This is a genomic window from Membranihabitans maritimus, from assembly GCF_021729145.1.
GTDB lineage: Bacteria > Bacteroidota > Bacteroidia > Chitinophagales > Saprospiraceae > Membranihabitans > Membranihabitans maritimus.
In genome coordinates this window covers 1-57,671 of sequence record NZ_JAJSLW010000010.1, presented here as the reverse complement: position 1 = coordinate 57,671, position 57,671 = coordinate 1, and the positions used below count along the sequence as shown (strand labels likewise).

Below are 57,671 nucleotides of genomic sequence, written 5' to 3'. Positions count from 1 at the left end.
ATTACCACTGCCCCCATCTCTTTAGCAACCTTTCCTGTTCGGTCTGTACTATTGTTATTGCATACAACAATATAGCGAACCAATTCCCGGGGTATATCCTTAATAACCTTTCCAATTGATTTCTCTTCATTATAGGCAGGTATTATAACATCTATCAGGAAAGACTTCATTTAACTTTATATATTCCCGGCATTAAAAAATTTATTTAAAAACGATTTCTTACACCAAATGTAAACATCCTAAAATCTACAATATGCAATAATTGTTTACGGCTCCGGCAAAATTATTTAATTTTGCCGCATTACCTTTACCTTGAAAATAATCTTAACCGTTATTTAAGCGTTTAGAGCTTGTTTGATTTTTCATAGAATGGGGAAAAAGAAAACAATTGATTTCAGAAGAAATAGTACAGGAGATTTGATTTTTGAAGCCTGCTTTTGGATTTTTCATGAAGGGATACTCCTGGCATAAACAAATTTTAATGTACTATTTTATACTGAAGCCGTTTATAAAAATTTTACTTTAATAATTATATGATCAAAAATTTACCGACAGGCGTCATCCTTTTATCCTTATTACTAATAGGCATTTTCTCCTGCCAAACCCTTGAATTTGAAGACCCTGAAAATCTCGAAATCAATTATTCACTAGACACTCTCACTTTTGATACCGTATTCACCCAAGTAGGGTCTACTACCCGTTATTTCAAAATTTACAATCGCGGAGATAAATTTGCCCGTCTACAGGAAGTAAAATTAAACAATCCGGAATCTAAATTTCGAATAAATGTTGATGGAAGGCAAGGTCCTTCTGTATCCGATGTAGAGATCCCGCCCCATGACAGCATATATGTTTTTGTAGAAGTTACCGTAGATCCCGACCAACCCATCAGCGCCAGTCCTTTCATTATCGAAGAGCATCTGTCTATTTTGAGAGGAAATTCAGATGATCAGGTTACATTGACTGCATGGGGACAAAATGCCAATTATATCCCTTCTTTACAATCAAAGGACAGGCAGGCACTTATTACATGTGATTTCGGAAAATGGACCTGGGATGATCCCAAACCATATGTTATTTACGGGGTTCTGGTCATTGACAGTTGCGACCTGGAAATCCCTGCCGGAACACGCGTATACGTCCACGGAGGCCTCGTGCAGAATAATGAAACCTCTTACCAGGACGGCGTCTTATTTATTGGGAAAAATGCCTCGATCCGGACATTGGGAACTGCTGAAAACCCGGTCACTTTCCAGACCGACAGGCTGGAAGAAGAGTATCAGGAGCGACTGGGCCAATGGGGACGTATTCACCTGGCTCCCGAAAGCAAGAATAATTCATTTTCTTATACCCATATTTTACATTCTCAATTTGGCGTATATGTTGACTCCCTGGCCGAATTGGAATTGGATCATTCGATCGTCGGCTTTAATAGTTATTTTGGGATATATGGTTTTCGTGCTAATGTAAAGGCAGAAAACTGTCTATTCCATACCTCGGGAGGCTACAACTTACGCACAGCACTGGGTGGCCAATATGATTTCAAGCACTGTACATTTGCCAATATAGGGTATGGCCAGGAAGCTGTTTTATTAAGTAATTTTTATTGCTATGACCAGAATCCCCAACCCGGAAGTTGTGAAAATGGTTTAGTATCCAGGCTAAATGCCCATTTTGAAAACAGTATTTTATACAGTAGTAAATCGGATGCCTTAATACTAAACAATGCCATACTGGATGAACCGTCCTATTTTCAGGTTGAATTTGAACATTCTATTATCAGGGCAAGAGATCTGACAGAAGATGGAGCCTATCCCGATTTTTTTGAGGATTACCCGACCACTATTCAATACCATTTTGGCGACGCTCTTTTCAAGGATGAAAACGAATACAACTTTGCCCTGGATTCTTTGTCCATTGCCAAAAATCAGGCAGACCTAATTCCGGAAATCACTGATGATATCCTTGGTAATTCCAGAGGGACCACACCGGATATCGGAGCTTATGAGTTTATTGATTAAATACCGGTTTTGAGTTTTGGGGAATTGACCCTTGCCAAAATAGCCAACCCGATAATAAAATAGACGCCCAGAATTAAAACACTATTGCGCATTCCTCCTGATAATTGGTCAATCAAACCAAATGAAAAGGTACCAAAAACGATAGCTAATTTTTCTAATACTTCGTAAAAACTAAAAAAAGAATTCAACTGTGTCTTATCGCTTCCGGACAGCAATTTGGAATAAGTCGACCTGCTCATTGATTGTATTCCCCCCATCACGAGACCTACTAATGAGGCCAGAATATAAAATTGTACCTGGCCCTGGACAAAATAAGCCAGAATGCAGATAACGATCCAAATTACCAACATCGCCGAAATAGCAGGTTTATTCCCGAGCCTGGAAGATACCCAGGCAAAGAGATAAGCTCCTCCTACCGCAACAATCTGCAAAATTAAAACAATAACAATCAATCCGGTCGTACCAAAATTCAGTTCCTTTTCAGCAAAGGTAGACGCCAGGTATAACACCGTCTGGACGCCTGCACTGTAAAAAAAGAAAGACCATAAAAAAAGGCGGACATTTACCTTCGGTTTTATTGAATTATATGCCTGGGATATTTCTCTGAAGCCGACACGAAAGAAATCTTTAACCGGCTTTCGCTGGTCTGCCGGTAGCCTTTTGAAAGGAATCTGGGCAAACCCAATCCACCATATTCCCACCAGGATAAAAGAAATACGAACAGCCAAATCAGAATCTGGAATACCAAAAAGACCGGGCTTCATAATCATAGCCAAATTGAGCAACAAGAGCAAAACACTTCCAATATACCCATAGGCAAATCCCATGGCACTTACTTTATCATACTTATCTTCACTGCTAATGACCGGCAGGTAAGAATTATAAAAAACCTTCCCTCCGTCAAATCCTATAATGGCCAAAATAAAAGATAGTAGTCCAATAGATAACGTTTCCATGCCCGTAAAAAAATACAAACTCATACAGGCAATTGAACCAATGGTCGTAAATATCTTCAGAAAAAACATCCTCCTGCCACTGTAATCAGCTAAACCCGACAACAGGGGCAAAGCAAGAGCAATCAATAAATATGTAAAAGAAATGATATAGGAAAACAAGGCACTATTACTAAGTTCCCAACCAAATACGGGTATATTTTCAGTTGTATGGCTTATAAAATAGGCGGGGAAAATGGCTACAGTAATAACTAAAGCGTAAGCAGAATTAGCCCAATCAAAAAAAGCCCACCCTCTTACAATTCTTGGATTGTTTAACTTATTTTCCAATATTTATTTTATTTTCTACTTTTTGAAGTAAGTACTGTTATTTTTATAAATGACATGGGAAACAAACAATTCAAAGTTACACTTTTTAATATAACCACCGGATGAAAATAGTAATTCTATCGCGTAGTACCGCTCTGTATTCAACTCAAAGCCTGGTACGGGCATGTATGCGCAGGGGGCACGAAGTCGAGATCATTGATCATCTCTCCCTTGACCTTTTGATCAAAGACGGTGATATGCAAATAAAATCCAACGGTTACCCAATAGGGCCTGTAGATGCCATTATTCCCCGGATTGGTAGTTCAGTTACGACATTAGGGACTTCCATAATTAGACAATTTGAATTGATGAATATTTTTTCGGCCACTGGCTCAGACGCTTTAATGCGATCCCGGGACAAACTAAGTTGCCTTCAAATGCTTGCATCAAAAAACATCCCAATTCCCGACACAATGATTATGAACTACCTGAGCTTCAACCAGGGATTTTTCAAATCTCATATGAAGCTTCCCGTAATTATAAAACTTTTGGATAGTACTCACGGACTGGGTGTTATTATTTCCAACAGTGTAAAAAGTACCGAATCAACGATAGAAACCCTCTATCACCTAAAGCAAAAGGCCATTTTGCAACAATATATTCGTGAATCCAGCGGGTCTGACCTAAGAATTTTTGTAGTGGACGGGAAAGTGGTTGCCGCCATGCAACGAATCGCCGCTGAAGGTGAATTCCGATCCAATCTACACCGAGGCGGCACCTCTCGCATGGTGCGTCTTACAGATCAGGAAATGGATGATGCCGTAAGATCTGCAGAAATTTTGGGTTTAGGAATTGCCGGTGTGGATATGCTTAGAGGAAAAGACCGGTCCTTCGTAATAGAAGTTAATGCCTCTCCCGGTCTGGAGGGCATAGAAGGCACTACAGGGGTCAATATAGCCTCAAAAATAGTAGAATACGTAGAGAAAGGATATCATAATCAAAAGGAAAAAGGATATGCAAATCGGTCAGTATAAAATTGAACCGGGAGAAACCAAAGAAATTGATTTATATATTGGGGAATTACCTACCGGATCGACCGTTACAGTTAAGGCTCACATCTATCGGTCGAAAAATCCTGGCCCTACAGGTCTAATTTTGGCAGGAATGCACGGTGATGAAATAAATAGTATCGAAATAGTACGACAATCCATATTCAATGGATTTTTTACTAATCTTATCTCAGGTACTGTAATTGCCATTCCGGTACTAAATATATATGGTTTTATGAATTTTTCAAGATATGTACCAGATGGCAAAGATGTAAACCGCAGTTTTCCCGGTTTTTCAACCGGTTCTCTGGCTTCCAGAGTAGCGAAAGTAATGAGCAAGAAAATTTTGCCTATAGTTGACTTTGGACTGGATTTTCACACTGGAGGAGATAGTCGATTTAATTATCCACAGGTAAGGTACTCCCCAAAATCGGTAAAAGCACTGGAATTGGCACAATCCTTCAATGCCCCTCTTATGATTGAGAAATCAACCATAAGCAAGACCCTAAGGGCAGAAGCCAAATCCAGGGATATTCCTATCCTGGTTTATGAAGGTGGAGAGGCCCTTCGATTAAATGGTTTTGCGATTGAAGTAGGACTCCAGGGAATCCAAAATGTCCTGTTTGATAAAAAAATGATTGACAAAAAATCCGCAAGTCCTGACAGGGAAAAATTGTCATTTAAAAAAACAACCTGGGTTCGTGCCCACCAGTCCGGTATTTTTATATGGAATAAAAGTTCCGGGAATAGTGTCAAAAAAGGTGAAGCCATAGGGGTCATTTATAATCCGAACGGAACAGAATCTACATCTGTCAAAGCCTCTAGAAATGGTTATTTAATTGGTCATAATAACACTCCGGTGGTAAACGTGGGAGATGCATTATTTAATGTGGGGTATCAATAAATGACATACATGAGTAAAATATCATTAATAATCATTTTATTTTTTTATGGACCTGGATTTAGCCAGAATTTAGTCGAATCTTTAATTGACAATGATTGTATGGAACATGGATCAGCGTCGATTCTTGTAAAAAATATTAAAACCGGAGAAATTGTACTGGAATTTGATGCGGATCGCTCCTTACCGACGGCTTCTATTCAAAAGATATTATCTACAGCATCAGCGCTTAAAGTAAAAGGTAAAAATTATCGCTACAAAACTGTAATAGGATATTCCGGCCTTTTTTCAGATCAAACAATCAGGGGCGATCTGGTCATAAAAGGAAGTGGTGACCCTACGATTGGCTCGGACCACTTTGACAATATTCCCGATTTGGAAGAAATTGCTTTTCAACTTTTGAAAACATTACGAGAAAAAGGGGTCCACACTATTGACGGAAATATTTTAGTAGATGAAAGCGCTCTATCTGGACAAAAAACACCTTCGGGATGGCCCTGGGCAGATTTGGGAAATTATTATGGTGCCGGCCATTGGGCTATCAATTTTAATAATAATGAATACCAATTAAAATTTGTTCAGAATTCAAATACGGGAGAATTGACAACTATTCATTCCATTATTCCTTCTATAGATGGTTTTTCAATTAAAAATGAGGTCCGGACTGGCCCTGTAGGTAGTGGAGACAGAGCTTACATATATGCAGGTCCGTATTCTAATAATGCCGTAGTTCGGGGCACTATTCCGCCAGGGAACGGGTTGTTTACCATCCGAGGCAGTATAACAAACCCTCCCAGTTATTTTGCTACATTTTTAGGAGATTACCTGAAAAGTAACGGTATACGCATCACAGGAAATACCGGGATTAGGGATATACCTATTCCAATATCCGAAGAACTTTACAACATTTATTCACCGCAACTTTCGGAAATAGCCAGGATAACAAATTTTGAATCCGTCAACTTATTTGCGGAAGCCCTTATGAAACTGACTTGCAACAGTACCACACCTCCTTCTTCCTTTGAATGTGGACGGGATTTTATGAAGGAATTTTGGGAAGACCAAGGGGTGGGAATGTCCGGTGCTTTTATAGTAGACGGAAGTGGCCTCAGCCCCCGAAATACTTCTTCGGCCAGGACATTCAACGATATACTCCAAATAATTTACAACGATACCTCATGGTTTGAAACATTCTCCGTGACCCTCCCAGAAATGGGCAAAGAGGGTACATTGAAATATATGATGAAGAACAATCCACACAAATTAAAAGTATTGGCTAAAAGTGGGTATATCGGAAGACAAAGGAGCTATGCCGGATATATATTCACCCAATCAAAACAAATTTTAAGTTTTTGTATTATTTTAGACAATTATTCATGCTCTTCAGGGGTGGTGCGAAATAGAATTGAAAAATTTTTGACCCGTATCCCTGAAGTAATGAAAAAATGACTAATTGAAATTTATGAGAATTCTATACGGTCTTCTTTTATTCCAATTTCTCATCCTATCCTGTAGTTCTGAGGGAACGAATGAATCCAGGGCTCCTACTAATTATGTTGCGCTGGAGCCGGACAATTTGGATGACCATATTTCTTTTTATGAGAGTGCACAACGCCATATCTGGCAAAAGCCTAACTATGTGATAGAATTATTTGGAGAACCACTTTCCATTAAAACAATTGCTGACATAGGAGCCAGTACAGGCTACTTTACTTTCCACAGCTTACCGAAAGTGCATAAAATGATAGCCATCGATATTGACTCTACAATGATAGAATTCATAAAAAGTAAGTCAAATGACCTTCCTGTCCAACTGAAAGAGAAACTGGATATAAGACTGGCAACTGAGAATAATTCAATGCTCAATAAAAATGAAGTTGACGGGGTATTAATGGTTAGTACGTATCCTTATATCGTAAACGGAATTTCATATTTGAAAAACCTAAAGGACAAACTACGCACCGGAGGAAAAATTATATTAATCGAATTCAAAGATGAAGACCTACCAAATGGCCCACCTGATAGTGAAAGAGTCTTGCATTCGGACTTAACCCGAGACTTGAAGACAGCTGGATATATCACCCAATTGGATACGACTTCACTGGAATATCAATATATCGTAGTGGCTACTCTTCCGACCAAAGCAAATTAATTATTTCAGAATCATTTGTTCTCTCCCCGGACCATTAGACACGATAAAAATTTCTGTTCCGGCATTCTTTTGGACAAAGGAGATATAATCTTTCGCATTTTGTGGAAGACTACCGTATTCTTTGATTTTCGTAATGTCTTCCTCCCATCCCGGCATTGATTGGTAATTGGGTTTTATTTCGTAATCCGTCAGATCATAAGGTAATTCTGTCGTATCCTCTCCGTTAATTGCGTATGAAGTAGCGGCTTTTATAGGCTCAAAAGTGCTCATTACATCCAGCTTTGTAACTACGAGTTTGTTAACACCATTAATCATAATACTATATTTAAGCTGGGCAAGATCCAACCATCCACATCGTCTGGGCCGGCCTGTTGTAGCGCCGAATTCATGACCTAGCTTCTGGAGTTTTTCACCATCTTCATCAAACAACTCCGTAGGGAAAGGGCCACTACCTACCCGTGTACAATACGCTTTAGTAATACCAATAACATCACCAATTTTTCCGGGAGGGATTCCCAATCCCGAACACACACCGCTACTGGTGGTATTTGAGGATGTTACAAAGGGATAAGTTCCGTATTCGACATCTAGCATTGTACCCTGAGCACCTTCTGCCAATACCCGCTTTCCATCATCCAGTGCACGATTAATCAAATATTCAGCATTTATATGTCGAATGTTTCTAATTTCTTCCAGGCTTTCAAACCACTTTTCTTCCTCGGCCGGGAGATCAAATTCGACATCCGGGTACATCTTCAGAAGCCCCAAATGTTTCTCCTTTAAATTATTGTACTTGGACTTGAAATTTGGAGAAAACAAATCTCCATAACGCAAACCATTTCTGCCGGTTTTGTCCATATACGTAGGACCAATTCCTTTGAGAGTAGAACCTATTTTACTTTTTCCTTTAGCAGCTTCTGAAGCTTTGTCCAGCAATCTGTGCGTCGGCAATATAAAGTGCGCCCGGTTCGATATCATCAACCTGTCCGCCACATTAATATTTTCTGCCTCGACCGAAGCTATTTCCTGGGACAATGTGATTGGGTCAATCACCACTCCTGCCCCAATAATATTTATAAGGTTTTCCCGGAAAATCCCTGAAGGTATTGTATGAAGCACATATTTTTTCCCATCAAAAATCAATGTATGGCCTGCATTCGGCCCTCCCTGGAATCTACAGATAAAATCATAATTGGTGGCCAGGCAATCCACAATTTTTCCCTTTCCTTCATCTCCCCACTGAAGGCCCAAAATAACATCTACAGACATGTACTAATAAATATAGTTAGGTAATTTATTTTTTATGATCCGGCAAATTTAATGTTTACACCGGAAATTTCACAGCTTTTCAATTCACTTTGATACTTCAAACATACGAATTAATCGGGAAGATCAACAATTAATGCCGTGAGTTCCAAATCTATTGATCACAGCGTACTTGTATTTTGTAAAATTGCATACTCCGGAAGAAAGCAGCCTCTATTTCAGCAACTATATTCTAATTTTCGGATGGGCTATTTTCACAGCTGCCTTTACATTTTCCGTATAAATTAAGGTTGTGGTGCGTAATTTTGAAGTCCATCAAATTCCCCATCATATTTTTAATTTCCTGAATCCTGGGATCACAGAATTCCAGAACTTTTCCACAGTCTACACAGATAATATGATCGTGTTGTTTAAATCCATAGGACTTTTCATACTGAGCCAGGTTTTTTCCAAATTGATGACGCTTTATCAGATCAGAACTCACCAATAATTCAAGGGTATTATATACTGTGGCTCTACTGACTCTATAATTTTGATTCTTCATTTGGATGTACAATGCTTCAGCATCAAAATGATCGTCCCTGGAATAAATTTCCTCAAGAATGGCAAAGCGTTCCGGCGTTTTACGAAGTTTATTTTTCTCCAAATGCGCCGTGAATATATTTTTCACTTCTTTTATTATGCTATCGTTTTTCTCTTCCAACTTCATGACACCCATTTTTACTCTATTCTAGTGACAGTAGAAACGCCTTCCATATCACTTAGTGACTTAATAATTAAATTTAATTGATTGATATTATAGACCAATATACTCATTTTTCCTTCAAAATAACCTTCATGCCCTTCAATATGGAAAGACCGAATGTTAAGATTAAATTTGTTCGATATTAGCCCTGTGAGATTTTGAATAACACCTACCCCCTGGTCAATACCAACAATCTTCAAATCTGCAACAAATTCTTCCTCCATATTGTTCGCCCATTCTGCTTTCATTACGCGATATCCATAATTTGACAGCATATGTTCAGCATTCGGGCAGTTAAACCGATGGATCTTAATCCCGGAATTGGTGGATACGAATCCAAAAATATTATCGCCATTCACGGGATTACAACAACTTGCCAATGAATATTGGAACTTTTCTCCCGGTTCTCCATTCAGCATAATGACTGGGGCAGGCTTAGCTTTTCTCGGGCGCTTCCTGGGCGTTTCTTCTTTGACTTTTATTTCTCCTTTAGCAATCTCCTTTTGAAGTTTACCACCGACTACTTCCAAATCCTTGAACAATTGAGGTACTGAAATATTGTCCTGGGCCAAATCATAATACAATTCTGTCCTACTGGCATAACCGGTGAGATTAACCAGAAGGTCAATATTATCCTCAAAAGAGATTTTTAGATGTTTCAACTTTCGTTCCAGTGCTTCTTTACCAACTTCTCCTATCCTTCTTTTTTCTTCCTTAATTGCTGATTTTATTCGGCCGCGAGCTCTGGAGGTCACTACCATTTTCAACCAATCCTCATTGGGTTTCTGGTTTTTGGAAGTCGTTACGTGAATTTGATCTCCATTCTGAAGCTGATACCCCATTGGTACCAACTTATTATTTACTTTTACAGCTATACAATGGTAACCAATATCCGTGTGGATACTAAAAGCAAAATCCAGAGCTGTAGCCCCTTTTGGAAGCACCCTGACATCCCCTTTTGGAGTATAAACAAATACCTCTTCACTAAATAGGTTGTTCTTGAAATCATTGACAAACTCCAAGGCATCCTTTTCATTATCTTCCAAAATCTCCCGGATACTATCTAGCCACGGTCCGAAATGATCGTGATTACTAACACCCTTGTATTTCCAATGTGCTGCAAAACCCCGTTCTGCAATCTCGTCCATCCTTTCGGTCCTTATCTGCACTTCAACATACCGCCCTTTCGGCCCTATTACAGTGGTATGTAGTGATTCATACCCATTAGACTTGGGGGTGGTTACAAAATCTTTCAGACGTTCTGCTATAGGTGTATGTACATCTGTAACTATAGAATATATTTGCCAACAGGTTTGCTTCTCCAGCTCATGGGGAACCTCTACGATAATCCGAACGGCAAAAAGGTCATAAATTTCTTCAAACGGTACATTCTTCTTTTTTATCTTATTGTAAATTGAAGATATGGATTTGGGCCTGCCTGTAATCCTGTAAGGAATGTTCAGTGCTTTAATCTTAGGTTCCAGGGGGCCAATAAACGAGCGGATATATTCATCTCTCTCTATTTTTGTCTGGTTAAGCTTTTTTGCGATTTCCTTATAGGTTTTTGGCTCCATGACCTTCATGGAAATGTCCTGAAACTCAGTCCGCAAATTATAAAAGCCCAAACGATGGGCCAGGGGCGCATAGATATAACTTGTTTCCGCAGCAATTTTAAGTTGCTTTTCTTTGGGCATATTCTTTATAGTACGCATGTTGTGTAACCTATCTGCCAATTTAATTAGCACCACACGTACATCAAAGAGCAACGTACTCAATACTTTTCGGAAGTTTTCTGCCTGAGGGGTATCCGTCTGATAGGATTTGGCCAACTTGGTAAGTCCATCGACAATATGGGTGATTTTTTCACCAAACCTTTCCTTTATATCACCAAGACTAATTTTTGTATCTTCCACCGTATCGTGCAGGATAGCAGAAATAACGGCAGTAGGTCCTAATCCCATTTCCTCTACACATATCCTGGCTACTTCGATAGGGTGCAAGATATATGGTTCACCGGATTTTCTCCGTTGATTTTTATGCGCTTCTGCAGCGATCTCAAAAGCAGAATGGATATTGTCAAAATCCTCTTTATCCATTTTCCCCTTCAGCGCTTCCAAGAGCATTTCAAATTCACCTTGAATTTCCTTTTGCTCCGTATCATTATATATTGCAGTGATTGACATCCCTTCCATTAAAAATTTATAAACTCATGAACTAGCTAAGGTATTAAATCTTACCCTTTTATTTATTGCATTTAGCCGTGTTAATCAACGGAATCCCCTGACTTTAACTTTCAAGAAGGTAGCGATATTCCGTTACATTATGATAATTTACATAAAAACTTTTAATTATTTCATAAAAGATCCTATCTTTGCGCACATTTGAAAGAAGCGGGTGTGGCGAAATTGGTAGACGCACTAGACTTAGGATCTAGCGCCGCGAGGCTTGGGGGTTCGAGTCCCTCCACCCGCACACAGTAAAGGAGAAGGAGAAAAATGTATCCCGATGAACAAATGCTTAGCAGGAGTAACATCGGGTAACCCTCCACCCGAACTTAATGTCCAATTGGGGCATTGATTTTTGAGGTACTAGGAATATGAGAGGCTTTCCGGTAAAATAAGATACTCTAAAAATCGAAAAGCTTCCCTATCCATGCCTTTCTACAAAATTCTATTCCCAGCAATAAGGAACTTTATTCCCGGGTTTTTTTGGAGTTATTGTAGTCAATACAACCAATTTTGGAAACAATAGTTTAGTTTATAATTTTGTCTACTTTAAATAGATCTGAATAAGAGACAATTATTTGAACCGAATTAAAATGCTAATTTTTACATGAAATCAATTCAAACATGTAATTTTTAATTGCCTTTCCGGATTAATGGCATTTCCTATTGGAATTTCCAAAATATTTGAATATTGCTGCTATTTCGGAATGATATAAAAAATAAAATGAAGCTTTCAGATTTTAAAATCGAAAGACCACAAAATAGCCGGCCGTCTCTTTTCAAGACAGGCCTTTATTTTTATACATTAAAATGACCAAATTTGATTCTCCAATGAAAATAGATTTTAATAAAAAAGACGATTTAAATGCCCAAATCAGTATTTCTATCGAAAATGAAGATTACTCCGGCAAATTAGAAAATGAATTAAGAAACTACCAAAAGAAATCAAATCTGAAGGGATTTCGAAAGGGTAAAACGCCAAAATCCATGATCCGGAAAATGTATGGAAAATCTCTTTTGGCAGATATCGTCAATCAAAAAATTCAGGAAGAACTTGGAGGATATTTAAAAGATAATGAAATAGAATTTTTGGGACAACCTATTCCTTCAGAAGATCAAACTCTAATTAATTTTGATCCCAATTCCAAACAGTCTTATGATTTTACATTTGATCTAGGTTTGACTCCTGATTTTGAAATCAACGGGATAGAAACCCCTTTTAAATATTATGATGCTATAATAACGGATGAAGACATTGAGACCGAATGGGAGCGGTACCGGAAACAAAAAGGTGAAAGGGTCGATGTCGAAGAAAATTTTGAAGACAACGACTATATTACGTTTAATGCAGTTGAACTGGAGAATGGCGAAGTAAAACCCAAGGGCCTGGAAACTACTATCAGCATACTTGTTTCGGTAGTAGATGACCAAGAGGTAAAGGATAAAATATTATCAGCCAAAAAAGGGGATAAAATACAATTCAATGTAAATACCCTGGAAAAAGAACGGTCTGAAGAATATGTAAGAAAATATATCCTCAAGTTAGGGGAAGAAGAAATGGACAGGGATTATAATCCTGAATTTGAAGGAGAAATTGTAGAGGTAAAAAGAGTAGTTCCTGCTGAAGTCAATGAAGAATTCATAACGTCTGTTTTCGGTGAAGAGATCAAAACAGAGGAGGAGGCCAAAGATTCGATAAAAAAAGAAATAAAAAGTTACTACGATTCCCAGGCAGATGCCATTTTATTCAGGGACATCCAGAATAAAATTATGGAAGAAAGTGAAATCCATCTTCCCGATGCTTTTCTAAAAAGATGGATCGAATTCAATAACGACAAATTGGGTCCGGAAGAAGTAGCAAAAGAGTATGAAAACTATTTTGCAGATAATCTCCGTTGGACTTTGATCAGAAATAAACTGGTCAAAAAACATGAAATTGAGGTACAACCCGAAGATATACACAACGAGATGCGGACAAGGGTGATGAGGTACGCCGGGGGGTACAATCTCGGGGAAGATTTTATCAACCAGACTGTACAGCGCCTGATGCAAGACCAGAAACAAGTAGAAGATGCCTATGAGGAAATATTATCCTCAATGGTATTTGACACGTTAAAAGACGATGTTGAGTTAGACAAAGAAGAAATTGAGCAGGATAAATTGATGGAAATCATCCAGGATTTAAAGTCCAAGAATCAGGGACCAGGAACAGATGAGGAAGAATAGTGTAATGATTTTTTCAACATTTCAACCGAAAGGCATTAATTTTGTTACTAATTATTGTTGTTGAAAATCATTACTAAACAATTTTCCGGTTTAGTTTTTATTCTTTAAAATCAAATACATGAATTACCAGGAGGAATTTAAAAAATATGCTGTAAAGCATCGGGGTATAAGTTCGGCCCATCTAGATAAATTTATGCGTACTTCGGTACCTAATATTCACGGGTTTACTCCTCAGGTTATTGAGGAAAGACAAATGAATATTGTTGGTATGGATGTTTTTTCCCGATTAATGATGGATAGAATCATCTTTATGGGAGTACCCGTCAATGATTATGTATCAAATGTAGTGCAGGCACAATTACTATTCCTTGAAAGTACAGATGCGAAAAGAGATATTCAGATGTTTATTAATAGTCCTGGTGGATCTGTAATAGATGGGATGGGAATCTACGACACCATGCAATACGTAGGTCCGGATATCGCTACCATTTGTACCGGTTTAGCTGCATCTATGGGAGCGGTACTTTTGAGCGCAGGCAACCATGGAAAGAGAACCTGCCTTCCACATTCAAGGGTAATGATCCATCAACCGTCCGGAGGTATGCAAGGACAGTTTTCAGATATGGAAATTTCCTACAACCTTATCAAGCAACTTCGAAAAGAATTATATCAAATATTAGCCCACCATACCGGAAAGTCCTTTGAAGAAATAGAACAAGACAGCGACCGGGATAATTGGATGACTGCCCAGGAAGCTAAAGAATACGGGTTAGTTGATGAAGTTTTAGCCAGAACAAAAGAAGCATAAAATTTAATTGGCAATGGAAGAGAATGTAAGATGTTCGTTCTGTGGTAGGACCAAAAAAGATGCACTGGTCCTTATAGCAGGAATCAATGGTCATATTTGTGAACTATGTGTAGAACAAGCTCACGATATTATTCACGCAGAATTGGATAGCAAATCTGAAGATGAGGAAAATTCAACAGCCTCACTGGGAGAACTGCCCAAAGGGATTACACCGCGTAAGATCAATGAATTTCTCAATGATTATATCATTGGTCAGGACGATGCAAAAAAATATCTCTCCGTCGCGGTTTATAACCACTACAAAAGAATTGCTCAACAGAAACAGTCCAGTCCGGATGACATAGAAATAGAAAAATCTAATGTTTTATTCGTTGGAAGAACAGGCACAGGAAAGACATTAATGGCCAAAACCATCGCTAAAATGTTGAATGTCCCTTTTGCTATCGTCGATGCTACCGTATTTACTGAAGCAGGTTATGTCGGGGAAGACGTCGAAAGTATTCTATCACGACTCTTGCAGGCTTGTGATTATGATGTCAATGCCGCTGAAAAAGGGATAGTTTATATCGATGAAATAGATAAAATCGCTCGAAAAAGCGACAATCCTTCCATTACCCGGGATGTATCCGGTGAAGGTGTACAACAAGGATTACTCAAATTATTGGAAGGGGCAGAAGTTAACGTTCCTCCCTATGGTGGAAGAAAGCACCCGGAGCAACGAATGATCACTATCAATACAGAAAATATACTATTTATATGCGGGGGTGCATTTGACGGCGTTGAAAAAATTATCGCCAGAAGGATGAATACTTCTGTAATCGGATACAAATCAAAAGAAAATACGGTCAAGGACCAGGAAACATTGCTCCAGTATGTAAACCACCATGACCTGAAACAATTTGGGTTAATTCCCGAATTGTTAGGACGGGTACCGGTACTTACTTACCTCAACCCTCTTGATAAGGATACACTCATCAGTATTTTGACCAAGCCCAAAAACGCTATTGTCAAACAATACAAAAAATTGTTTGAGCTCGAAGGAATAGAGCTACACTTTACGGCAGGTGCCATAGAGTACATAGCGGAGCAAGCATTGGCTTATAAATTGGGTGCCCGTGGGCTGCGAAGCATTTGTGAAGCAATAATAACGGATGCCATGTATGAGATGCCATCATCGAAGGATGTGGAACGGTTAGTAATCGATAAAGAATACGCTAAGACACAATTCGATAAGTCGAAAATTAAGAAATTGGGAGAGGCGGCGTGATAATATTATAAAAATAAAATAATAATTATTCACTAATGCAATATTGTTTTCACTATATTTGCAGTCCCTAAATACGTAGGCAGCATTGTTGTTTACAGAAGTAAAAAGATAGTAATCGACCGGAAGCTTGAAAAAGTTATCCGGTTTTTTTTATTCCCATATCTCTACATCCTGGGTAAACAGACCCGAAAATCCACAGTATATTTGCAGCCATGAGGTATTTTATTCACTTGTCATACGATGGGACAAATTATGCCGGATGGCAGTCACAACCTAACGCTATTGGTGTACAGTCGGTAATTGAAGACAGATTAAATACAATTCTAAACCGTCAAATCAAATTAACCGGATGTGGACGAACAGATGCTGGGGTTCATGCGAGTGATTTTTATGCGCATTTTGATTGCGAAAAGATACTCCCTGAAAATCTGGTTTTTCGACTCAATAATTTCCTACCCTCTGATATAAGTATTTATTCCTTTACCAGTGTAAAGGACGATGCCCATGTTCGATTTGACGCTATTCAAAGAAGTTATATCTATCACATACACTTCATCAAAGACCCTTTCAAAAAACTGTATTCATTTTATTACCAGAAGGCCCGGCATATCGGCGTAGAAGTACTTAATGAATTCACCCAACGTTTATTGGATTACTCCGATTTCAAACCATTCTCCAAATTGCATACGGATGTAAAGACGTTTCGCTGTAATCTCAATACATGCCACTGGACCTCCACCAAAAACGGCATGGAACTTCACGTCACTTCCGATCGCTTTCTCAGGGGGATGATACGCCTGATTACAGGGGCCAGCCTCTACTATGCCGAAGGAAAAATTACTATCGATGAACTGGACCAGGCTATGCAATCTCAACAAAGACTACAAAAGAACTGGTCCGTACCAGCCTGTGGGTTATTTCTATCGGAAATAGTGTATCCGGAAAGCATAGTTCTAAATCCGTGAGTTCCTGAGTCAAAATTCCATCAACCCACCAATACTTTCAAGCCACTCCCGACACATTCGCGGGTTAGCGATCCAGTCCCTTTTCGGACTCCCGGTTTCAAACTCTGATTCAGGGCAAGGTTCCGGTTCATTACCTCTCCGGCTCCGTCCTTCGAACTCCCGACTCCAGACTTCCATCTTCTGTCTTCCAACTATGATCCACTACCTACAATTCACTTTTCGAGCCTGCAGCTTACAGCTTGTAGCTTCCTTACACTTCTACCACCCTGGCACAAAATTCACCCCAAAACTTCCTTTGCCGCCTTCGTTCAACGGGTAGGCAAAAAACGGTTCCAGAATTAATGATCCGAATACATTCACCCTTAAAGCTACACCGACACTGTGCAATAATTTGGTTTCAAATCCTTCCGGCGCATCAAACGGGTTGTTCCTTGACCACGCTGCACCGACATCGTAGAAAAACGCTAATTCACTTAGGATAAAATTGGTAGGTATCAATGCCAGTTGTTCCGGACCTGTAAAGGGCACTCTGAATTCTGCATTTCCGACAAAGAGTTTTGAGCCCTGAATATCATTATTATTTAATCCCATGCCACTAAGTTCCTGCGAACTCAAATTGGAAAAACCTCTTATAAATCGTGGGTCAATAAGGTAATTCCTTGAGAAAAAGTTGTCACTATCGTTTGCATCATCACCGTAATTACCGTATTGCATCACTCTAAAAGCAAGACTGGACTTTTTCAAATAAAAATATTTCCTGACATCTGCCAGGGTAGTCAGATAATTCCAATGACCAAAATTCTGGGTAACACCCAATCGAAACCGGTATCCATCCAGGGGAGACGCAAATCCAAAAGTTGAATTATCGCCAACGAAGGCAGCCTGGACATCAAATAGTCCAAATCCATCCGGGGATGGTAATTTTTCACGATCCTGATAAACCAATCTACCAAAATCATCGTAATAGCTGTCAAACCTTTCGCTCCTGTAATAATACAGTGAGTATCCTCCACCTGCTTCTACACGAATTGATTTGTTAAATGCATACTGGGTAAATAAGCTCGCCTGGTCTCGAAATATCCGATCCGTATACGTTTCATATTTATTGTAATAACCGTATTGTGATCCGTCTTCTACCGGTAGCGTGTCCCTTCGATAATTGAAGCCTCCATATCTAAAAGGAACATGTGAAATGGAGCCTCCCCACCCAATCCTACTCGATTGGTTTCGATACATCACCTGGGCTCCAAAGTCATAAATCTCACCATTGAGGGCAACCGTACTGTAAATCTGATTATTACCCAACATATCACTAAAAATCATATCTATACCTCCCACAAGTCCTGTGGTCGTCCCCAGGAAATTTCCGGAACTCACACCAATACCACCCCCTCCTCCGATATAGTCCAACCGGAAATTAGGTTTATATTTTTCCCTGTCAAATTCAGATGTATTTATTAAAGGCTGCTCATCTAAAGAAGTTAAATTATCTTTAACTGTCTGTCTTGTTCTTCTTGTGTAGGTAGGTAGCAAAGATGCTGTCATATCGATTTCAGCAGGATCCACCTTCACCATGTCATTTAAATCCGGTGTATAATTATAAATAGAATAACTATTATCCGTATAGTGGGAGTAATACAATTTTTTTCCATTTTCGGATATACTAATCGCTGAAGAGAATAATGTAATACCACTTACTCCCGTAAGGATATCCGTGACTTGAAAAACTTCTTCGGTACTGGGATCTAGCATATAAATATTCCGATATCCGTCTCGGTCAGATAAAAAATAAACTCTTCCAGCATTATCTACTACAGGATTCATGTTGTCAGCCCCTGGAAAAATAGAACTTAAATGAATGACTTCTTCTGTGTTTACATCGTAATATGCCAAATTAAAATTCCAATGTGCATCATCACGTGGCTGGTTAAAACTAATTTGATCCGTTGAAAAGTAAATTCTTTGACCGTCGGGAGAATAATAGGGTTGAATTTCGGAATAAACATCATCCGTCAATTTTCGTGCTCTTTTCGTCCTCAAACTAATCTGGTATAAATCAGTTTTCCCTTCTTCCAGACCACTTACAACAATATATCTTCCATCCGGTGACCACGCAGGATAGCTAAATTTACTAAGATTTTTGAGTCCAAAGGATTCTTCAGTTTTACCATTTTTGGCATTTTTAATAATAATATTGCTTTTCCCTTTTTTAAAAACTACATAGGCAAATTGTGTCCCATCAGGAGACCACGTACCCGCTGATTCTATCAAATCAACATCATCGATTCCCCCTGTGAAAGAATTTGTAGGGATCCTCTGTTTTATTTTCCCATTTTGGGCATCAGCCAAATACAGGTCTGTTGAAAGAACTCTTTTTTCCGAAAAGAAAATGATATTCCGGCCATCGGGGGAAACCATTGGTGATAAATTCATTCTACCTCCGTTCTTTTCATTAAATATCACGCGACCAGCAGGATTTTCCTGGCGATTTTTCAAAAATGGACTGTAAAAGGCATTGAGATTACGCTTCCAATCAGCAGATAAGGAGTCAAGAGAAGTACCTAAAACCATCGGAACTGAATTTTGCAATCCGTACATAGCCGTTGCCTGAAATAAAGGTCGTATAACTTCATCTCCAAATCGTCCTGAAAGAAATGACCAAAATGTCTGCCCCCATCGATACGGAAAATATCTCGCAGTATTATTCAAGGCTTTAATATCGGGGATATTATCATGTAAAACCGCATCCCGCATCCACATAGCAGTCTGTACATCACTGGGACCACGAGACATGTATTCGGCAAGTCCTTCAACCATCCATAATGGCAAATTTTGCAAAGAATTAAGTCCAGTACTATCGCCCTGTAATATCATATTGTATTGGAAGGCGTGTACCAATTCGTGCCCTATAACATGAAAAGTCTGTTGATTGGTCATAGCAATCGGCAAAATAACACGATTCTTGAAGGCCTCTGTAACACCACCTGTTCCCACACCTATTTGACCTGAAATAGCTCGGGTTTGCTGGAAATCACCGTGATCATTGTATAAAATAAATGGATTCTTGGTTTTGAAAGTATCCCTTAATACACTTTGGTGCATAGTATACCATTGTTCCATCCACTGCGCATAGGTATATAGCTGATCCTGGTTTCTTAGGTAATAATGCAAATCAAAGTTCGGTGTCTCCAGAACCCTGAATTTCTGAGACTTGTATTTGGGTTTATTCTGACCAAAATACTGGCTGTAACCTGTAGAAAGGATACTCAACATAAAAGTACTCAGAATAATAATTCTTAATTTAAGATTCATTTTATATTCTTGGTTTTAATATTTTTAATAAAATTTCCATTCTCTCCTCTGTTCAATTCAAATTTCAGTTATACTTTTTGAAACTCTATCGTTCGATGTAATTTAAAAAAGCTTTTAGAATTCTATTTAAAAAATTTTCTTGAACAAATTCTTACTTTCACTTCATATATATATACCACGAAAAACGCAAAATAGTTTTTATACAAACTTAATTTTGAATTTTCCTTATATAAGATTTTAACATTTAACAGAATATTACCACAATCGTTGTTTCAAGTTCAAAAAAAATTAACAAAAAAGATGACAAAATGATAGTTAACTCCTTCCAAATATGTCATTTTTTCCGATTATGGATTAAAAAAATGTATTGGTCGCATTTTTGCTTAAATTTTATTAAAAAAACAGATAAATATGACTTACGATAATTTCACAATAAAAGCCCAGGAGTCCATTCTCCGGGGTCAACAGATCGCCGGCAATCTCGGCCAACAATCTGTCGACACGTCACACTTAGTCGCGGGTTTAATGGAAGTTGATGAAGATGTCCCTACTTTTTTATTTAAGAAAATGGGTATCAATATCAATGAATTAAAATCCAAAATCAAAGAGGACATACAATCCTTTCCCAAAGTAGACGGAACAGACAAGCAGTATTTAACAAATGATGCAAACCAGGTACTTAGCAGGGCTCGAAAGAACTTGAAAAAGTTTGGTGATGAATACATTTCGATAGAACTTATTTTACTTTCTGTAATACAGGGTACAGATAAGACGGCAAAACTCTTCAAATCGTTGGGGGCTTCAGCAGAATTAATGGAAGCCGCCATCAAAGAATTGAGAAAAGGCAGGTCGGTGGTAGACCAACATACAGATAATCAATATAATTCGCTTAAGAAGTATACTATCAATCTCAATGAGAGAGCTGAAAGCGGCAAACTGGACCCTATAATTGGAAGAGATGAAGAGATCAGGAGGATCTTGCATATTTTATCCAGAAGGAAAAAGAACAATCCCTTGTTAATAGGAGATGCAGGTGTAGGAAAAACCGCAATTGTAGAAGGTATTGCCTGGAGGATTGTGAACCAGGACGTTCCTGAAAACTTACGGACAAAAAAGATATTTGCTCTTGATATTGCTTCGCTTATAGCAGGCGCCAAATACAAGGGAGAATTTGAGGAACGCATTAAGGCTGTAATCAACGAAGTAAAAGAAAGCGACGGAGAGTTTATTTTGTTTATCGATGAGATCCACACGTTAATAGGTGCCGGTGGTGGTAATGGTGCTATGGATGCCGCCAATATTCTTAAGCCCGCCCTGGCAAGGGGGGAACTCAGGACCATTGGAGCCACTACGCTGGATGAATATCAGAAGTATTTCGAAAAGGACAAAGCACTGGTAAGACGTTTTCAACCTGTAGTAATAGATGAGCCCAGTATAGAAGATACGATTTCAATTTTACGCGGACTTCAGGAAAAATATGAAGTCTACCACAAGATAGAAATTCTAGATGAGGCTCTAATTGCTGCAGCAGAATTATCCGATCGATATATAGCAGAAAGACAACTTCCTGACAAAGCTATTGACCTGATAGATGAAGCTGCGGCCCGACTCAGATTGGAACTCGACAGCGTTCCCGAAGAAATTGATGAATGGGATCGAAAGGTGCGGCAACTGGAAATTGAAAAAGAAGCTATAAAACGGGAAGGCAGTGAAGGGAAATTAGGTGCTATAAATGAACAAATAGCTAATTCCAAGGAAAAGCTTGATGAATTGACTGCGGCATGGAAGAATGAAAAAGAAATTGTCGACACAGTTCAAAATATCCGCAAACAGATGGAGGAGGCAGAAGTTGAAGCTGCCAGGGCTGAAAGAGACAGTGATTTTGAAAAAGTTGCCCGGTTGAGATATGGAGATATTAAAAAATTAGAAGTTCAACTAAAAGTAGCAGAGGAAAAACTAGATGAAATATCCAGTGAAAAACGATTTACCAATGAGGAAGTGACTGCTAATGATATTGCTGAAATTGTGGCCAGATGGACAGGAATCCCTGTTCAGAAAATGCTGCAAAGTGAAAAAGATAAGCTACTTCACCTGGAGGACTATATCGGCAAACGGTTAATAGGTCAAAAGGAGGCAGTACATGCCGTATCTGATGCAGTAAGAAGAAGTCGGGCTGGTCTTCAAGATATGAACCGACCTATTGGATCTTTTATCTTTCTGGGTCCTACAGGGGTAGGTAAAACGGAGTTAGCTAAAACGCTTGCTGAAGTTCTATTTGATGACGAGAATGCAATTACTCGAATCGATATGAGTGAATACCAGGAAAGGCATTCAGTTTCACGATTGGTAGGTGCTCCTCCAGGCTACGTTGGGTACGACGAAGGAGGTCAATTAACCGAAGCAGTCAGAAGAAAACCATACTCTATCATCTTGCTCGACGAAATAGAAAAAGCACACCCCGACACCTTTAATATTTTGCTTCAGGTACTAGATGATGGTCGATTAACCGATAATAAAGGCCGGGAAGCGAACTTCAAAAATACCATCATTATAATGACTTCAAATCTTGGTGCGGAAGCCATCCTTGAAAACTTTGAAGACTTGAGAGCGGTTGGAGACCAACATAGAAATGAAATCCTGGAAACGACTAAGCTCGAGGTTTTTGAAATGCTAAAGGATAACATGCGACCCGAATTTCTCAACAGGATAGATGAACAAATCATGTTTTTGCCTTTGACTAAAGATGAGATTAGAGAAATTGCAGAATTACATATTAAAAAAGTACGTAGTAGTCTCAATAAGCAAGGACTGTTCCTGGAAATTACAGAAGCAGCAATGGAATTAATTGGAGATATGGGATATGATCCGCAGTTCGGTGCTCGACCACTAAAAAGGGTAATACAAAAAGAATTGACAAATGAACTTTCAAAATATGTATTACAAGGTGGGTACGAAGTCGGGGACAAAATCTATGTTGATGCTGACACAGGAGGATTAAAATTTAGTTTCAACAATACAGATTTCACCTATTCCGCTACGAAATTAGCAGATCAGGAATAAAATATATAGATAGTAGGTAGTGAACCCCGGCGGATAGAATCTATTCACCGGGGTTTTTTATCTATGGTAAAGGCTTTACTTCTACATCTTTAAAATAGACAATGCTATTAGGATCATGAGCCTGAAAAGCAAAAGTACCACTTGTCAGGATTCTATGTTGCCTTTCCCCCGGTTCTCTATCCGGATTTTCAGGCTCTGTATAATCAACTACCACCGTATCATTTATCTTAATAATAATTCGCTTGCCTTCTACTTTAATATACTCTGTATACCATTCATTATCACCTACATATTGCTCTCGTACTTCCTGCACATCATACAAACTTCCTGTTCTTTTCCAATCAGAATGTGTATTATTTACCTGGATTTCATATCCGTGAATCGGCCAACTACTTTCCTGATACTTGGTATGGATATAAATACCCGAATTTGAATTGGGCTTGGTCATCACTTTAGTACGAAATTCAAAATTGGTAAAATCGTGATCTTCAACTGGTCCCACATAGTACAAATGAGCCTTTGGTCCGTTGACTTTTATACATCCGTTCTCAATGGAGAAACTAGAGGCATTAGCCCCTACTTTCCAACCGTCAAATGATTTTCCGTCAAATAACTGTATCCATCCCTTTTCGGAGCTCACATTCTGAGGTTCAGGTAAATCATTGTGCGCTGTAGTATTTCCCGTTGAAAAAACCAGGCTTACTACTAGTATAATCAAGTAATTAAAAATCATAGTTAATTCCTTTTCCTAATTAAATTAGTGTCGAAGTTACATGAAATAGCTGAGTAATAAAAAGACTTAAATTCTCTCTCGATTATTCTACGAACCTAAAGACCAACCTTTGCGATAGTCCCTGCGGACAAATTGGTTGGCTTCATCGTAATTAGTGACACGCATATTTTGGTGATCCCACAATAATTTAGTGTTTGCACCCGGATAATGGTTGCCTCTCCCCGAAGGACGGGGTTTGGGGATATCTGCTACTCTTATGGCCAAATTAGCCATCAATACTGCCTCCGTCAAAGGACCTGATTTATCAAAAGAAGCACTTAATTCCATATTACCATATCCCGCAATACATCCTTCAACCCATTGGGCATAATGGCCACCTGCTCCACCGGGTACTCTTGGTAATGTTTGTTTTACTTCCACTTCCTCATTTCTTGATAATGGAAGGAGCCTTGGGTTGGCAGCATACTCACTTGCCATCATTTTGCCTTTTGTCCCTACGAAAAGGATTCCACTATTACCGTCACCAAACATCTCATCGGCCCCTAATTCCTCCGGCCGCTCCGGCTTTATGCCTCCGTCCATCCAGTGGAATTGTACAGGACCTTTAGTTTTATTGGTTTTGGGAAATGTGAGGGTAGCATAGCTAGAAGGAGGACAACTATCGGGGAAAAAACCTCTTTCTCCAAATTCGACAAATACACTTCCGACACTAGCTTGAACATCTTCTGCATATTTCAGATTCAATACGCGGAATGGAGCTTCCATAAGATGGCAACCGAGATCCCCAAGGGCTCCGGTCCCATAATCCCACCATCCACGCCAGCTGCCAGGAATCAGGTTATCTACATATTCTTTATATTTTGCCGTACCTAACCACAAATCCCAATCAAGTCCTTCAGGTACTGGTGGATTCTTTTCCGGCCAGGGAATCCCTTGCGGCCATACGGGTCTGTTGGTCCAGCACTTTACCGTATGTACGTCACCAATCACTCCGGCATCGTACCATTCAACCAACTGTCGAACACCATCACCGGAAGCACCCTGATTCCCCATTTGCGTAACTACCTTATACTTTTTGGCTGCTTCTGTAAGAGCCCTGGCTTCATAAATATCATGGGTCATTGGCTTTTGCACATATACATGTTTGCCTAGCTGCATAGCGTTCATTGCAATAACAGCATGATTGTGATCAGGCGTAGAAACTGAAACTGCATCAATATGCTTTGATTCCTTGTCCAACATTTCACGCCAGTCTTTATAATATTTTGCCTGGGGAAATCGCTCTCTGGATTCTACTGATTGCCTATCGTCCACATCACATAAATACGCGATTTCCGCCTTCCCGCTTTCATGGAAATATCGCAAATCTGATCGACCTTTTCCACCGACACCTACTCCTGCGATGATTAGTGTATCGCTAGGTGCCCTATAACCTTTCCCTCCCAATACATGACGGGGAACAATCATCATACCTGCAGCTGATACACCTGCGGCCTTTAAAAATTCTCTTCTCGGCTTTTTACTATTGTTTTGATTAATTTCTACTTTTCCCATTCTTAATTGTTTATATATCCTTTTCGGCTGAGCATTTTACCAATCCTATTTTTCTCTATATTAAAAAAATATTATGAAAAAATATTATATTAACAAAAATTAGCTTCAGCATATAATTAACTACAAAATACGATATCAGTCCAAATTTATAAAAAGCCTATTTACAGAGATATGCCTAAAATACCTTAAACTAATACTATTCTTACAATATGGAACTGGAAATATTAGTCTCCGAGCATACCCACTGTATTCTCCAATTTACCGATATGTTCAATCTCTATAACTACTATATCCCCCGGTTGCAAGGTAAAATCATCGTCCGGAACAATCCCTGTTCCCGTCATTAAGTAACAACCATGGGGAAAAGAACATCCTGCTACTAAATAATCTTTCAATTCTTCTTCGGTCCTTTTCATTTGGTCAATGCTAATTTCATCTTCAAATTCAACATGACCATTCCGGGAAATAGTCAATTTAATTTTTGCATTTGAAAGGAAAATTGATTGACCCGGCACATAGAGGCAAGGACCTATTGCAGCACTTTTATCGTACATTTTGGCTTGAGGCAGATATAACGGATTCTCTCCTTCAATACTACGTGAGCTCATATCATTTCCAATCGTATACCCTTCGATAGTTCCTGCAGAGGATACAAATAAGGTTAATTCAGGCTCGGGAACATCCCAGGTTGAATCCGGTCTTATATTTACTATTCCAAAAGGTCCCGAAGCCCTTTCCGGAGTAGACTTAAAAAACAATTCCGGGCGGTCTGCATCGTATACTTTATCATAAAAATCCCCCCCTTCAGCAGATTGGCTTTCTTTCATCCGTGCATCTTTACTGCGGAGATACGTAACACCGGCTGCCCATATTTCCTGTCTTCCGACAGGAGATAGTACGGTCGTTTTATTCCAATCCGGCTCAATACCCGGTTCTTTTGCTCGAAGATCGCGACTGATAATCGCATACAAGTTTTCTCTATTAATGAAAGAATCCCAATCTTCATTTTCGAAATAATAAAATTGTTGGTTGTCCTCTACTACTACCCCACTCTCTTTTGTTTTATATATTTTCATTTTGGTACAATTTGTTTATGGTTATTATTGAAGATGGGCTTTTGAATTTTTCCCAATAATTGATGAGATTACAAATCCCACTAAAAAGATCACAGCAGTAGCAATTACAATAGTAAGGTAACTATGTAAAGCGGCGTCATCTGAAGTTCCCATTATGTATGGTATAACGCTCAACCAAATAATTATAGCTATTCCAGCAAGGACGCCTATCAAAGCTCCTTTTCGCTCTGCCCTTTGGGTAAATGCTCCCAATAAAAACAGTCCTAGCATGCCGCCACTAAATACCGATGCTAATTTCCACCAGACATCAAGAGCGCTCTTTACATTGATCATTGCCAATCCCACCAGGACACCAAGAATACCAATTATACCTGAGGCTAAATAGAGAACTCTCATAGAGCGGTCCGCTCCATTCCTCTTATTGAAAAAACGTAAATAATAATCCGTATAAATTACCGTAGCCCCACTATTGAAACTCGTAGATACCGTACTCATTCCTGCTGCAAAAATGGAAGCCACTAACAATCCGGTAATTCCGACCGGTAATTCATTGACTATGAAATAGGGAAATACTTTATCTGCTTCATCTAAACTTTGTAAATCAGGGGCTAATTCACCCCCGGACTGATAGTAAACAAACAAAAGTGTCCCCAGAAACATAAACAGTAACGATACGGGAATGTACAACAATCCTCCCCACAGGGCAGATTTACCGGCTTCTTCGTCCGAAGAAGAGGCTATATAGCGTTGAACATAATTTTGGTCAATGCCGTAGTTTTGTAAATTTATAAATATCCCGTACACTAAAACCACCCAAAATGTAGATTCATCTAGTTGTAGTCCAAAACTTCCTAAACTAAATTTTCCTTCCCTCGTCCCAACATCCATAACGGTTTCCATTCCTCCGGGAATTAAATAGAGTAGATACACTGTACATACCACAGCTCCACCTATCAATACAATGCCTTGAATAGCATCCGTCCAGATAACTGCCTGAATCCCTCCCATAATAGAATAAATCAAAACGGTTATACCGGTAATAAGAATTACTACGGGAATACTCCAGCCCGTAATGGCGTTGATAGTAATTGCTAGTAAATACAATATAGTACCCACCCGCATCACTTGTGTCAATAAATAACAGGCAGAAACATATACTCTAGCCCAAACACCAAATCTTTCCTCCAAAAAAGTGTATGCCGACGGACTATTGACTTTTCTGTATAGCGGCACAAAGTATTTCACTGCGATAAAGGCAGCAATGGGTAGCGATAAACTAAATACAAATGCGTTCCAATTGGTCTGATAAGCGTTTCCAGGCAAAGCCAGGTAACTAATGCTACTAACAAATGTCGCAAAAATAGACATAGTTACTGCCCAGGCGGGGAATTTGTGACGGCCTACAGTGTAGGCCTCTGAAGATTTATTTTGCTTGAAAAATGATGCACCAAAGAGAGTAATACCTCCCAAATACACAAAAAACACCAAAAGGTCCAGCCAATTCATATATTCCAATATTATATCTTACAATCTTATCAAGCATGCTAATATTAGCTGCTTTTTTACCTACTTGTACCTATCCTAAGTTATTCACTTATTGCGAATTCACTTATTCCCACGTTTCGAGATAAGGCTAAAAAATTATCATATAAATTTTCTATTTGCTTCTTATCTTCATCTTCCAGTTTTTCTATTGATTTTCGGGTATCTTCAGATATTGGCAAGCCCCTAAGGGATAGAAAATACTTAGCTGATACCGGATACTTATGATGTACAATCCCATCATTTTTCACCAAAAAGTCTTTTACCCGAATTACTTCCTCATTTAAAATTTCACCACGACCATTATTCCAAAGATAGGTATACAATTCAGGATAAAAATTTGCACCAATAGGTGAAATACCAGCTCCATAATGACGGATAGAATGCAGACAATCAGGCGTGTGTGCATTGAAAATCTTTAAGTTGGATCCATTCGCAGCATTTATTTTACTAACGACCACATCTGCATTACATGAGGTATCCTTCATATAAACAAACCGTCCTGTAGAAGCCAATTTACCGATTGCTTCTGATGACAAGAGCCGCTTATAAGGAACCGGGCATTCATAAAGTCCCAGAGGTATTCCTGTTGTATGATCTACAATCTCCATTATTCTCTCAAGCAAAACTTCGTCACTATCTTCTTCTTTGGCCAATATACTTGTAATTAATACCACACCATCCACTCCGATATCGGACAATTCTTTAATAAAGTCAACGTTTTCTTCCGTATTGTCGTAAAAAGTACCTGTTGACAGAACAGGAATAGAAGAATGTTTAACAACGAATTCTGTTAATTCGATTCTTTCCTTCCTATTTAATTCATACATTTCACTGGATAAGCAATTAGCAAAAAAACCATGTACCCCGGAAGCCTCATACCATTTTATAAGCTTTTTTAATGCATCGTAATCCACATCTCCATTTTGTTTAATAGGAGTAATCATTACAGGCCAAATGCCATCGGGAATTATATTCGAGTTCATGTTATTTAATATCTTTTATAAAGAAACCCCTCTTTTCCAGGGAATAAAATCATTTTGTTCGAGCGAAACTGCTTTTGGTAAATATTCACCAGAAGCTGCAGCAATAACCATTTCTAATAAATCATCAGCCAGTTCATCAATGCCTTTTGTTCCTTCAATTACTTCACCGGTATTAAAGTCAATGATATCATTTAATTTATTATAAATGTGCGTGTTACTTGAAATTTTAATTACAGGTGTTATCGGGTTCCCAGTAGGAGTACCCAATCCTGTGGTAAATAAAATTAAAGTCGCTCCTGATCCCGCCATAGCCGTTGTAGATTCAACATCGTTACCAGGAGTGCATAACAGGGTAAGTCCTTTTTCTTTTACCATTTCCGGATAATCCAGAACATCTTTTATAGGTGACTGCCCCCCTTTAAGTGCAGCTCCTGCTGATTTAATAGCGTCTGTAATTAATCCATCTTTTATATTTCCGGCAGAGGGATTGGAATCAAACCCTGAGCCTACAGCTATTGCATTCTTTTCATAGGAATGGATTAATTCTATAAACCTCCGGGCTACTTTTTCATTTACACACCGTTTAATTAAGTTTTGCTCTACACCTGATAGTTCCGGAAATTCTGATAAAATCACCCCTCCTCCTAATGCCACCATACGATCAGAAACTCCTCCCACGACGGGATTGGCAGATATACCGCTAAATCCGTCAGAGCCTCCACATTCCATACCGAGTACCAATTCACTTAATGGTGCAGGTTGACGTGTAATCTGATTAGCTTCCGCCATTCCATTAAAGGTAGTCTCGATAGCCTCCAGCAACATTTTCTCTGATGATTGAAACTTTTGCTGTTCAAAAAAATAAAAAGGTTTTTCGCCTCCATTCATTCTCTTTTGAACTTGCTCCGTTATCATTTCTTTTTGCACATTCTGACACCCGAGGCTTAGAATTGTAGCACCTGCTACATTCGGATGTGCAATATATCCTGCCAGGAGCCCGGTTAAAGTAGCAGCATCATCACGGGTACCCCCGCACCCCATTTGATGTTTTAAAAATTGTATCCCGGAAACATTCTCAAAATAATTATGATATCTTGGTAAAGTGGCTGATAGGTCGTCATTATTAAATCCGCCATTTTCGCCGCCGCCGTTATGCGTATCGCACAAATGCAATAAATAATTGGCAAATAAATTATCCTTACCAGAACCAAAAACCTCCCTAAAAGCTTTTTCCAAAACGGATACATTCCGGTTTTCACAAAAAACCAAAGGTATTACCAACCAATAATTTGCGGTACCCACCTTTCCATTTTGCCTGTGATACCCCATAAAAGTTCGATCTTTCCACTTTGACACATCGGGTTTTTGCCAGTCGTATGTCGTTTCAAAATCCTCTACTCCATAAGGCACAACCGCATGTCGTACATTTTCAGTACTAATTAAATCGCCTTTATTTATATCTCGCAATGCCTCCCCAACCTTAATTCCATACATAAAGACTTCATCACTCTTCTTCAAATCTTTAATGGCTACCTTATGTTTAGCGGGAATATTAAAATTCAACTTTACTGTAGTACCGTTAATACGCAGTGCTTCTCCCTGATATAAGTCTTTTAAAGCCACCCAGACGTTATCAGATTCGTGTATCTGCAAAACACTTTTCATAGGTTTCATTTGTCTCGGCTGTATGCCGTTTTATTTTAGTTATTCTTGATTTTTTGTCCATTCTCCATTGAGCAACCTCCATATATTTAATGGATTATCGTACTTCAACTCCTCAGGTAATAATTCCTGAGGATAAGCCTGGTACGATACGCCTCTGGTAAATCTATAAATTGCCTTCCCCCCTACTGAGGTAGACGAGGAGTTTGTTGTAGCCGGAAATGGTCCTCCATGAATCATAGCATTATTTACGGCGACTCCTGTTGGGAATCCATTAAAAATGACCCTACCCGCAATTTGAGCTAATCGCTCCGCCAGATCGCTATACTTCTCAATATCTGCATCATCTCCATGAATAGTAGCCGTTAACTGTCCGCTAAACAATTCTATCAAATCGCCTAATTCACTTTCGTCAATTACAATATTTAATGAGGACGGACCAAACACTTCTTCTAATATTTCAGGTCTCTTCCGGATTGTTGTCAAGTTAGTTTTATACAAAGCTGGACGAACTATTGTGCCATTTTCCTCACTGGAATGTACGATAGTTTCTACTCCGGGAATAGAAGATAGAGCTTTAGTACCTGAACAATAAGCAGAAGCAATTCCCTTTGTTAACATAGTACCCTCAGCTGCTCCTTCAATTTCAGATTTCAATAATCCCAAAAATCGATCAGAAGTTTCTGATCTAAAAGTAACAAACACGCCAGGATTTGTACAAAATTGACCTACGCCCAAATTAATAGACCCTGCCAATCCTTTTGCCAGCTCATCCGCATGGTTTTCCATTTTTCCAGGCAATAAAAATACTGGGTTAACACTTCCCATTTCAGCAAATACAGGTATAGGAACCGGTCTATTATTCGCCAGATCAAAAAGTGCCTTTCCACCTTTATATGATCCGGTAAATCCAACTGCAGAGATATTTTCATTAGTTACCAGGAGTCCCCCAACCGTATGAGAAGTTCCATACACAATAGAGAAGACGCCCTCAGGTAATGATTCTTTCTCAGCTGCTTTTAAAATAGCGTTTCCCACTATTGATGATGTTTGGGGATGTGCAGGATGAGCTTTGTACACAACAGGGCAACCTGCAGCCAGTGCAGATGCAGTATCTCCTCCTGCTGTTGAAAAAGCTAATGGAAAATTACTGGCCCCAAAGACAACAACGGGTCCCAATGGTACCTGGATTTGTCTGATATCTCCCTGACTTCCCTGATCTTCTGTTGTAGCACAATCGATCGTAGCATTCACCCAGGATCCTTCCCGTAAAATCTTTGCAAAAAAACGCAATTGGCCCGTAGTTCTTCCGCATTCACCATTCAATCTACCCTCACCGAGAGCTGTTTCTGAATCTGCTACTTTCACCAATTCTTCTTTTACTTTTTCAATTTCATCAGCTATTCTATCCAAAAAAGCTGCTTTGCTCTTTCCTGACCACTTCCTATATTCCAGAAAGGCCCTCCCGGCTATCTCACAAGCCTTTTCAACCTCCGCTTCCGTTGCTTCCATAAATTCCGGACCAGATGCCTGGTTTTTTGCCGGATCATGACTTCGAAAAGAATTTGTCCCCTCACTGGATAATTTGTAACCTATTCTCTGATCAGTAATAATATTTGACATTTCTAGTTTTTCAATTTAAAAAATTATCTAACGTAAATTTGACAATATATACGTTTCGCAGCTTTGTAATATTTTTCTTTTATTGGTATTATTTTGGCTTTGGCAAAAACCTAAAAAAAACAAGCAAACACAAACACATTTAAATATCTAAAAACCAACTTATTACAACACCTGCTAAAATCCAAACATGCGTTTTGTCGCCCCTCTGAGTCTATAGATATATAGGAAATACGTTGGTTTTCCGGAGCGATATACGTATAATTTAACAGGCTCATCAACCGATTCAAATGATTGTAACAAGTCCTCTTTGGGAGGGTAATAATGACGAGATGATGTTATAAAATAAGCATCTCCACCTGGGGGAATTCCACCACGGTATTTGTTGGTAAAATGATATTGGTGTTTTTCTGTTAGTTTGTCAGTCACAAACAAGTCCCTGCCTTCAGAGAATCCAAAGTAAAAATCTATATGGCCTGCCGGAAACCAGTTTCTCGTAATCAAAGAAAAGGAACTATCCATAATCCCAAAAGCAACATCTCTTTCTGCTAACTCATTGAATTGTTCTTTTAATGTTCCCCAACCATATGAATCCAAACTAATATCATGCATCCCCATTCGATCCGGATCGGAAGATTCCTCCATAGGCAAAATTCCCCAATTAAAGTGGGCTAATCCAAGGCCAATAGTAAAGACCAAAAAACCAATCCCCCATTTAAGTAATCGCCTAACTCTTTTTGAATTCGACAATATCCCAACACCTTCCAGGACATAGGCCGTTGCTAAGAATAATGAAAAATAGGCAGGTCCACTCCAATGTGGCAATGTCTGGTTAAAGAAAGACATAATCAATACGATTGCGATTAGGGGTAGACCGCAGGCATATAAAAAAACCAACACCGCATCTCGATTAAATTGGGCCCAGTTTTTTATTACCAGACGAATTCCAATCACAACAAGTATAGCATTAAATAAATTGATATAAAAAATCTGCCCCAATAACTCCGTCAGAAAATAATTCCAGGTTATTGTAAATTCTGAATTACCAACCCGATTCTCATGAAAGGTAAAAGACATGAATTCATGTTGATAATTCCAAATCAAAACTGGCAAAAAGATTAAAATGGGAATGATGAGAACAAATAATACTTCTTTAAAATTTTTTTTTCGAAACGCAAAAACCAGGAAATAGAAAAGGGCGCCAACGATTAAAAAAACACTGTGATATTTTGAAAGCAAAGCCAATCCACAAGTAAAACAAAACCCCAATAAAAATATAATTTTATCTTTTTTGAGGTATTGAATAAAACATAGTATAGAAATTAACCAAAATAAGCTTTGAGGAGCATCAGGCATAATAAATACACCTGTTATCAGACAAATATAAACAGACCCAATAGTCATTACCATTGCGAAGAGCCCAACTCTATGACCGGAAATCAAAACCCCAATTTTATAGACCCAATATAGATTTACTGACCCGATTAATAAGGGTCCCAGGCGCATTGAAAGTTCTGTAGGAAAATTCATTCCCAATGTGGTTAAGCGGATCAATTGCCCCACCATAGGCGGATGATCAAAATAGCTCCACTCAGGATATAATGCATACAAGGCATAATACGCCTCATCTATACTCAGTTCAATATTCACGGCAACAAAAAGCCTGAAAATAAAATGGCCGAATATTAGTAATAGAACTAACCTTGATTGATCATTAAATTTCAGTTCCACTCTACGATATATTCTTCGGACTTTATATAAAAACTTTTTACTATTGGGAAAAACAATACTACCCCCAACACCATTCCCCCTATAATATCCTCTAAAAAATGTTGGGATAAATATACTCTGGACAACGATACTATAAAAGCAATTATAGCACAAAAGACCTGAAACAACTTGTTTTTCGGAAACAAAAAAACACAAAATAGCATTAATGCGTATACAGATGCACTATGTCCTGAAGGGAAGGTATGCCAATAATGAACTTTTACGCCTTTCACAAGGTGGAGAACATCATTAGGAAAATAAGCTGCAGGTCGTTTGCTTCCTTTAAAAACCAGCTTTTTAAAGAATTGAGCAATTATTCCGGCCCCTAAACATATTGAAAGGCCTAAATAAATACATTTCCTTATGTTTTTTTTTCGCAAGTAAGCTATCACCGGAATGGATAAGATCACTACTAATCCATCACCGAGGTAAGTAACATACTTGAAAAATTGGTCCAGAAATGGGTGGTTCCATTTATTGATCATCAAATGAAGTTCCCTCTTTGAAAATATAGTTATCAGTAATATACTAGATAGAAGAAAGAATAATGAGGTAACAATGAACGGTTTTACTCTCCGGTACAAGCGCAACATAATAATTGATATAATTGATTGAAGGATAAAAATATCATCCATCAGTCACCATTCACACAATTACCTATTTATCAAATCTTTATAAAATTCTTAAATTATTATAAAAGAAGAGTAAAACTAGTGATAGAAGATTGTTGTCTATCGCTTACTGTTTAAAGGTCAAAACGCAATGTTGGAAAGTAAACTTCGGGCTTTTCAATTCAAACTAGTGTCTTACGGATTAACGCTTGGAGTTACTTGTTCATGATAAATATTTTCCAACGATAGGCATTCTCCTACCCATTCCAAATGCTTTGGGACTTACCCGGATTACAGGAGGAGCCTGGAATCTTTTGAATTCATTTGTATTGACTAGTTTAAGGATTCTTGCCACTAATTCGGCGTCATATCCATCAGCAATAATATCCTGAGGACTTTTTACTTCCTCAATATATTGATAAAGTATTTCATCAAGTATCTCGTATTCAGGGAGAGAGTCACTGTCCTTTTGGTCAGGCCGCAATTCAGCTGAAGGTGGTTTAATAATTGAATTCTCGGGGATAACTTCTTTATTCCGGTTAATATATCTGGCAAGTTCATATACCTCTGTTTTGTAAACATCACCGATTACCGACAATCCTCCCGCCATATCGCCATACAGTGTCCCATATCCCACTGCAGCCTCACTCTTATTGGAAGTATTTAATAGGATAGCTCCGAATTTATTGGAAATAGCCATTACTATCGTACCTCTTATCCTCGCCTGGATATTTTCTTCTGTTACATCAAATTTACGCCCCAGAAACACGGGTTTCATACTATTCAAAAAAGCCTCATATGGATCCCGAATACTGATAATATCATATTGGACACCAAGATTCTCTGCCAATTGCCGCGCATCATCTACCGAATGATCTGAGGAATATTTACTGGGCATAAGAGCCACGCGAACATTCTCCGGCCCCAAAGCCTCTGCCGCCAAAGCACAGGTAACAGCAGAATCAATACCCCCCGAAAGTCCAAGTACTGCAGTCTTGAGTCCTAATTTCCCAAAGTAATCACGGATGCCCATGACAATTCCTCGGTGGATCAAATCCATCTTAGATTTATCCTGTTCATTACTTACATCAGTCGCCACTACTTCTTCCAGGTCATAACATCGAAAACATTCCTCGAAGTAAGGCATCTCATCTACTACCACCCCACGCTGATTAACCACCAATGAACCACCATCGAATAGTAATTCAGTTTGAGCCCCACAATGATTGATATAAAAAAAAGGTATTTTATACCGGTCAACGTTCGCCTTTACCACCTCTATCCTTTGCTGCGATTGTTTATATGAAAAAGGTGATGCCGATACATTCACCACAAAATCGGGTTTTAGTCCGATAATTTCATCCAACGGTGAAATAGTATACAGTGGATTTTCATTACCCACATTCCAAATATCTTCACAGACAGTAAGTGCAATTTTCTTACCTTTAAATTCAACTACACCAAATCCCCTGCCCGGCTCAAAATACCGATACTCATCGAAAATATCATAGGTCGGTAAAAGTGCCTTGTGTTGTACATATTTCACTTCCTTTTCGTGAATTAAGTAAACGGAATTGAACAAATCTTTACCTTCAATTACCGGGTTGATTGTTGGAGCACCCAATATTATTCCCAGGTCTCCGCTAAGATCCTTAAGGCGATCAATTAACCTATTCGAAAGTTCTACGAAATCCCGAAATTCAAGAAAATCCCTGGGTGGGTACCCAGTAGTAGCTAACTCACTAAAGCATACCAGGTCAGCCCCTTCTCCCCTGGCTTTTGTGATCGCTTCCTTCATTTTGGAAAAATTCCCTTCAAAATTGCCTATGTGATAATTGATTTGAGCAATGGCTATTTTCACTATATAGATTTTAGTTCATTTTTAAAGTACACAAAAATAGTATAATCCAACATAATACCATGGATACCACACCACTGAATACCTTTAGATCCTTACCCGGTTATGATTTCATTTTCAAACTGCAATAGGAGATATAATTCTTCTTTCAAATGAATATTTCATTTTACTTACTATGAATATTTTTCTAGGGTAATCATACCAAGAAGTAATACTCATCCGGTCTGCCTCGGATCTCCATTGCTGCATTGACCTTTTGAAACTAGAATTTTCCATTGCATATTAACACACTTGCATAATTAAAACCACCCCCTTCGGGCTAGTCATATCCAGACTTTTTCCTTTCAACTATTATCTGATTTATATATTCACGAAAAAAGCACCATTACCAAAATGAAATTCACCTAATAATTCACTATAGTTATTAAATTCCATTAGTATCGGTCTATGCCTAGATCTAACATAAAAAGAATCTCTATTTATTCCTCTCGCTACCATTAAACCAAAATTTTTATTGAAATCGCTATTTTTACTCCTCTAATCGGGCAAAAACAAATCCACATAAAATGGATTTGGGGAAGGATTTAAAAGAATAAATTGGTAGAAGAAAATAATACTAAACCCATGACTCTTGATTCTGACCGATTTCTGCGGAGGGAAATGATCACTTCCTTCATCGTCAATACTCGCCGCAGCTAAAGCTATGCCTGCGTTTGTCTCTTTCGGCATTGACCATTTTCCTCTGCCTATCGAACCGGTCAAACCAAAACGCCAAGGGTATAACTCCCTGCTTATAATTATAAGCCGAAGTAACTAATCGATTATTTATAAACACTGGCGGTATTTACGGAAAATGTAAGTCTATAATTCCTTTCTCATATAATTCCACTATTTCTTCTGCTGGGATAAAACAAAACACTGATAATTCGATTCACGCTTTACTGATAGACATATTATAGCCCCTTTTCAAACTGAAGGGAATAGATAGTATTGATACTATACGGTCCTTTCACGATTGTAAAAAGAAAACCACCGGGTATAGAATGCAGAACAAACAATTTAATTTAACGTTGGATGCCAAGTAAATTCTCCCTTCAAATATGACAAGATCAGTCAATTCACCCATAGGATACACCTATCCAGAAGAAGACATGGAATCATCTAATTCGAATACAGTGAAACGCTTATTTTCAGAATTATCAATCAATGCAACATCAGAATTATAGATATCATCAGTTAATAAATATCTCTTTCCCTCATTAACTTCGTTACAAGAAAAAATCTTCAAGCCTAAAAGAATGTTGTTATTCCCAGTAACGTTTTATCAAAAATATTCATAGTTATCTTTATACTTGATGGAATGACCTTGAATATAGAAAAATACTCATTGGCCAATTAAATGTTACTTAATTAATTCTACTTTTAAACTTAAAAGAAAATGCAAATATTAAATGGTTTATACCAGGTAGGCGGTGACTTGAATGGAATCACCTACGACCAGCCCGGAGCAATGTGGAACGATGGCAACACCTATACACTAAAAACGAATGATGGATTAATCCTCTTTGATTGTGGATGTGGTGATACCCTGGAGCAAATTTTTGGAAATATGAGATATTGGGGGCTTGACCCCAAAGATATAAAGTTCTGCCTGTTCACCCATCCTCATTTGGACCATGCCGGTGCAGGACATCTAATAAAAGAAATGGATATATATACAATTGCTATTAATGAAACAGCTGATGCTGTGGCAACGGGGGATGATCGGTGCTGTGGATACCTCTATCACAAAACTTTTTCTCCTTTCGAAGTGGACCGTCGCATTGTAGACAAAGAAAAATTCACTATTCTCAATCTGGAAATTGAAGCCATGCATTTACCTGGGCACAGTATGGGATGTACAGCCTATCTTTTTCAATGGGAAGGAAAGAAAATTGTCGTAAGTGGAGATGTCATCGGTACCTTATTAAGTGGATTTTTCGGGTGGGATGGCTCCATTGACTTTGACAAAAGTAAATATACGGAATCACTCCTTCGATTTTCAAAGATCGATACCGATATAATGTTGCCCGGTCATGGAATGATTTATTTTCACAAACCGAGAATACGGGTAGAAGAAGCTCTTAATGCTGCATTGCAGGAGTGGAGATAATGAATTTAAATTCCATTTAAAATCCCGTATATTGGTTACATATGGCGATTATTGAATTCACAAAAAAAGGTATCTATTGCCCCGAAGGTGGCTTTTATATAGATCCGGTGTCTCCGGTTTCGCATGCTGTCATTACGCATGGACATTCAGATCATGCACGGAAAGGTCACAAAAAGTATCTGTGTGCCAAAAAGTCCTTACAGATATTGAAACACCGACTCGGTTCAATACAAATATCCGGAGTGGAATATGCAAAAAACATTACACACAACGGGGTAAAAATATCTTTTCATCCAGCTGGACATATCTTTGGTTCGGCACAGGTAAGAATAGAAAGTAAGGGTGAAATAGCCGTCATATCCGGCGATTACAAACTCCAAAATGATGGGATATCTACCCCTTTTGAACCAATATCATGCCATCATTTTGTCACGGAATGTACATTCGGACTACCCATTTTCCGGTGGCAACCACAAAGTGAAATTAAAAAAGAGATACTCAAATGGTATAATACAAATCTCTCCAATGGCATTACATCAATTTTATCGGCGTATTCATTGGGCAAAGCCCAACGCCTAATCAACTTATTGTCGGATGAAATTGAAAACATGTATATTCACTACACCATTGCCGATCTCAATGAAGTAATACGAAAATCAGGTGGAAAACTTCCCCAGTTGCCGGTTATAAATCCTGATAACCCAGAAGAACTAGAAGGTGCTTTATTGATTATGCCTTCAATGGCGGCAGAAGCGAATTGGGTGAAAAAATTAAAAAACAAAGACACCGCATTTGCCAGTGGTTGGATGCAAGTGCGAGGTATACGTAGACGAAGAAACTACGGCAGGGGATTTGTCATAAGTGACCATGTCGATTGGCCCGATTTGAATAAAGCTGTTTATGCAACAGGAGCTTCGAAAATATATCCTGTCCACGGTTATACAGATGTCGTTTCACAATGGTTTAGAGAAAATAATCTGGAATGTCCTGATATCCAGCGAACCCCCTTAACCAGAGAAGAATGAAATTATTTACACAGCTGATCACTAAATTAGACCGTACGACAAGTATAAATAATAAAGTAAAGCAATTTTGCCTTTACCTCGATTCAGCAGGTGATAATGACAAACTTTGGGCTACTTACATTCTCTCGAAAAAGAAAATTGGCAGGATAGCCAACACATCCAACCTCAGAGAATGGGCTGCAGATGCATCCGGAGTCCCACTTTGGCTTTTGGAAGAAAGTTATTATGTAGTAGGAGATTTAGCAGAAACATTAGCATTACTGCTTCCGGATGAAATGAATGGAAGTGAAATTACGCTACATGACTTAATGAAAGACTTATTGCACATCAAAGACCTTGAAGATATTGAAGAGAAGAAAAAATGGGTGACTAATCAGTGGCTCAATTTCAGTCAAATGGAAAGATTTGTCTTCAATAAACTTTTGACAGGAGGTTGGCGTGTGGGTATGTCACAAAAATTAATTGCACGAAGTCTGGCCCGGCATTTAGGGAAAGAAGAGAGTTATATATTATATTGCTTAAGCGGGAAATGGGATCCGGGATCGATTTCTTTTGAGGATCTCTTTCAACAATCAATTAATGCTGATGATTCCAAACCTTACCCATTTTGTCTGGCGTACGCATTGAAAGATTCTACCAGTGAAATAGTTGATATTAATCAATGGCAGGCCGAATACAAATGGGATGGAATCAGAGGCCAAATCATAAAAAGATCGGAAACTGTATTTATATGGAGTAGAGGTCAGGAATTGATTACAAATCAATTTCCTGAAATCCAAGAGGAGGCTAAAAAACTACCAAATGGAACCGTACTTGACGGAGAAATCTTGGTTATAAAAGGGGATGAGATAAAACCGTTTCACCATCTTCAAAAACGATTGGGTAGAAAAAAAGTCTCTAAAAATATTATGGTAAAACATCCGGTTGCTTTTATCGCTTTTGATTTATTAGAACTTAACGGAAATGATATACGGAACGAGAAACTATCAAAACGATTTTTCGAATTAAATAAAATACTTAAAAATATAGAAAGAATAACCGCAAATAAAGCGCTTGCTTTTAAAACTATTGATGATTTGACTCTTTTTAGAAAAAATGCCCGGTCGGTTAATGCTGAAGGCCTTATGCTTAAAGACCAAAAGAGTATTTACCATTCTGGAAGGAAAAAAGGCAGCTGGTATAAATGGAAGCTTGATCCCTACACCATTGATGCTGTGTTAATATATGCCCAATCAGGGCATGGAAGAAGAGCCAATTTATTTACCGATTATACCTTTGCTGTCTGGTCTGATGACCGTCAGCTTGTTCCAGTGGCTAAAGCATATAGTGGTTTGACGGACTTAGAATTCCGGGAAGTGTCTTCCTATGTAATGAGTAATACTATTGAACGTTTTGGACCTGTTCGTTCTGTCCATCCTAATTTGGTATTCGAAATTGCCTTCGAGGGTATTTCACCATCGAACCGACATAAATCCGGAGTAGCTGTACGCTTTCCTCGTATTCATCGATGGAGAAAAGACAAAAAGCCGGAGCAAGCAGATACACTACAACAAATGAAAGATCTGATTTCCGAATAATCGAGTACAATTTGCACCAGGTTACTCATTTGTCCCAACTACTATTTTCTCATCCAACCATTCCACCTAACTCCCAAATAAAACTCCCTGCCGTGATTAGGGGAATAGGCATAAACTGTATCGAAGTGATCACTAAAACCTACAGGTGAGTTAGGATCGTTATACCCAATTAATGGTGATAAATCCTGTCTGTAGTCCCAGATATTCTGGAGTCCCGCATAAATTGAAATTCCATCATTAATTTTCTTGATGACCTGGAAGGTATGGATCGAAAACGGTTGACTGTTAGTAGGGCGTGAAGAGAATAATGGATTACCGGATTCATCCAGATCATATACCTCTGGGAGTTCCATATCGCCAGTTATTCGAGCAGTATAGGCCATGGTAATTCCCTGTTTTCTCCATTGGAAATTAGCGGTTGCCACTCCACTCCATCTTGGAGCAAACTCAAGCCGAGTATGTTTTTTTTGCCCGGACTCCAGAATTTCAGTCTCTCTTACATCTTGTATATTCATTCCCAGGCTCAACCCCAGGGGAAAAGTAAAGCTGTAATTGACATTTACACCAATCCCCATGGTTCTTGCATATCCATCCGAATTGGAATATATAATTTGTCCGGGATCGGAATAATCGGGGTTAATTTTATTAGTAAAGTGAGTATAATATCCGTCTATATCAATAGAGCCACTACCTTCAAATAAACTATATATATGATTTATATTAAAAGAAGCATTGTAAGATTGCTCGGGGTTTAATTCTTCCGTAATAATTACTTCTCTTTGCCCCGTTACAAATGCATGATCTTCCGTAAATAAGTTTACAATTCGAAAACCCGTACCAAAATTCAAACGATATGTAGTCCACACCGAAGGTTTGAATTTAATATTTAGTCTGGGAGCAAAGATCAAACCATGATTTTCATAATGATCCATTCGCATTCCCCCCAATAAAATCCATTTTTCCACTGGCCTAAATTCATCCTGTACAAATACGCCCGGTATCCATTGATTATTTGGATGGTTGAATGTAGACCCATTCACAGTTTTTTCAGTAGCTACAGTATTATCGTCATAGGCCTGATATCGATTTGTCAGTCCAAATAGCAAATCATGGTAACCGAGATCCTTGTTCCACAACAGATTAGCAAAAGCAATTTGCTGATCTGCTTTGTAAAAATCAGTACCGTAATAACTATCCTGTTGATGGTCTGATAGGGAAAAGTCTACCTTTATATCGGGCTTCATATTTAACTCATAGGTACCAAAGAGCTCCATTCGATTGGTATAAATGCTCTCACCGTAGATATGCTCACTACCTCTTAAATCCCTATAATTTCGATCCTTTAAATATTCTTCTACCCCATTCCTACGATCTTCATAATAATATCGGCCCACTATTGAAAACTCCTTTCCGCTTTTCCTGTGTATATCCCACTTCGTAAAAGCAGAAATACGATCCATATTAATGCCATCCCCGAATCCATCATTATTTGAATCATCAAAATCATTTACATACGCATAATTTAGACCTATATACCCGGCTGTTTCACCTATTTTAGGGGCAATGGCCAGGTTTCCAAAACTCTCTTTATGGGAGGTTCCCATTATATCCAAAGAAACCAATGGCTGTTCAGAAGGATCTTTGGTTATTATATTGATTACACCAGCCACTGCTTCGGATCCATAGAGCGTACTACTCGGCCCTTTTATAATTTCCATGCGGTCAATAATCATGCTTGGAATACCATTAAGTCCATAAACAGAAGCCAGATTACCATACATTGGGGTTCCATCCATTAATACTGCTGTGTAGGGTCCCGGCAAACCATTAATACTGATGCTATTCGTAAAACAAACTCCACACGCAACGACCTCCTGTACACCATTAACCAGCTTTATATTTTCTACTATCGATGATCCTGCTACCGGCATAAAAGTCTCCAATTGCGAAAATGAAATAACGTCGATCTTAATTGGAGACTCCGAAACATACGATGGTTTCATTGTCCCGGTAACCACCACTTCTTCCAATGCAGCAGATCTTTTTAATTCAAAATCGAGTCGAATACTATCACTACCATCGGCACTTAATTTTATTTTTTTTGGAAAATATCCCACATAGGAAGCCGTGATTTCATACTCTTCCCCTTTTTTTAACGTCAGAGAATATATACCCGACTCATTCGTGCTTGTACCACCTATACCATTATCTGCAATAACAGAGGCGAAAGGAAGGGGAGATTCCTCTTCAAAAATTTTTCCAAATACAACTACATTTTGGGCAGTGGCGAAATATCCCAATCCAACTATTATTAATACCAGTAGAAGTTTACTTTTCATAATTAATGCATTTCTTATCCACATACAAAACTAAAAAAGTTTTATTTATCTAACAAATAAAATTAGACAACGTAAATATATTTATAAAATCATCTCAAAATCGATTCAATGTTCAAAAGAGATATATACTTGAAAATCCGTTGCAAATATTGTCTATTCTTTATCTATCTGAAATGATTCAAAGAAATGTGATCCAAATTAACTGCCTCTCCTGGGAGGTAACCGGGATAATTAATAATAAACCAGTACTGTACATTCCAAATAAGGTTTGCTGATGACTTGTAACAAGTGATTAGGGTTAGCTTTCCTTTAAGACCATCTTCTGCACATTGACTGAAGAGGAAGAACTAAATTCATTTTCTTGTGAAGGATGGCTAACTTCCGAAAGATTATTATTACCACTAAATACTTTTTTTACACTACAATAAAAGCAATAGTGCAAGAAAGCTTAAGTACGTCCTACTACATGGAAAAATTCAGTAATTTATCGATCTATTCGATATCTTTGTAATAACTTTCAATTTTAGCCTTCCTGCGGTAATATCTCGCAGTTCCCCATATTATAAGAAGGGGAGCAACAATGACAAATACGATCCCCAATACTTTCACCTGATCAAAATATTCGATGTGAGTGAGGCCAATACCCGTGGCAAACATGACTAAAGCTGATCTCAGGTAGGCCAGCATATTCCTTTCATTGGCCAGGTGGGTTCGTTCAATAGCCAACCAATCCCTTTTAGACATATTATTTTCCATAATCTACAATATATCAAGAATGAAGTATATTTGCTCCTACATAGGTAATAAATTCACCTATAGATAAGTTATACATATGTATTTTAACAAATATCAATTCAACAAAATGAAGGTCACCTATTTCATTCCTTTTCTGGTTTCATTTTATATTATTCTCTTATTCAGTTGTAATAATGAAGACTCCACTAATGAACAACAGACTGAAGATATCACACAAGATTCGGAAACAAGAGTTCAGGAAAAAACGTGGGAAGAATTTTTTGGCACCCTTCCGTGTGCAGATTGTTCGGGAATAGAGACTACACTTCGGTTATCGTCTGATGGAAGCCGTTTTCAACTTCAATCAATCTATCTAGGTCAAAAAGACAATGAATATATCCAGTCGGGAAATGTAATCAGTCAAACAGGTTATAATAACAATGAAGATGCTATAATCTATACACTAATGTCTGAAAATGAAAGAGACGATTCAAAATATTTTTTACGCAAATCTGTAACATCGGATACATTGCATATGTTGGACCAGGATATGAAATTGATTGAGTCCGAACTCAATTATACATTGGTTAAGGATCAGTAATACGGCCCTGGCAATTTCCAGAATTATTCCCTACTGATAGTACTACAAAATGCTTGCTTATACTTTGGCTCAGGGATACGTTTATAACTGCTCGAACTCCGGCCCTAACTTCTAATTAAACATTTTCCAAAATTGGTTCGGTGTAAGACAGGGTAAAGACTCAATTTGATAATGCAAATAATCTTTGATATTGAGAGTTATAAAGTAATCGCAAACTGACAAAGCTGTGTAATATTGAATCTGTCTTCAATATCTACGAAAGCTGAGTTCAGAGCTAAAACCAATGTTTTATGATCAGCAGGTAAAGTTTTTATAAAACTTAAATATTTTCTACAAGCATTCAAAATCTCTGCTTAAAAGAATACTGACTAAGTCTCGCTGTAGAATGCCTGCCCACCGTATCTAGTACTAAGGCAGATGGATAGCCAAAAAGCTGGATAATCTTCAATCCCATCCTCAGTTCCTCTTCTGTCCCAGGGATTCTCCCGAGGAGTCCTTCGTGACCGTTGAAGAGAAGGGCAGGCTTTATCAAATGTTAGACTCTCTCTCGAATAGAAAATAGAACATGCATCGCCGTGGTAGGCTCTCCCTTCCGAGAAAAGTATCAAGGAGGAAACTGCTAACCCACCCTCAGGACAGAGCCCTTGGATTCCTCACCGAAGATGGATTTACCATCTTCGATCCACCTTCACAGGTGGATTTTGTTCGGTCATTCTGTTATTTCAGAAATCTTCCCTGTAGATTTATTTTTGATAATATATTTTTTCGCACCGTAGTGAGTGGTTTCTTCTTTTACTAGATAGTGATCCTCATCATAATCCCTCATGGAAGATATTTTTTCTACACCTTCCCTGCCTCTCCAAACATCCAATTTAACAGGCTCCCACTTTTTTGATTTAACGGAGGTATAAGCGGCATCCATCACAGCATTCACCACATACCCATCGTAAAAGGTCTCCCCGGGAGTATTGCCATTATCCATAGCATTAAACATATCGGTAAACATAAAATTATACCCCAATTCATGGAGTTCATCGCCGACTGGAAAAATCCACCCCTTATTAGATTCTGCTTTTTCAGCTACATAGTCATATCCCTCTCCGGAAGTAAACATGTCGAAACCTGTACGAAGAAAATTGTTGATCATAATAGTACCCTCTGACCCCATCACTTCATCCCTGAGATCCAATCCACCTCTAAATGTCCAACTCACTTCAAACTGACCTATGGCTCCATTCTCATAGCGGACCATTCCAATGGCATGATCTTCAGCATCTATAGGTTTCACCTGAGTATCCGCCCAGCAAATCACCTCCACGGGTTTGATATCCTTTCCAATATACCCCCTCCCTATTTCAATACAGTGACAACCCAAATCCAGGATGCATCCACCACCGGCCATTTCTTTGTCCCAAAACCACTCAGAATGGGGACCGGGGTGCGCTTCTCGGGATCTTGCCCAAAGGACACTTCCCAACGCTCCTTTTTGAACGCTTTCCAACGCCTTAAGGTACTTGGGCGTATATACCAGGTCTTCCAGGTATCCATTAAATATTCCGGCTTCTTCCACCGCATCCATCATGCGTTTTGCCTCTTCTGCGTTTCTTCCTAATGGCTTTGTACACAACACTCCTTTGCCTGCTTTTACACACTCCATCACTGCCTCTTCATGTAAATTATTCGGAAGGGAAATAACCACCGTATCCACATCTCCGTGATTTATAGCTTTTTTCATATCCGTAGTAGAATGGGGAACATTATAATCCTCTGCAAACTTATTGGCATTGGATTCACTCCTTGAAAAAATACTTACAATTTTATCTTTACTACGTAACCCCACAATTGAATCAGCATAGAATCTACCAATAAATCCCGAACCCAACATAGCAATTTTTCTCATAGTACTTCTTTTTGAATTTTTTTATCTACTTTTTTATCATTAAAACTTACAACAAAAAATAAAAGGACGCCCAAGGCAAAAACTGCAGGAATTATCCAAAATGACTTCCACATTTCAAGAGTAAGTCTATTTGCATCTTCAAGGTAAAAATTAAATATCTTTCCGGCAATTTGAGTACCAACAAGCATTCCAACACCATAAGTAACAAAGATAATCAACCCTTGTGCCTGTCCTTTTATAGATGGATCTGCTTTTTTATCAACATATATTTGGCCTGTCACAAAAAAGAAATCATAACAAATCCCATGTAAAGCAATTCCCATTAAGATCATCCAGGTAATTGCATCTGGTGCTGCAACGGCAAATAAACCATACCTCAATACCCAGGCAAACATCCCGACGGCCAGCATCCACTTCACTCCCAGACGAACAAATAAAAATGGCATAATTACCATAAAGAATGCCTCAGACATTTGTCCAATTGTTTGTGTCGCTGCAATATTTTTGAACCCTGCATCCTGCATATATACCTGGGTGAAATTATAATACACGGCCAATGGGATACAAATAAGAAATGAGCTTAAGAGAAAAATAAAAAATGATCTACTCCATAATTTTTTCAGTGCATCCACCCCTAAAATCCCACGCCAGGTGGTTTCTTGTCCCTTTCCTTGCGGAGGTGTTTTGGGAAGCGTCAAACAGTAAATTCCTAATAATAGACTAAAACTTCCCGCCATATAAATGGGCAATGCCGTTTGTTCCGGTGTAATGCCCTCTGAAACAAAAGACACCAAAACAAAACTTATCACCAAACCCGCTATGATCCAACCAATAGTACCAAAAGTACGAATGACTGGAAATTCTTTTTCCTGATTATTAATATGGTGAAAACACAAGGAGTTGGCCAAGCTCATAGTGGGCATATAACAAATGTTATATAAGATTAAAAAAAGAATGAACAATGTCGGATTAGAAGACAACCCCGGGGTAAATAATAAAATCACCCCACCCAGCAAATGCAAAGTACCCAGTATTTTTTCCGTATTAAAGTACCGGTCAGCAATCATACCAACTATAAAAGGAGCAACAATAGCTGCGATGGCATTTCCGGTAAATGGCCAATGAGTCAGATTCTCCATACCGTTATTTGACATATAAACGGCAATAGTAGTATACCATGCACCCCAAACAAAAAATTCGAAAAATAAAAGTATCGACAATCGGACTTTAAGGACTGAGGGCATAAAATTAAATTGTTATTTGTCCCAAAATAGGAAATACAATATATTACTCTTCTATTGAAGAATCACAATTTTTATCAGAATTTTATCGCACGTTTACGTCGCTATAGATTATGTATACCCAAGCATGGTATCTTTAAATGGCAATCCAGTTTAATGATTGAGAATTTTTGCTTTCCGTTTTTCAAATTCTGACTGCGAAATAATTTCTCTATCGAGTAAGTCTTTCAATTTGACTAATTGATCATACTGTTCATCTGTAAGAGTATTGGGTTCAAAGGCTCCCATGCTATTTCCTACCGTATTTTTTTCAGATTCCATAGGAACTAATTCATATTGGTGAGAAGATTTATACCCCATTGTCCACAAAAAAGGGAATAAAAAAAATATTCCGCCAATAATTGCTCCAATATCTGCTTCTTCATTTCTTGTAATGTTGGTATAAAGGGTCTCATATCCTTCCTTTTCAATTCGAACAGATGTTCTGGACCCCATTATTTTTGTATCCTCATGATTGTAAGGGGTTTCACCTACATATTCGTCGTTTAAATATAATTTTGCCTCACCAGGTAATGTTCGGAAAACCGTCGAAGACGCACAACTTGCAAATAATGTAAGAAAGGCTAGGTTAATAGCTACGAACTTCATATTAAAATCATTTTTAAAATTTTATTATATGGTCACATTAAAATACTAAATACCTTCATAATACAGGAATTAGTTTGATTAAGTTTTCCCCAAAAAAAAAGCCACAGTGAAGGTCAAATCACTGCAGCTTTCCTACTAAGGTCTAATTAACTATTTATTTTATTACAACCATTTTTCGGGTTGCCACATTTTTCCCATCAGACACACTGTAATAATATACTCCGGAACTAAATGAATGGGTTTGAACTTTAAACTGATTCATTCCTTTGTTCGCATGCGCTTTACTTCTGTAGACTGCTTTACCGGTTACGTCATGTATAACTAATTCCACTGACTTTTCATTTTCAATCGAGAAATCTATTATCGTTTCCCCGTTTGTAGGATTAGGTCTGTTCTGATACAGTGTAAAGGCATCTTCTTTTACCTCTGCTCCAAAACTTAATCCTAAAGCAAACTCATTTTCTCTGGAATCATAAACCTCAGGTGAGATACTTTGCGTATTCAGGGCTATCACATCTTTTAACGAGACCGTCCTTTCTGCTTTCAATTTTATTACAAAGACTGGTTCTTCATTGCTCAATGATTTCGCCTCTGAATCCGACCAACTTATCCGGACTATTCCATTTTGCACATTCAAATTTTCATTTGATATACTAATTTGGTCACTGGAAACTCCCAAAATTTCTACCTGGTCTTCTCCATAGTTTAGAGCAAGTTGCATTCCAAGAAGATCTTTCAAATCTACCAATTGAACTGGGATATCAATTTCTTGTCCTGGTTCAAGGATTTTATTCGCTAATTCCAAATAGCGTGTTTCCAAATTACTTCTTCCAGACGATCGAGTAACATTAACAGTTCCGTTTATATCACCGAGTTTGATGGCTACAAAATCACTTTGCAAATCTTTATCTATCTCCCAAATGTCTACGCTTGTAGGATATTCTTCAGAATATGCAGATTTTGTATTTATAAAGTTGTAATCTGAGTTAACAAACTTCCAGGCATTTTCTTCTGCTAAATTTGTTTCCTTACCCAGGATAATTTTGCGGAGTGTCAATACATCAGCAGGAGTTAAACGCTTATCATTATTGGCATCTGCAGCAATTAATTTATACGGTGACGTAATAAGTTTTTTCTTAAGTAAATGACGTTGTATAAGTATTAAATCCAATGTCGAAATACCATTTATTAAAGAACCTGATTTGACGGGTTCTATACTTATAGCGCTTCCCATACCCACTTCCATTTCGAAAGAACCTGATTCGTTAGTAATCATCTCTTTCTCATCGGAATTGTTGCGGACATTGATTCTCACATTATTTACATTCAAGGCATCTTCAGTACGAACGAAACCTTTGATATCTACCATTGTTTTATCAGTACTTTCATTGGCAGGAACTTCTGTCACTGGTTCTTCATCATCTGAATTATTTCCAGGCACCACGACGTCAGGTCCATCGTTTTCTGATACGTTATCAGGTTCGGGTTCCAATGCTACATCGGGGTTATCCGAATCTTCAAAAATCTTTATGTGCTGCTCAAACATTAGTACACCTCCGGAGCCAGCAGCAGTTTTCCAATCATCAGGTAAATCAGTGGCACACCAATCCGCCATACACCACGTACGGATAATGACAGCATCTGCTTCGTTGGGATTTTGACTGGAAATCATATCCATCAGTTTATCAAAATATCCCAGGGTAGTAATTCTACAATCAGATCCAATATATTCCGGAGCTTCCGTCTCGACATTAAATCGATTACCGGTCCAATAATCATCATTGTGAACATAACTGATATCCGCAACAGTGATCATAGTATCTTTGGCAGGATATTCAAATAATTCTTCTACGAACGGACATCGAATTTCTGTACGAATGGTCTGTGTCGCGATTACATTTCCGTTGATCAAAAATCTCCTCACAATGGAGAAAGTATTACATCCCTCATCTTGCAAAAATTCAGCTTCCTGAGTAAGGCTATCACTACAAATTCCCAGGAATTTACCTCCCCAAATTTCAAAGGAAGTATCCGTACGAACCAACGCCCCTGATAAATTTTGCTCACACAACTGGTCTTGGATTATATACCCGGTAGGCTCTATATTTCCACCAGGGATATAAGACTCATATTGTCCAAAATACTTATTTAAGGAGTCTATATCGGGAACAGAATCACGACCATTCGGAAAAATAAGTGATTCATAGTTTTCTGTCCATGCTTCACAAGCTAATGATACATCTGCAAGTTCTTCTGTGATTCGCGCCGAACCTTTATCTACAGGTATCAAGGTCGTCATTGCTCTGGTCATATTACATGAACCATCAAAAATCAAAAATTCTACCATGACGGAATCTTCCAAATCACTACAACAAAATGGTACTTTATCCATCCAACCTTCATTTGGATCAATCATATCAGCACATACCCAACCATCATCTTCCAACCATTGTCGATACTTTTCCCGGTACATACCCAACACAGATAATGAATCATTAGCGCCACAAGCGACAGCGTGGTCATCCATTCTGCGAGCAACCACCATTTCTACCTCACAATTATCAGAGACTTTGTTCGCTACAAAATCTTCTACATCCAACCAGGTAATTTCATAGCCGGTCATAGTAATGTTATAATCAGTACCAAATACCGCTGTTGGATTCACCTGGTCTGTTACCTGAATAGCTACATAAAAGGTAGAATCATTCCAGCACTCGTCATACGCAGTATACCTTGCGATATATTTACCTTCATCAAATCCCATCATGGGACCTCCGTTTGACAACACCTGGTCAATCCCATCGACAGTAATTACTACTTCCACTTTAGCTACATCCGAGCATGCATCTGAAGCATAAAGAATCGGTAAAGTACCATCGGAGGTACAATCGTGTTGTCCCGTGGATATCTGGTAGACTGGTAAGCGCAAGGAATCATCCTCTTGTGTTACAAAATCAATAGAATCCGTCGCTTTAAATCGGAATTCACCACTGGGCCCATTCATATCAAGAATTGTTATTTCTTGTTCGCCTTCTGCTACAAATTCCGCAGTTCTTATCTTCCACGATCGGATATACTTCTCTACCTCACATCCCAGACTTCCCCAGGCTTCGTCAGAATAAGATACACTAACACAATGTTGTACTTCCCCTGGATCTAAATAAATAGTATCACCGGATTCATCATCTATAAAGTATGGGTATCCGGATTGAGAAGGAGCAGGAGCATTCCCGTCCCATAATTCACAGGCAATGGTGTCATTAGAAGGAAAAAGAATTGCATTTGGGATGGCCTCTCTTAAAATCGTATCTGTACACGTTGTGACACCTTTACCATTATTGATACTTACTTCCCATGTACGAAAAAGCGTATCCATTGATGTATTATTATTAAAATAAGCATTGATAATCTCAGCTTCCACATTGGGATCGAAATCTTCGCACCCCAATCTTATCGGCAAGATTGTTTCATCCATTGAGTTCTCAAAGACTTCTTCGTGACAATATAGAGTTGTATCATAGCATTCTATATATGGAAGTACATATAAGGGACGGTCGCAGACAGGGATCATATTGTCTCCGTCCAAATAATTCAGCGTAGCTTGTAGGCGCTTTCCTACATATTGACACGCATTATTATTTCGAAATGGATCATTTGGATTTACATCAGCTACAAGTGTATCCGGATCAGAACTCAAATCCGTTACTGTGATCATGAAATTATCTGCATCACAACTTGCAGGTAAATTTCCGTTGTAAAATTCACTGTTAACACGCACAACAAGTGCATTATCTTCAGTTAACTGGACCGTTATTGCAGTTTCGTCATCACAAGCGCTTTGTGCAGCTTCAAGACATTGTGAGAAGGATTGGATTGGAGCAGCTGTACTTATTAAAAAGACCAGCATTCCCCATAAATAGTGCGCACTTCTCCCGGGCACTATTAATTTGGTAATAGTTTTCATCATGAGACCTTGTTTTGTTAAAAATTACTTACTAATAGTTTCTTGTTTCTAATGCAATAATACATTAAAAAAATTTATAATATGTAATATTTTAACAAAAAAAATGGAAAAGGGCACTCTTTGAAAGGTGCCCTTTAATGATAAAACTTAATCTTAATATAGTGAAAATACGGTTTATGGGATATCCAAAAACTTCATGAAAAAGATTTATATTCCTTAATTTAATACCTTGAAATCATAGAACAAATTCTCCTTCTAATATTATATATCAAATTTAACAATTTATTCGCTATTTCAAAATACTTAGCTTAACATTTTCAACCAAACTATCAAAAGATTTTATTCTTACAATAAAAATACCACTTCCACGCAGCTTTGTAAGTGGTAAGCGTAAATGATATACCCCATTACGATCCCAATGTGCCGAATGAATCAACCGTCCCTGAAAATCATAAACTACTACATCCTTTAACTCAGCTTCAGAATCGATGGAAACCTCATTTCCATTCCAGTAAACATTTATATCATATTTATCACTAATACTCAATCGTTGACGAGAATCCTCCAATTTTACATTCCGATCTGAATTCCAGTTTAATCCTTGCTCTTCTTGCTCCAATACCTCTACTTCAAAATAACACGTATCAGTATTCATACACTCATCCGATACAAGGATAGCAGCTTCATAAGTTCCCGGAATAAGCATATCACTCTTTCCAGTAAATTCACCATTAATAGTGTACCTATACACTAAGTCCTCACGGGCTGTACAATAATCCGATGCATTGACATCAGGAAAAATAAATTCGGCACAACACATTCCCTCTTCCACCGTCAAAACATATTGGGTGTCAAGAGTACTACATGCAATAATTGGTTGTAGAGTATCTATCAAATTAATAAATTGGGTATCGCGAATCTCCTCACCAGCGCAGTTGAGCACTATCCACTCTTTTCGAATTTGTGTCTGACAGAGCCCCGGTTCCATTGAACTCATAGTATCAAGCAAATTATACTTTGTCCTCATACTACATAACATTCCAATCGATACATCCCCAATTGTAGGCTCTCCATATAACTCAGTACTATCATAATCCTGGGACCTACAGTGAACGGCTGTATCTTGTGGAAATTCAATTTCCTCTAAAAGAGGTCTTTGAATGGTAATTACCTGTTGGAATGTACTCTGATTTCCAGCTTTATCTTCCGCTATCCAATTCACTGTATAAATTTTAGTAAAATTACTATCACAATCTCCGTGCACAATATCAACAATACTAAATAATACCGACTCTAATCCACATTCACTTTCCTCAACAACGGTAATAAAATCACTATATGGATTACTAAATAAATCTACATTACACATGGTGTCCAAATCATCTCCCAATATTACCGGAGCCGTATTATCATCCGGACATGGCCTGGAAAACAACAAAATAGAAAATAAGCAAAAGAAACAAGTAAACAAGGTTTTCATCATATTAGGTTTTATTCAAATACATTATGACAAAAACCATACCTATTTATATGTGATGAAAAAATTTAAGATTTATAAAGAGAGGTTAGAAATCATAAGAACAGGATAATAATTAATGAATTTCCCTTATTGAATCAACCATAGGAAGGAGGTCGCCCTTTCAAATATACTATACCCACTATCTAGTAAAAAGCAAAATTAATCTCGATAAAAACTCCCTTTGCATTCAACATTGAATATTCATAAATTATTCAAGAATTTTAGCACAATCAAGCCATATACCACCTAATAAATTTTATCAAAAAAATTTCAGAAGCAATTTAAGCTGAGTATATAATCTACAATTATTAACACTTCAATCGACATCTAAAATACTTAGGATATACATCTTATTCTTATAACAAAATAACACATATTTAATCATTGCTTAGTCTATAGTAAAATACACATGAATCAAAGAGGTTGTCCGAAAGGTTACAATATAAGAGATTGATACATCCAAATAATATAGGTTAGCTAACAAGGAAATTATTTAGAAACTGAAATATATTTCCATAAACCTTTACTACATCATACCAAAATCCATAACTAGATAATAATATACTCAATTTGACAATCTCGAAACAAATAAAGGCTTAGCACCTATTAAGAAAAAAGCATAAAGACTTATTACATTAAAAAAGCGGGGAACACATAATTAAAATCCTGGATAGCCCCTAATAAACTTTCACTGTAGCAAGAATAAACTATCCTATAGAAAGTAAAACATTTTGAACAAATCAAAACACCAATAATTAACATTTAGATAAACCAGTAGATGCGGGTCCTATAAAATACATTTTCATAAAGACAATGAATAAAAGAGAACACTACTTTACGGAAAAAATTCTAATGATTATTTAAGATAAAGAAATAAGCGCCAAAATAATAACATCAAAAACAATCATTTCGATTGGAAGAAATTGTTGGAGACCAAGATAAACGCAAGACTAAAATGTAAATATTAAATCAATCCTACAGCTTTTAGTGCTTATCAACTAATCCTGAGACCATGAAACTGGGTTCAATAATACCAGGAAAAATAAAGTGAAACTATATGCTTAAAATGAGTAAAAATTTTACTATAAAAAAGTAAAAATTAAGACTTATCTAAAATTCCCACTTATTTCTGCGGGATTTTTAATCACATAATTCAAGAATAGCTGAAGAATGGAGTTCTAACTCTTTTTATACTTCTTTAGCATTCCTAAAACAATTGGTATAAGTAAAAAAAACCAAAAATTCATGTAGTTACAATTTGCTATAAAAGCAACAAATACTATACCAAATTTAATTTCATAAAGAATCCAATACTTTCAGGGGAATTCACTCTACATGTACAACAAAGAGAAAAAGGAAATAAACATTATTGAAAGCGCCACTTGCTAGCGACAACATAATCATAAAATATATAAATTAAATGGGCACTTAGGAAATACAATTTATTTGGATAGACTGAATAAGGTGAGTTATGAGAGGATAGGAACCACATTTACTATTGTCCAAGAATGATATTATTGTATACCAAGTCATTTCATAGTATGCACAGAATTTTCCTAAATAAAAAAAGCCCCCCCCCGGTCCCGATTGCTCGGGCGGAGAGAGGCCATCCCAAAAACCGATTTTATCTTTCAATAACCTCGGTCCGTTCAAAACATCAGTTACTCATGATCCAGACTGAATTCTTACTCAATCACGATCATCTTCTTAGTCGCTGTATAAGTTTTTGTATCTAACTGATAGTACAATACTCCAGTTGTATTCAAATCAGAACTCAACAACTCAACTTCGTTGTAGCCTTGGTTGTAAGAACCTTCAACTATTTTCAATACTTTACCTGTTACATCATATACACTTAATTTAGCGTCTGATGCCTCTGGCAAGTTGAAACCAATTACCGTCTTACCTGCGTAAGGGTTTGGCGTGTTTTGGTACAACGCAAAGTTGTTATCAGTTCCGTTAAAGTTCAAGCTAATATTACGTGCTTCAAGGTCGCTTGTTGCAGCCTCTGTCATCGTAAATTTGTCACTCAAACTCAATACATCTCTCAATTGTACATCTGTTTTCGCTTTCAATACGATTGTGAACAATACTTCATTAGAAGATAAGGATACACCTTCAGATTTCGCTTCATTCCATACAGAACTAATGATACCAGCTCCTGCTTTTACGAAATGGTCTTTCGTATAGTTCAAAGCACCTGCCTCAATAGTCTCTACTTCTACCTGGCTGCTTGCATACTCAAGAGTATACTGCATTCCCGCGATATTCTCAAAATTATCTGAAGTAACATCCAATCGATACGTTTGTCCTGCTTTCAATGCACGATCAGCAACGCTCAAGTTCAAGTTCGCTCTATTGCTTCTGCTGCTTCTTGAAGGATCTCCTGACAAGTCAACATCTCCTACTTTCACACCAACGAAATCAACATTCATGTTTTCATTCAAGCTTGCAATCTCGAAGCTTTCTTTCATCGTACCGTCGTTCACGAAGAATCTCCAGCTTGTATTGTTTGGCAACTGACCGTCTTTTGTCATGATCAATTTACGCAACTGCAATACATCAAGCGTATTTACTTCTCCATTTCCATTTATATCCGCAGCTATTAATTTATAAGCATCATCCAATGTATTTTTCTGCAATACGTGAGATTGAATGCTTACTACATCAATTACACTCAAACCATTCAAGTGTCCAGTATTTTTGCTTGGTACCAAACTCACCTGCGATCCACCGGCTATGTTGAAATCATATCCTCCATTTCCAGTAGTTACAGTAGTCAATGGACTTCCGCTTCCTAATACTGCTTTCACTTCTACCTGCTCTACTTCTTCGCTAGCTGTAGTAGCAATTACACCGGTCAAACTAACATCTCCTGTATCTACTCCTGTAGTATCTTCTCCGCCACCAAAGTCACAGTCTGCATCAACTGTAGCTATGATAACTTGTGTATACGTTTTTTCTGAGTCATGCTTACACCAGTCTTTGATGCTCCATACACGCTCAATCTTCTTCATATCAGTACCTAAAACATTAGATACTTTGTCCTCATGTCCTACTGCAATAGCATTACACAAAGCACCTTCCAAGTGTGGTAACAATGCAACATCACCATATGCTCCACCAGTAGGTATATTATCCTCAGATGGGATACATACTGGCTCGTCTTTAGTACCTAAATCTTCTGGCAAGTCAAACATGCTCAATCTTACTTCACATGCTGGCTCAACGTGGATTACTTGCTCTACTTCCCACTCAGGAGCTTTGTCACTACATCCACCCTGGATGAAGAATCTTCT

40 protein-coding genes and 1 tRNA gene (1 of these 41 running past the window's edge) are annotated in these 57,671 nt (G+C 38.1%); 15 read left to right on the top strand and 26 right to left on the bottom strand.

Annotation, left to right across the window (positions count from 1 at the left end; genetic code table 11):
- On the bottom strand, positions 1 to 170 hold the beginning of the coding sequence (locus LVD47_RS13255) for a glycosyltransferase family 2 protein (RefSeq protein WP_236977053.1). The gene continues 523 nt to the left of window position 1, outside the view; the window shows 170 of its 693 coding nt (coding positions 1–170); the start codon lies at positions 168 to 170; its stop codon lies off the left edge, out of view.
- 363 nt (positions 171 to 533) lie between these two features.
- On the opposite strand from LVD47_RS13255, the gene LVD47_RS13250 reads away from it, so the two are divergent.
- The gene (locus LVD47_RS13250) at positions 534 to 2,021 is read left to right on the top strand and encodes a hypothetical protein (protein ID WP_236977051.1); all 1,488 of its coding nucleotides are present in this window, start codon (positions 534 to 536) and stop codon (positions 2,019 to 2,021) included.
- Here the strand turns inward: LVD47_RS13250 and LVD47_RS13245 are convergent.
- Positions 2,018 to 3,304 (bottom strand): MFS transporter, encoded by a 1,287-nt coding sequence (locus LVD47_RS13245; protein WP_236977049.1) that lies wholly within the window; start codon positions 3,302 to 3,304, stop codon positions 2,018 to 2,020. The two genes, LVD47_RS13250 and LVD47_RS13245, sit on opposite strands and share 4 nt — an antisense overlap.
- A 101-nt stretch (positions 3,305 to 3,405) precedes the next feature.
- Here LVD47_RS13245 and LVD47_RS13240 point away from each other — a divergent pair, with 101 nt between their 5' ends.
- From LVD47_RS13240 to LVD47_RS13225, 4 genes are read left to right on the top strand one after another with little or no spacing between them, the layout of a single operon-like run.
- Complete coding sequence (locus LVD47_RS13240) at positions 3,406 to 4,317, top strand: ATP-grasp domain-containing protein (RefSeq protein WP_236977039.1); 912 nt, start codon at positions 3,406 to 3,408, stop codon at positions 4,315 to 4,317.
- Positions 4,298 to 5,236: a succinylglutamate desuccinylase/aspartoacylase family protein gene (locus tag LVD47_RS13235; RefSeq protein ID WP_236977037.1), complete on the top strand. Its 939-nt coding sequence runs from the start codon at positions 4,298 to 4,300 to the stop codon at positions 5,234 to 5,236. Before LVD47_RS13240 ends, LVD47_RS13235 begins: the two co-directional genes overlap by 20 nt.
- A gap of 9 nt (positions 5,237 to 5,245) precedes the next feature.
- Positions 5,246 to 6,682, top strand: a complete 1,437-nt coding sequence (gene dacB, locus LVD47_RS13230; RefSeq protein WP_236977035.1) for a D-alanyl-D-alanine carboxypeptidase/D-alanyl-D-alanine endopeptidase — start codon at positions 5,246 to 5,248, stop codon at positions 6,680 to 6,682.
- A gap of 13 nt (positions 6,683 to 6,695) precedes the next feature.
- Positions 6,696 to 7,385: a class I SAM-dependent methyltransferase gene (locus tag LVD47_RS13225; RefSeq protein WP_236977033.1), complete on the top strand. Its 690-nt coding sequence runs from the start codon at positions 6,696 to 6,698 to the stop codon at positions 7,383 to 7,385.
- On the opposite strand, the gene LVD47_RS13220 is transcribed toward LVD47_RS13225, so the two are convergent.
- The 3 genes from LVD47_RS13220 to LVD47_RS13210 all read right to left on the bottom strand — a co-directional run bounded on the left by LVD47_RS13220 (position 7,386) and on the right by LVD47_RS13210 (position 11,579).
- Positions 7,386 to 8,654, bottom strand: coding sequence for an adenylosuccinate synthase (locus LVD47_RS13220; RefSeq protein WP_236977031.1), 1,269 nt, complete (start codon positions 8,652 to 8,654; stop codon positions 7,386 to 7,388).
- A gap of 229 nt (positions 8,655 to 8,883) precedes the next feature.
- Positions 8,884 to 9,360: a Fur family transcriptional regulator gene (locus tag LVD47_RS13215; protein WP_236977029.1), complete on the bottom strand. Its 477-nt coding sequence runs from the start codon at positions 9,358 to 9,360 to the stop codon at positions 8,884 to 8,886.
- An 11-nt stretch (positions 9,361 to 9,371) separates the two neighbouring features.
- Complete coding sequence (locus tag LVD47_RS13210; protein WP_236977027.1) at positions 9,372 to 11,579, bottom strand: RelA/SpoT family protein; 2,208 nt, start codon at positions 11,577 to 11,579, stop codon at positions 9,372 to 9,374.
- Between the two features lie 207 nt (positions 11,580 to 11,786).
- On the opposite strand from LVD47_RS13210, the gene LVD47_RS13205 reads away from it, so the two are divergent.
- From LVD47_RS13205 to LVD47_RS13185, 5 genes are all read left to right on the top strand, one after another.
- Positions 11,787 to 11,868, top strand: a tRNA-Leu gene (locus LVD47_RS13205).
- A gap of 584 nt (positions 11,869 to 12,452) precedes the next feature.
- Complete coding sequence (gene tig, locus LVD47_RS13200; RefSeq protein WP_236977026.1) at positions 12,453 to 13,847, top strand: trigger factor; 1,395 nt, start codon at positions 12,453 to 12,455, stop codon at positions 13,845 to 13,847.
- Between the two features lie 118 nt (positions 13,848 to 13,965).
- Positions 13,966 to 14,655 (top strand): ClpP family protease, encoded by a 690-nt coding sequence (locus LVD47_RS13195; RefSeq protein ID WP_255785146.1) that lies wholly within the window; start codon positions 13,966 to 13,968, stop codon positions 14,653 to 14,655.
- A 13-nt stretch (positions 14,656 to 14,668) separates the two neighbouring features.
- Positions 14,669 to 15,922 carry an ATP-dependent Clp protease ATP-binding subunit ClpX gene (clpX, locus tag LVD47_RS13190; RefSeq protein ID WP_236977016.1) on the top strand — a complete coding sequence of 418 codons (1,254 nt, stop codon included), beginning with the start codon at positions 14,669 to 14,671 and terminating at the stop codon, positions 15,920 to 15,922.
- A gap of 212 nt (positions 15,923 to 16,134) precedes the next feature.
- Complete coding sequence (locus LVD47_RS13185; RefSeq protein ID WP_236977014.1) at positions 16,135 to 16,887, top strand: tRNA pseudouridine synthase A; 753 nt, start codon at positions 16,135 to 16,137, stop codon at positions 16,885 to 16,887.
- 20 nt (positions 16,888 to 16,907) lie between these two features.
- Here LVD47_RS13185 and LVD47_RS13180 read toward each other — a convergent pair whose 3' ends face one another.
- Both LVD47_RS13180 and LVD47_RS13175 read right to left on the bottom strand, forming a co-directional pair.
- The gene (locus tag LVD47_RS13180) at positions 16,908 to 17,078 is read right to left on the bottom strand and encodes a hypothetical protein (RefSeq protein WP_236977004.1); all 171 of its coding nucleotides are present in this window, start codon (positions 17,076 to 17,078) and stop codon (positions 16,908 to 16,910) included.
- Between the two features lie 67 nt (positions 17,079 to 17,145).
- Positions 17,146 to 20,199: a hypothetical protein gene (locus LVD47_RS13175; protein ID WP_236977003.1), complete on the bottom strand. Its 3,054-nt coding sequence runs from the start codon at positions 20,197 to 20,199 to the stop codon at positions 17,146 to 17,148.
- Between the two features lie 411 nt (positions 20,200 to 20,610).
- On the opposite strand from LVD47_RS13175, the gene clpB reads away from it, so the two are divergent.
- On the top strand, positions 20,611 to 23,259 hold the full coding sequence (gene clpB / locus LVD47_RS13170) for an ATP-dependent chaperone ClpB (RefSeq protein ID WP_236977000.1): 2,649 nt from the start codon (positions 20,611 to 20,613) through the stop codon (positions 23,257 to 23,259).
- 61 nt (positions 23,260 to 23,320) lie between these two features.
- Here clpB and LVD47_RS13165 read toward each other — a convergent pair whose 3' ends face one another.
- From LVD47_RS13165 to LVD47_RS13115, 11 genes are all read right to left on the bottom strand, one after another.
- Entirely contained in the window at positions 23,321 to 23,992 is a 672-nt protein-coding gene (locus tag LVD47_RS13165) for a 3-keto-disaccharide hydrolase (protein WP_236976998.1), read from the bottom strand.
- 87 nt (positions 23,993 to 24,079) lie between these two features.
- On the bottom strand, positions 24,080 to 25,546 hold the full coding sequence (locus LVD47_RS13160; protein ID WP_236976996.1) for a Gfo/Idh/MocA family protein: 1,467 nt from the start codon (positions 25,544 to 25,546) through the stop codon (positions 24,080 to 24,082).
- Between the two features lie 224 nt (positions 25,547 to 25,770).
- On the bottom strand, positions 25,771 to 26,622 hold the full coding sequence (locus tag LVD47_RS13155; protein ID WP_236976994.1) for a fumarylacetoacetate hydrolase family protein: 852 nt from the start codon (positions 26,620 to 26,622) through the stop codon (positions 25,771 to 25,773).
- 24 nt (positions 26,623 to 26,646) lie between these two features.
- The gene (locus LVD47_RS13150) at positions 26,647 to 28,128 is read right to left on the bottom strand and encodes a sodium:solute symporter family protein (RefSeq protein WP_236976985.1); all 1,482 of its coding nucleotides are present in this window, start codon (positions 28,126 to 28,128) and stop codon (positions 26,647 to 26,649) included.
- 80 nt (positions 28,129 to 28,208) lie between these two features.
- The gene (locus LVD47_RS13145; RefSeq protein ID WP_236976983.1) at positions 28,209 to 29,150 is read right to left on the bottom strand and encodes a dihydrodipicolinate synthase family protein; all 942 of its coding nucleotides are present in this window, start codon (positions 29,148 to 29,150) and stop codon (positions 28,209 to 28,211) included.
- Positions 29,151 to 29,165: 15 nt separating this feature from the next.
- Positions 29,166 to 30,815 carry a UxaA family hydrolase gene (locus LVD47_RS13140; RefSeq protein WP_236976981.1) on the bottom strand — a complete coding sequence of 550 codons (1,650 nt, stop codon included), beginning with the start codon at positions 30,813 to 30,815 and terminating at the stop codon, positions 29,166 to 29,168.
- A 39-nt stretch (positions 30,816 to 30,854) separates the two neighbouring features.
- Positions 30,855 to 32,435, bottom strand: coding sequence for an aldehyde dehydrogenase (NADP(+)) (locus LVD47_RS13135; RefSeq protein ID WP_236976979.1), 1,581 nt, complete (start codon positions 32,433 to 32,435; stop codon positions 30,855 to 30,857).
- A gap of 174 nt (positions 32,436 to 32,609) precedes the next feature.
- On the bottom strand, positions 32,610 to 34,163 hold the full coding sequence (locus tag LVD47_RS13130) for an ArnT family glycosyltransferase (protein ID WP_236976977.1): 1,554 nt from the start codon (positions 34,161 to 34,163) through the stop codon (positions 32,610 to 32,612).
- The gene (locus tag LVD47_RS13125; RefSeq protein WP_236976975.1) at positions 34,154 to 34,687 is read right to left on the bottom strand and encodes a phosphatase PAP2 family protein; all 534 of its coding nucleotides are present in this window, start codon (positions 34,685 to 34,687) and stop codon (positions 34,154 to 34,156) included. The genes LVD47_RS13130 and LVD47_RS13125 overlap by 10 nt, the downstream gene beginning before the upstream one ends.
- Positions 34,688 to 35,036: 349 nt before the next feature.
- A complete protein-coding gene (locus LVD47_RS13120; RefSeq protein WP_236976973.1) occupies positions 35,037 to 36,674 on the bottom strand; it encodes an NAD+ synthase in 1,638 nt (545 codons plus the stop codon).
- A 534-nt stretch (positions 36,675 to 37,208) separates the two neighbouring features.
- A complete protein-coding gene (locus LVD47_RS13115) occupies positions 37,209 to 37,400 on the bottom strand; it encodes a hypothetical protein (RefSeq protein WP_236976971.1) in 192 nt (63 codons plus the stop codon).
- Between the two features lie 709 nt (positions 37,401 to 38,109).
- Here LVD47_RS13115 and LVD47_RS13110 point away from each other — a divergent pair.
- Genes LVD47_RS13110 through LVD47_RS13100 form a run of 3 tightly spaced genes read left to right on the top strand, consistent with a single transcriptional unit; the run spans position 38,110 to position 41,425 of the window.
- A complete protein-coding gene (locus LVD47_RS13110) occupies positions 38,110 to 38,823 on the top strand; it encodes an MBL fold metallo-hydrolase (RefSeq protein ID WP_236976969.1) in 714 nt (237 codons plus the stop codon).
- 41 nt (positions 38,824 to 38,864) lie between these two features.
- Positions 38,865 to 39,848: a ligase-associated DNA damage response exonuclease gene (locus LVD47_RS13105; protein ID WP_236976967.1), complete on the top strand. Its 984-nt coding sequence runs from the start codon at positions 38,865 to 38,867 to the stop codon at positions 39,846 to 39,848.
- Positions 39,845 to 41,425, top strand: coding sequence for an ATP-dependent DNA ligase (locus LVD47_RS13100; protein WP_236976965.1), 1,581 nt, complete (start codon positions 39,845 to 39,847; stop codon positions 41,423 to 41,425). Before LVD47_RS13105 ends, LVD47_RS13100 begins: the two co-directional genes overlap by 4 nt.
- Positions 41,426 to 41,466: 41 nt before the next feature.
- On the opposite strand, the gene LVD47_RS13095 is transcribed toward LVD47_RS13100, so the two are convergent.
- Positions 41,467 to 43,764 (bottom strand): TonB-dependent receptor, encoded by a 2,298-nt coding sequence (locus LVD47_RS13095; RefSeq protein WP_236976963.1) that lies wholly within the window; start codon positions 43,762 to 43,764, stop codon positions 41,467 to 41,469.
- 492 nt (positions 43,765 to 44,256) lie between these two features.
- Positions 44,257 to 44,520, bottom strand: coding sequence for a DUF202 domain-containing protein (locus tag LVD47_RS13090; RefSeq protein ID WP_236976961.1), 264 nt, complete (start codon positions 44,518 to 44,520; stop codon positions 44,257 to 44,259).
- 106 nt (positions 44,521 to 44,626) lie between these two features.
- Between LVD47_RS13090 and LVD47_RS13085 the strand changes: the two genes are divergently transcribed.
- A complete protein-coding gene (locus tag LVD47_RS13085; protein WP_236976960.1) occupies positions 44,627 to 45,100 on the top strand; it encodes a copper resistance protein NlpE in 474 nt (157 codons plus the stop codon).
- A 709-nt stretch (positions 45,101 to 45,809) separates the two neighbouring features.
- Here LVD47_RS13085 and LVD47_RS13080 read toward each other — a convergent pair.
- From LVD47_RS13080 to LVD47_RS13055, 6 genes are all read right to left on the bottom strand, one after another.
- Positions 45,810 to 47,000: a Gfo/Idh/MocA family protein gene (locus LVD47_RS13080; RefSeq protein ID WP_236976959.1), complete on the bottom strand. Its 1,191-nt coding sequence runs from the start codon at positions 46,998 to 47,000 to the stop codon at positions 45,810 to 45,812.
- Entirely contained in the window at positions 46,997 to 48,244 is a 1,248-nt protein-coding gene (locus LVD47_RS13075) for an MFS transporter (RefSeq protein ID WP_236976958.1), read from the bottom strand. The genes LVD47_RS13080 and LVD47_RS13075 overlap by 4 nt, the downstream gene beginning before the upstream one ends.
- A gap of 150 nt (positions 48,245 to 48,394) precedes the next feature.
- Complete coding sequence (locus tag LVD47_RS13070; RefSeq protein WP_236976957.1) at positions 48,395 to 48,889, bottom strand: PEGA domain-containing protein; 495 nt, start codon at positions 48,887 to 48,889, stop codon at positions 48,395 to 48,397.
- A 154-nt stretch (positions 48,890 to 49,043) separates the two neighbouring features.
- On the bottom strand, positions 49,044 to 52,856 hold the full coding sequence (locus LVD47_RS13065; RefSeq protein WP_236976956.1) for a T9SS type A sorting domain-containing protein: 3,813 nt from the start codon (positions 52,854 to 52,856) through the stop codon (positions 49,044 to 49,046).
- A 286-nt stretch (positions 52,857 to 53,142) separates the two neighbouring features.
- Complete coding sequence (locus LVD47_RS13060) at positions 53,143 to 54,336, bottom strand: hypothetical protein (protein ID WP_236976955.1); 1,194 nt, start codon at positions 54,334 to 54,336, stop codon at positions 53,143 to 53,145.
- Between the two features lie 1,721 nt (positions 54,337 to 56,057).
- On the bottom strand, positions 56,058 to 57,671 hold a 1,614-nt coding region (locus LVD47_RS13055; protein WP_236976954.1), incomplete at its 5' end, for a cohesin domain-containing protein.

Coding starts and splice junctions, on each gene's coding strand:
- LVD47_RS13250 (WP_236977051.1), top strand. CDS start 534: ATGATCAAAAATTTACCGACAGGCGTCATCCTTTTATCCTTATTACTA.
- LVD47_RS13240 (WP_236977039.1), top strand. CDS start 3,406: ATGAAAATAGTAATTCTATCGCGTAGTACCGCTCTGTATTCAACTCAA.
- LVD47_RS13235 (WP_236977037.1), top strand. CDS start 4,298: ATGCAAATCGGTCAGTATAAAATTGAACCGGGAGAAACCAAAGAAATT.
- dacB (WP_236977035.1), top strand. CDS start 5,246: ATGAGTAAAATATCATTAATAATCATTTTATTTTTTTATGGACCTGGA.
- LVD47_RS13225 (WP_236977033.1), top strand. CDS start 6,696: ATGAGAATTCTATACGGTCTTCTTTTATTCCAATTTCTCATCCTATCC.
- LVD47_RS13220 (WP_236977031.1), bottom strand. CDS start 8,654: ATGTCTGTAGATGTTATTTTGGGCCTTCAGTGGGGAGATGAAGGAAAG.
- LVD47_RS13215 (WP_236977029.1), bottom strand. CDS start 9,360: ATGAAGTTGGAAGAGAAAAACGATAGCATAATAAAAGAAGTGAAAAAT.
- LVD47_RS13210 (WP_236977027.1), bottom strand. CDS start 11,579: ATGTCAATCACTGCAATATATAATGATACGGAGCAAAAGGAAATTCAA.
- tig (WP_236977026.1), top strand. CDS start 12,453: ATGAAAATAGATTTTAATAAAAAAGACGATTTAAATGCCCAAATCAGT.
- LVD47_RS13195 (WP_255785146.1), top strand. CDS start 13,966: ATGAATTACCAGGAGGAATTTAAAAAATATGCTGTAAAGCATCGGGGT.
- clpX (WP_236977016.1), top strand. CDS start 14,669: ATGGAAGAGAATGTAAGATGTTCGTTCTGTGGTAGGACCAAAAAAGAT.
- LVD47_RS13185 (WP_236977014.1), top strand. CDS start 16,135: ATGAGGTATTTTATTCACTTGTCATACGATGGGACAAATTATGCCGGA.
- LVD47_RS13175 (WP_236977003.1), bottom strand. CDS start 20,199: ATGAATCTTAAATTAAGAATTATTATTCTGAGTACTTTTATGTTGAGT.
- clpB (WP_236977000.1), top strand. CDS start 20,611: ATGACTTACGATAATTTCACAATAAAAGCCCAGGAGTCCATTCTCCGG.
- LVD47_RS13165 (WP_236976998.1), bottom strand. CDS start 23,992: ATGATTTTTAATTACTTGATTATACTAGTAGTAAGCCTGGTTTTTTCA.
- LVD47_RS13160 (WP_236976996.1), bottom strand. CDS start 25,546: ATGGGAAAAGTAGAAATTAATCAAAACAATAGTAAAAAGCCGAGAAGA.
- LVD47_RS13155 (WP_236976994.1), bottom strand. CDS start 26,622: ATGAAAATATATAAAACAAAAGAGAGTGGGGTAGTAGTAGAGGACAAC.
- LVD47_RS13150 (WP_236976985.1), bottom strand. CDS start 28,128: ATGAATTGGCTGGACCTTTTGGTGTTTTTTGTGTATTTGGGAGGTATT.
- LVD47_RS13145 (WP_236976983.1), bottom strand. CDS start 29,150: ATGAACTCGAATATAATTCCCGATGGCATTTGGCCTGTAATGATTACT.
- LVD47_RS13140 (WP_236976981.1), bottom strand. CDS start 30,815: ATGAAAAGTGTTTTGCAGATACACGAATCTGATAACGTCTGGGTGGCT.
- LVD47_RS13135 (WP_236976979.1), bottom strand. CDS start 32,435: ATGTCAAATATTATTACTGATCAGAGAATAGGTTACAAATTATCCAGT.
- LVD47_RS13125 (WP_236976975.1), bottom strand. CDS start 34,687: ATGATCAATAAATGGAACCACCCATTTCTGGACCAATTTTTCAAGTAT.
- LVD47_RS13115 (WP_236976971.1), bottom strand. CDS start 37,400: ATGCCGAAAGAGACAAACGCAGGCATAGCTTTAGCTGCGGCGAGTATT.
- LVD47_RS13110 (WP_236976969.1), top strand. CDS start 38,110: ATGCAAATATTAAATGGTTTATACCAGGTAGGCGGTGACTTGAATGGA.
- LVD47_RS13105 (WP_236976967.1), top strand. CDS start 38,865: ATGGCGATTATTGAATTCACAAAAAAAGGTATCTATTGCCCCGAAGGT.
- LVD47_RS13100 (WP_236976965.1), top strand. CDS start 39,845: ATGAAATTATTTACACAGCTGATCACTAAATTAGACCGTACGACAAGT.
- LVD47_RS13095 (WP_236976963.1), bottom strand. CDS start 43,764: ATGAAAAGTAAACTTCTACTGGTATTAATAATAGTTGGATTGGGATAT.
- LVD47_RS13090 (WP_236976961.1), bottom strand. CDS start 44,520: ATGGAAAATAATATGTCTAAAAGGGATTGGTTGGCTATTGAACGAACC.
- LVD47_RS13085 (WP_236976960.1), top strand. CDS start 44,627: ATGAAGGTCACCTATTTCATTCCTTTTCTGGTTTCATTTTATATTATT.
- LVD47_RS13080 (WP_236976959.1), bottom strand. CDS start 47,000: ATGAGAAAAATTGCTATGTTGGGTTCGGGATTTATTGGTAGATTCTAT.
- LVD47_RS13075 (WP_236976958.1), bottom strand. CDS start 48,244: ATGCCCTCAGTCCTTAAAGTCCGATTGTCGATACTTTTATTTTTCGAA.
- LVD47_RS13070 (WP_236976957.1), bottom strand. CDS start 48,889: ATGAAGTTCGTAGCTATTAACCTAGCCTTTCTTACATTATTTGCAAGT.
- LVD47_RS13065 (WP_236976956.1), bottom strand. CDS start 52,856: ATGATGAAAACTATTACCAAATTAATAGTGCCCGGGAGAAGTGCGCAC.
- LVD47_RS13060 (WP_236976955.1), bottom strand. CDS start 54,336: ATGATGAAAACCTTGTTTACTTGTTTCTTTTGCTTATTTTCTATTTTG.